The organism is Bordetella sp. MIP270_01_BMS, assembly GCF_054958705.1.
Genome location: NZ_CM143297.1, coordinates 2,608,188 through 2,663,605, shown reverse-complemented (window position 1 = coordinate 2,663,605; position 55,418 = coordinate 2,608,188). Strand labels below are relative to the sequence as shown.

Annotated in this window: 55 protein-coding genes (2 of these 55 cut by a window edge); 29 read left to right on the top strand and 26 right to left on the bottom strand. The window is 63.9% G+C overall.

Features of this window, described 5'->3' with window-relative positions; all coding sequences use genetic code 11:
- Positions 1 to 857: the 3' portion of a LysR family transcriptional regulator gene (locus tag ACV17W_RS12455; RefSeq protein WP_462592642.1), read on the top strand. 82 nt of this gene lie to the left of the window's left edge; only the last 857 of its 939 coding nucleotides appear in the window; its start codon lies beyond the left edge, outside the window; the stop codon is at positions 855 to 857.
- A 290-nt stretch (positions 858 to 1,147) separates the two neighbouring features.
- On the top strand, positions 1,148 to 1,972 hold the full coding sequence (locus tag ACV17W_RS12450) for an SAM-dependent methyltransferase (protein WP_462592641.1): 825 nt from the start codon (positions 1,148 to 1,150) through the stop codon (positions 1,970 to 1,972).
- Between the two features lie 109 nt (positions 1,973 to 2,081).
- Here ACV17W_RS12450 and ACV17W_RS12445 read toward each other — a convergent pair whose 3' ends face one another.
- The gene (locus tag ACV17W_RS12445) at positions 2,082 to 2,450 is read right to left on the bottom strand and encodes a winged helix-turn-helix transcriptional regulator (protein WP_462592640.1); all 369 of its coding nucleotides are present in this window, start codon (positions 2,448 to 2,450) and stop codon (positions 2,082 to 2,084) included.
- A gap of 100 nt (positions 2,451 to 2,550) precedes the next feature.
- On the opposite strand from ACV17W_RS12445, the gene ACV17W_RS12440 reads away from it, so the two are divergent.
- On the top strand, positions 2,551 to 3,564 hold the full coding sequence (locus tag ACV17W_RS12440) for a zinc-binding alcohol dehydrogenase family protein (RefSeq protein ID WP_462592639.1): 1,014 nt from the start codon (positions 2,551 to 2,553) through the stop codon (positions 3,562 to 3,564).
- Positions 3,565 to 3,754: 190 nt separating this feature from the next.
- Here the strand turns inward: ACV17W_RS12440 and ACV17W_RS12435 are convergent, their stop codons facing one another.
- The 4 genes from ACV17W_RS12435 to ACV17W_RS12420 form a co-directional block, all read right to left on the bottom strand.
- A complete protein-coding gene (locus tag ACV17W_RS12435; protein ID WP_462592638.1) occupies positions 3,755 to 4,921 on the bottom strand; it encodes a mandelate racemase/muconate lactonizing enzyme family protein in 1,167 nt (388 codons plus the stop codon).
- A 30-nt stretch (positions 4,922 to 4,951) separates the two neighbouring features.
- Positions 4,952 to 5,656 carry an SDR family NAD(P)-dependent oxidoreductase gene (locus tag ACV17W_RS12430; protein WP_462592637.1) on the bottom strand — a complete coding sequence of 235 codons (705 nt, stop codon included), beginning with the start codon at positions 5,654 to 5,656 and terminating at the stop codon, positions 4,952 to 4,954.
- Complete coding sequence (locus ACV17W_RS12425) at positions 5,646 to 6,614, bottom strand: Bug family tripartite tricarboxylate transporter substrate binding protein (protein WP_462592636.1); 969 nt, start codon at positions 6,612 to 6,614, stop codon at positions 5,646 to 5,648. Before ACV17W_RS12425 ends, ACV17W_RS12430 begins: the two co-directional genes overlap by 11 nt.
- 85 nt (positions 6,615 to 6,699) lie before the next feature.
- Entirely contained in the window at positions 6,700 to 7,638 is a 939-nt protein-coding gene (locus tag ACV17W_RS12420; protein WP_462592635.1) for a dihydrodipicolinate synthase family protein, read from the bottom strand.
- Between the two features lie 138 nt (positions 7,639 to 7,776).
- Between ACV17W_RS12420 and ACV17W_RS12415 the strand changes: the two genes are divergently transcribed.
- Both ACV17W_RS12415 and ACV17W_RS12410 read left to right on the top strand, forming a co-directional pair.
- The gene (locus tag ACV17W_RS12415; protein WP_462592634.1) at positions 7,777 to 8,661 is read left to right on the top strand and encodes a LysR family transcriptional regulator; all 885 of its coding nucleotides are present in this window, start codon (positions 7,777 to 7,779) and stop codon (positions 8,659 to 8,661) included.
- Positions 8,662 to 8,812: 151 nt separating this feature from the next.
- Positions 8,813 to 9,361 carry a hypothetical protein gene (locus ACV17W_RS12410; protein WP_462592633.1) on the top strand — a complete coding sequence of 183 codons (549 nt, stop codon included), beginning with the start codon at positions 8,813 to 8,815 and terminating at the stop codon, positions 9,359 to 9,361.
- 37 nt (positions 9,362 to 9,398) lie between these two features.
- On the opposite strand, the gene ACV17W_RS12405 is transcribed toward ACV17W_RS12410, so the two are convergent.
- Genes ACV17W_RS12405 through ACV17W_RS12395 form a run of 3 tightly spaced genes read right to left on the bottom strand, consistent with a single transcriptional unit; the run spans position 9,399 to position 12,405 of the window.
- Entirely contained in the window at positions 9,399 to 10,169 is a 771-nt protein-coding gene (locus ACV17W_RS12405; protein ID WP_462592632.1) for an enoyl-CoA hydratase/isomerase family protein, read from the bottom strand.
- Positions 10,166 to 11,389, bottom strand: a complete 1,224-nt coding sequence (locus tag ACV17W_RS12400; protein ID WP_462592631.1) for a CaiB/BaiF CoA transferase family protein — start codon at positions 11,387 to 11,389, stop codon at positions 10,166 to 10,168. Before ACV17W_RS12400 ends, ACV17W_RS12405 begins: the two co-directional genes overlap by 4 nt.
- A 29-nt stretch (positions 11,390 to 11,418) precedes the next feature.
- Positions 11,419 to 12,405, bottom strand: coding sequence for a Bug family tripartite tricarboxylate transporter substrate binding protein (locus ACV17W_RS12395; RefSeq protein WP_462592630.1), 987 nt, complete (start codon positions 12,403 to 12,405; stop codon positions 11,419 to 11,421).
- Between the two features lie 157 nt (positions 12,406 to 12,562).
- On the opposite strand from ACV17W_RS12395, the gene ACV17W_RS12390 reads away from it, so the two are divergent.
- Positions 12,563 to 13,558 carry a LysR family transcriptional regulator gene (locus tag ACV17W_RS12390; RefSeq protein WP_462592629.1) on the top strand — a complete coding sequence of 332 codons (996 nt, stop codon included), beginning with the start codon at positions 12,563 to 12,565 and terminating at the stop codon, positions 13,556 to 13,558.
- A 99-nt stretch (positions 13,559 to 13,657) separates the two neighbouring features.
- Here ACV17W_RS12390 and ACV17W_RS12385 read toward each other — a convergent pair whose 3' ends face one another.
- Entirely contained in the window at positions 13,658 to 14,647 is a 990-nt protein-coding gene (locus ACV17W_RS12385) for an alpha/beta fold hydrolase (protein WP_462592628.1), read from the bottom strand.
- A 171-nt stretch (positions 14,648 to 14,818) separates the two neighbouring features.
- Between ACV17W_RS12385 and ACV17W_RS12380 the strand changes: the two genes are divergently transcribed.
- Positions 14,819 to 15,439, top strand: a complete 621-nt coding sequence (locus ACV17W_RS12380) for a TetR/AcrR family transcriptional regulator (protein WP_462592627.1) — start codon at positions 14,819 to 14,821, stop codon at positions 15,437 to 15,439.
- A gap of 33 nt (positions 15,440 to 15,472) precedes the next feature.
- Here the strand turns inward: ACV17W_RS12380 and ACV17W_RS12375 are convergent, their stop codons facing one another.
- Positions 15,473 to 16,153, bottom strand: coding sequence for a GntR family transcriptional regulator (locus ACV17W_RS12375; RefSeq protein ID WP_462592626.1), 681 nt, complete (start codon positions 16,151 to 16,153; stop codon positions 15,473 to 15,475).
- Between the two features lie 225 nt (positions 16,154 to 16,378).
- Between ACV17W_RS12375 and hydA the strand changes: the two genes are divergently transcribed.
- From hydA to ACV17W_RS12285, 18 genes are all read left to right on the top strand, one after another.
- A complete protein-coding gene (gene hydA, locus ACV17W_RS12370) occupies positions 16,379 to 17,848 on the top strand; it encodes a dihydropyrimidinase (RefSeq protein ID WP_462592625.1) in 1,470 nt (489 codons plus the stop codon).
- A gap of 17 nt (positions 17,849 to 17,865) precedes the next feature.
- Positions 17,866 to 19,308 (top strand): amidohydrolase family protein, encoded by a 1,443-nt coding sequence (locus tag ACV17W_RS12365; protein WP_462592624.1) that lies wholly within the window; start codon positions 17,866 to 17,868, stop codon positions 19,306 to 19,308.
- Positions 19,309 to 19,374: 66 nt separating this feature from the next.
- Positions 19,375 to 20,964, top strand: a complete 1,590-nt coding sequence (locus ACV17W_RS12360; RefSeq protein ID WP_462592623.1) for an ABC transporter substrate-binding protein — start codon at positions 19,375 to 19,377, stop codon at positions 20,962 to 20,964.
- A gap of 4 nt (positions 20,965 to 20,968) precedes the next feature.
- Positions 20,969 to 21,910 carry an ABC transporter permease gene (locus ACV17W_RS12355; protein WP_462592622.1) on the top strand — a complete coding sequence of 314 codons (942 nt, stop codon included), beginning with the start codon at positions 20,969 to 20,971 and terminating at the stop codon, positions 21,908 to 21,910.
- A gap of 7 nt (positions 21,911 to 21,917) precedes the next feature.
- Entirely contained in the window at positions 21,918 to 22,811 is an 894-nt protein-coding gene (locus ACV17W_RS12350; protein WP_462592621.1) for an ABC transporter permease, read from the top strand.
- The gene (locus tag ACV17W_RS12345; protein WP_462592620.1) at positions 22,765 to 24,468 is read left to right on the top strand and encodes an ABC transporter ATP-binding protein; all 1,704 of its coding nucleotides are present in this window, start codon (positions 22,765 to 22,767) and stop codon (positions 24,466 to 24,468) included. Before ACV17W_RS12350 ends, ACV17W_RS12345 begins: the two co-directional genes overlap by 47 nt.
- Before the next feature lie 354 nt (positions 24,469 to 24,822).
- Positions 24,823 to 25,404, top strand: a complete 582-nt coding sequence (locus ACV17W_RS12340; protein ID WP_462596539.1) for a TetR/AcrR family transcriptional regulator — start codon at positions 24,823 to 24,825, stop codon at positions 25,402 to 25,404.
- Positions 25,405 to 25,567: 163 nt separating this feature from the next.
- Positions 25,568 to 26,191: a hypothetical protein gene (locus ACV17W_RS12335; RefSeq protein ID WP_462592619.1), complete on the top strand. Its 624-nt coding sequence runs from the start codon at positions 25,568 to 25,570 to the stop codon at positions 26,189 to 26,191.
- 75 nt (positions 26,192 to 26,266) lie between these two features.
- Complete coding sequence (locus tag ACV17W_RS12330; protein WP_462596538.1) at positions 26,267 to 27,112, top strand: cytochrome b/b6 domain-containing protein; 846 nt, start codon at positions 26,267 to 26,269, stop codon at positions 27,110 to 27,112.
- Entirely contained in the window at positions 27,109 to 27,885 is a 777-nt protein-coding gene (locus tag ACV17W_RS12325; protein WP_462592618.1) for a molybdopterin-binding protein, read from the top strand. Before ACV17W_RS12330 ends, ACV17W_RS12325 begins: the two co-directional genes overlap by 4 nt.
- 154 nt (positions 27,886 to 28,039) lie before the next feature.
- Entirely contained in the window at positions 28,040 to 29,056 is a 1,017-nt protein-coding gene (locus ACV17W_RS12320) for an ABC transporter substrate-binding protein (RefSeq protein ID WP_462596537.1), read from the top strand.
- Positions 29,057 to 29,059: 3 nt separating this feature from the next.
- Positions 29,060 to 29,896, top strand: coding sequence for an ABC transporter permease (locus ACV17W_RS12315; RefSeq protein WP_462592617.1), 837 nt, complete (start codon positions 29,060 to 29,062; stop codon positions 29,894 to 29,896).
- Positions 29,897 to 29,902: 6 nt separating this feature from the next.
- Positions 29,903 to 30,724 carry an ABC transporter ATP-binding protein gene (locus ACV17W_RS12310; RefSeq protein WP_462592616.1) on the top strand — a complete coding sequence of 274 codons (822 nt, stop codon included), beginning with the start codon at positions 29,903 to 29,905 and terminating at the stop codon, positions 30,722 to 30,724.
- A complete protein-coding gene (locus tag ACV17W_RS12305; protein ID WP_462592615.1) occupies positions 30,721 to 30,927 on the top strand; it encodes a DUF4089 domain-containing protein in 207 nt (68 codons plus the stop codon). The genes ACV17W_RS12310 and ACV17W_RS12305 overlap by 4 nt, the downstream gene beginning before the upstream one ends.
- Positions 30,924 to 32,342, top strand: coding sequence for an AtzE family amidohydrolase (locus tag ACV17W_RS12300; protein ID WP_462592614.1), 1,419 nt, complete (start codon positions 30,924 to 30,926; stop codon positions 32,340 to 32,342). The genes ACV17W_RS12305 and ACV17W_RS12300 overlap by 4 nt, the downstream gene beginning before the upstream one ends.
- Before the next feature lie 2 nt (positions 32,343 to 32,344).
- Positions 32,345 to 32,719, top strand: coding sequence for an oxalurate catabolism protein HpxZ (gene hpxZ, locus ACV17W_RS12295; RefSeq protein ID WP_462592613.1), 375 nt, complete (start codon positions 32,345 to 32,347; stop codon positions 32,717 to 32,719).
- Positions 32,720 to 32,865: 146 nt separating this feature from the next.
- Positions 32,866 to 33,351 carry an aromatic-ring-hydroxylating dioxygenase subunit beta gene (locus ACV17W_RS12290; protein WP_462592612.1) on the top strand — a complete coding sequence of 162 codons (486 nt, stop codon included), beginning with the start codon at positions 32,866 to 32,868 and terminating at the stop codon, positions 33,349 to 33,351.
- A 10-nt stretch (positions 33,352 to 33,361) separates the two neighbouring features.
- Positions 33,362 to 34,639, top strand: a complete 1,278-nt coding sequence (locus ACV17W_RS12285) for an aromatic ring-hydroxylating oxygenase subunit alpha (protein ID WP_462592611.1) — start codon at positions 33,362 to 33,364, stop codon at positions 34,637 to 34,639.
- 46 nt (positions 34,640 to 34,685) lie between these two features.
- Here ACV17W_RS12285 and ACV17W_RS12280 read toward each other — a convergent pair whose 3' ends face one another.
- Positions 34,686 to 35,801 carry a cupin domain-containing protein gene (locus ACV17W_RS12280; protein WP_462592610.1) on the bottom strand — a complete coding sequence of 372 codons (1,116 nt, stop codon included), beginning with the start codon at positions 35,799 to 35,801 and terminating at the stop codon, positions 34,686 to 34,688.
- Positions 35,802 to 35,809: 8 nt separating this feature from the next.
- The gene (locus tag ACV17W_RS12275; RefSeq protein ID WP_462592609.1) at positions 35,810 to 36,835 is read right to left on the bottom strand and encodes a Bug family tripartite tricarboxylate transporter substrate binding protein; all 1,026 of its coding nucleotides are present in this window, start codon (positions 36,833 to 36,835) and stop codon (positions 35,810 to 35,812) included.
- 154 nt (positions 36,836 to 36,989) lie between these two features.
- Between ACV17W_RS12275 and ACV17W_RS12270 the strand changes: the two genes are divergently transcribed.
- On the top strand, positions 36,990 to 37,916 hold the full coding sequence (locus ACV17W_RS12270; protein WP_462592608.1) for a LysR family transcriptional regulator: 927 nt from the start codon (positions 36,990 to 36,992) through the stop codon (positions 37,914 to 37,916).
- A gap of 17 nt (positions 37,917 to 37,933) precedes the next feature.
- Here the strand turns inward: ACV17W_RS12270 and ACV17W_RS12265 are convergent, their stop codons facing one another.
- From ACV17W_RS12265 to pcaH, 9 genes are all read right to left on the bottom strand, one after another.
- Positions 37,934 to 39,145, bottom strand: a complete 1,212-nt coding sequence (locus ACV17W_RS12265; protein ID WP_462592607.1) for an MFS transporter — start codon at positions 39,143 to 39,145, stop codon at positions 37,934 to 37,936.
- Positions 39,146 to 39,253: 108 nt separating this feature from the next.
- Positions 39,254 to 39,805: a MarR family winged helix-turn-helix transcriptional regulator gene (locus tag ACV17W_RS12260; RefSeq protein ID WP_462592606.1), complete on the bottom strand. Its 552-nt coding sequence runs from the start codon at positions 39,803 to 39,805 to the stop codon at positions 39,254 to 39,256.
- A gap of 84 nt (positions 39,806 to 39,889) precedes the next feature.
- Positions 39,890 to 41,083, bottom strand: coding sequence for a Gfo/Idh/MocA family protein (locus ACV17W_RS12255; RefSeq protein WP_462592605.1), 1,194 nt, complete (start codon positions 41,081 to 41,083; stop codon positions 39,890 to 39,892).
- Positions 41,084 to 41,098: 15 nt separating this feature from the next.
- On the bottom strand, positions 41,099 to 42,070 hold the full coding sequence (locus ACV17W_RS12250) for a PDR/VanB family oxidoreductase (RefSeq protein WP_462592604.1): 972 nt from the start codon (positions 42,068 to 42,070) through the stop codon (positions 41,099 to 41,101).
- Positions 42,071 to 42,095: 25 nt separating this feature from the next.
- Complete coding sequence (locus ACV17W_RS12245; RefSeq protein WP_462592603.1) at positions 42,096 to 43,085, bottom strand: ABC transporter substrate-binding protein; 990 nt, start codon at positions 43,083 to 43,085, stop codon at positions 42,096 to 42,098.
- A gap of 16 nt (positions 43,086 to 43,101) precedes the next feature.
- Positions 43,102 to 44,421, bottom strand: a complete 1,320-nt coding sequence (locus ACV17W_RS12240; RefSeq protein WP_462592602.1) for a Rieske 2Fe-2S domain-containing protein — start codon at positions 44,419 to 44,421, stop codon at positions 43,102 to 43,104.
- A 66-nt stretch (positions 44,422 to 44,487) separates the two neighbouring features.
- On the bottom strand, positions 44,488 to 45,504 hold the full coding sequence (locus ACV17W_RS12235) for a Bug family tripartite tricarboxylate transporter substrate binding protein (protein ID WP_462592601.1): 1,017 nt from the start codon (positions 45,502 to 45,504) through the stop codon (positions 44,488 to 44,490).
- A gap of 298 nt (positions 45,505 to 45,802) precedes the next feature.
- On the bottom strand, positions 45,803 to 46,393 hold the full coding sequence (pcaG, locus tag ACV17W_RS12230) for a protocatechuate 3,4-dioxygenase subunit alpha (protein ID WP_462592600.1): 591 nt from the start codon (positions 46,391 to 46,393) through the stop codon (positions 45,803 to 45,805).
- A gap of 3 nt (positions 46,394 to 46,396) precedes the next feature.
- A complete protein-coding gene (gene pcaH, locus ACV17W_RS12225) occupies positions 46,397 to 47,113 on the bottom strand; it encodes a protocatechuate 3,4-dioxygenase subunit beta (RefSeq protein WP_462592599.1) in 717 nt (238 codons plus the stop codon).
- Positions 47,114 to 47,210: 97 nt separating this feature from the next.
- On the opposite strand from pcaH, the gene pcaQ reads away from it, so the two are divergent.
- Entirely contained in the window at positions 47,211 to 48,161 is a 951-nt protein-coding gene (gene pcaQ / locus ACV17W_RS12220; RefSeq protein WP_462592598.1) for a pca operon transcription factor PcaQ, read from the top strand.
- A 45-nt stretch (positions 48,162 to 48,206) separates the two neighbouring features.
- On the opposite strand, the gene ACV17W_RS12215 is transcribed toward pcaQ, so the two are convergent.
- From ACV17W_RS12215 to ACV17W_RS12205, 3 genes are read right to left on the bottom strand one after another with little or no spacing between them, the layout of a single operon-like run.
- Positions 48,207 to 48,662, bottom strand: a complete 456-nt coding sequence (locus tag ACV17W_RS12215) for a carboxymuconolactone decarboxylase family protein (RefSeq protein ID WP_462592597.1) — start codon at positions 48,660 to 48,662, stop codon at positions 48,207 to 48,209.
- Entirely contained in the window at positions 48,655 to 50,046 is a 1,392-nt protein-coding gene (locus tag ACV17W_RS12210) for a lyase family protein (RefSeq protein ID WP_462592596.1), read from the bottom strand. Before ACV17W_RS12210 ends, ACV17W_RS12215 begins: the two co-directional genes overlap by 8 nt.
- A gap of 17 nt (positions 50,047 to 50,063) precedes the next feature.
- Positions 50,064 to 51,062 carry a Bug family tripartite tricarboxylate transporter substrate binding protein gene (locus ACV17W_RS12205; protein ID WP_462592595.1) on the bottom strand — a complete coding sequence of 333 codons (999 nt, stop codon included), beginning with the start codon at positions 51,060 to 51,062 and terminating at the stop codon, positions 50,064 to 50,066.
- Between the two features lie 112 nt (positions 51,063 to 51,174).
- Here ACV17W_RS12205 and ACV17W_RS12200 point away from each other — a divergent pair, with 112 nt between their 5' ends.
- On the top strand, positions 51,175 to 52,071 hold the full coding sequence (locus ACV17W_RS12200) for a LysR family transcriptional regulator (protein WP_462596536.1): 897 nt from the start codon (positions 51,175 to 51,177) through the stop codon (positions 52,069 to 52,071).
- 178 nt (positions 52,072 to 52,249) lie between these two features.
- Positions 52,250 to 53,353 carry a sensor histidine kinase gene (locus ACV17W_RS12195; RefSeq protein ID WP_462592594.1) on the top strand — a complete coding sequence of 368 codons (1,104 nt, stop codon included), beginning with the start codon at positions 52,250 to 52,252 and terminating at the stop codon, positions 53,351 to 53,353.
- 29 nt (positions 53,354 to 53,382) lie between these two features.
- Here the strand turns inward: ACV17W_RS12195 and ACV17W_RS12190 are convergent, their stop codons facing one another.
- Together ACV17W_RS12190 and ACV17W_RS12185 are read right to left on the bottom strand one after the other, a co-directional pair.
- Positions 53,383 to 54,420, bottom strand: a complete 1,038-nt coding sequence (locus ACV17W_RS12190; protein WP_462592593.1) for a CaiB/BaiF CoA transferase family protein — start codon at positions 54,418 to 54,420, stop codon at positions 53,383 to 53,385.
- Positions 54,417 to 55,418: the 3' portion of a YhdH/YhfP family quinone oxidoreductase gene (locus tag ACV17W_RS12185; RefSeq protein ID WP_462592592.1), read on the bottom strand. Its footprint extends 15 nt past the window's final position; only the last 1,002 of its 1,017 coding nucleotides appear in the window; its start codon lies beyond the right edge, outside the window — the gene reads right to left on this strand; it ends in the stop codon at positions 54,417 to 54,419. Before ACV17W_RS12185 ends, ACV17W_RS12190 begins: the two co-directional genes overlap by 4 nt.

Here is a 55,418-nt window from a genome sequence, read left to right as displayed (position 1 = left end):
TGGCCATCGCGCGCGGCATGACTCAGCCGGGTCTGAGCCGTAGCCTGCGCGACATCGAGGCCGCCCTGGGCGCTCCGGTGTTTTCGAGAGACAAGTCGCGGGGCCTCGAGCCCACGCCGCTGGGCGCCTTGCTGCTGTCACGTATCGGGCTGCTGCTCGCCGAGGCTGAAGCGATCAAAGAAGAAGTGCTCGCATTCAGGCAAGGCCGCGGTGCGCACTTGCGGCTGGGGGTGATTCCCTTTGTGTCGAACACGCTGATGCAGGCGGTCTTGCGGGAGCTCACTACTGATATGCACGGTATGTCGGTCAGCACCTACGAGGCTTCCACCGACCAGCTCGTCCTGGCGCTGCGCAGACAGGAGCTGGATGTGGTGCTGGGCCGCATCACCGTCGACGCGCACGGTCACGAGCTCTATCAGGAACGCCTCTTCACGCAGACCGCCGCTGTCGTGACCCGCGCAGACGGCCCGTTTGCCGCGGGCATGCCCCCGCTGTTGGACAGCCTGCACCAGTATGACTGGGTGCTGCCGCCCCAGGCCAGTCCGACACGATTGGCTTTTGCAGAGGCTTTTCTTTCTCGTGGCGCCGCGCCGCCGGCCGCCCGCATTGAAACGACATCGGCGCGGCTGATCCACGCGGCAATTTATTCGCGCGTGGCGGCATTGGGCCTCCTGCCGTGGGACCTTGCCGTCGAACTGGAGAAGTGGGGGGAGGTGAAAGCCGTCGACTTCCCAGCCCCATTCAAAATGCCGCCGGTCGGACTGATCATGCTGGACAAGCGCCGCGCGCTTCCCGCTGTCCGCGCGTTTCGCGATGTCGTCCACCAGGTGCTGGCGCAATCCCTGGCTTATCGGTAAGGCCTGGCACAGCCGGCCGCGACCAGTGGCACGGCATGATGTCGAGGCGCAGGTGGCCGGCCTGCGATCGGGCATCGGCACGTCGAGAGCTTGTTACCCTTGCGGTGGCGGGCGTTGACTGTATATGCTGCATGCATCTGGCAAACGGATTGGACGAGGCTGACTGGCCCGGCCAGGCTGCGCCGGCATGCCGATTCACCCGATCGGTAATCCGCCGGAAGAAGGGCGTCCTGCCTTTCCGGTGCGCCACGATATTTCCTCTTGAAGTACCCCTTCCCCGGAGAGCGTCGATGATAGCTGTGCGTAAATCCCTGGCCGCCGCCCTAGTTTGCGTGTTCGCGTGGCAAGGCAATGCCGCCGCCGTGGCCCAGACCGCCCCCGCCACTGCCTACCAGCCCACAGTGGGCCAGTCGGGCAAGGATGTCGTCTGGGTGCCAACGCCACAGGCGCTGGTAGATCGCATGCTCGACATGGCCGAACTCACCCCCCAGGACCGCCTCGTGGACCTGGGCAGCGGAGATGGCCGCACCGTCATAACCGCGGCGCAGCGAGGCGCCTCCGCGCGCGGTATCGAATTCAACCCGGACATGGTGGAACTCGCCAAGCGCGCCGCGCGCGACGCGGGCGTCACAGACCGCGCCAGGTTCGAACAGGGAGATATCTTCGAGGCAGACTTTTCCGAAGCCACGGTGATCACGCTGTTTCTGTTGCCTTCGCTGAATCTCAAACTGCGCCCCATCCTGCTGGACATGAAGCCGGGCACGCGCATCGTGTCGAATTCGTTCACCATGGATGACTGGGAGCCCGATGAAACCGCTTCGGCGCAGCAAGACTGCTCGGCCTACTGCAGCGCTTATAAATGGGTCGTGCCGGCCAAGGTGGCGGGCACCTGGAAGCTGGGTGACGGCACGCTGGTGCTCGAACAGACCTTCCAGATGCTGAACGGGTCCCTGCGCGATGGCGGCAACAGCCTGCCCATCAGCAACGCCCGCCTGAATGGCGAGAAGATCCAGTTCTCGGCCGGCGGTGAAACCTATACGGGCAAGGTCGCGGGCCAGCAGATGCAAGGTACGGTCAACGGCAAGCCATGGACGGCCGTGCGGCAGGGCGGTTGAGTGTGATGCAGGGGGCAGCCGGGGTGCCGCCAGGCGCCTGACGGCCCCCGCCTTGATGGCCTGTCAGTTTGGCGGCCAGTCGTACCGGGGGGTAAAGACCCGGCAGTTTTCAGCGGCCGGCCTGTTCCGCTTTCGGCAGGCTGTTCTCGATATGGGTGTCGCCCCAGGCCTTCAAGGCATGGATGATGGGTGCCAGGGTCTGCCCGTAGTCGGTCAGACGATATTCCACCTTGGGCGGTACTTCTGGATAGACCTCGCGGCCGATCAGGCCATCGCGTTCCAGTTCACGAAGCTGATTCGTCAACATGCGCTGCGTAATGTTGGGCAGCAAACGGCGCAACTGGTTGAATCGCAGCACTTCTTCGGCAAGCAGGCGATAAAGGATCACGCCTTTCCATTTGCCGCCGATCAGGTTCAGGGTAGCTTCAACGGTGCACCCGGGCGTGCACGTGAAGTCTTCGTGGGCGACTCGGGCCATCACAGTACCTTTTTTGACACTATGTACGGATTATGTGCGTTCTTCCCTATATAGGCAATAACACCCACAATGGCCGCATTCACCTTTACAGGAGTACGCCATGAAAGCCATCGGTTTCCAACAAGCACTGCCCATCTCGGATCCGCAAGCCCTGGTCGACCTTGACCTTCCCGATCCGGAGTACGGTGATCAGGACCTTCTCGTCGAGGTACTGGCCATCGCCGTCAATCCGGTGGACACCAAGGTCCGCAAGTCGGCACGTCCTGCCCCCGGAACACCGCGTGTGCTGGGCTGGGACGCCGTGGGCCGCGTTCGTGCCATCGGATCGCAGGTCACGGGGTTCCGCCCTGGCGACCGTGTTTTCTATGCCGGTGCGATAGACCGCCCCGGGTCCAACGCCCAACTGCAGGCGGTGGATGCCCGTCTGGTGGCGCATGCGCCAGACCAGCTATCCGATGAAGACGCGGCGGCATTGCCCCTGACCTCGCTGACGGCGATGGAAACTCTTTACGACCGGCTCCGCGTCGATCAGCCGGTGCCCGGCGCGGCCGATGCCATCGTGATCATCGGGGGCGCAGGCGGGGTGGGTTCGGTCACCATTCAGTTGGCGCGCCATCTGACGGGCCTGACCGTGATCGCCACCGCCTCGCGACCGGAAACGATCGAATGGACGAAGAATTTGGGCGCGCATCATGTGATCGATCACAGGCAGCCGTTGGCGCCTCAGGTCGAGGCGCTGGGACTGGGCGCGCCGGCGTTCGTCTTTTCGACCACGCACACCGACAAGTACCTCGCGGATATCGCGCAACTGGTGGCGCCGCAGGGGCGCATCGCCCTGATTGACGATCCCGCCACGCTGGATATCATGCCGCTGAAGGCCAAGAGCCTGTCGATCCACTGGGAGCTGATGTTCACCCGTTCGTTGTTTGGCACCGCCGACATTCAGCGCCAACAGGAAATACTGCAGCAGGTAGCCGCATTGGCCAATACGGGCAAACTCGCCACGACTCGCACCCGGACGCTGGGCCGGATCGATGCGAAGAATCTTCGCGAGGCCCATGCCATCATCGAAAGCGGCAAGTCTATCGGCAAGCTGGTGCTGGCCGGCTGGTAGAAGCGTTGCGCAAGGTTGAATCGGCCACGGTCGAGCGGCCACCGCCCGGCGTAACGGGTTTCGGCCGCCGGGCCCACCACTTTGTGCGCGGCCGCCCGTATGGAATCCGGATGCCTGGTCGCAGCTGAGTGCTTTTTATCGCGAACGCGCGCCGGTGCGAGAAAAAAACCGGCCCGCATCCGGGCAGCGCTCAAGACGCCAGCTGGCGCATTTCAGCGATCAGATCGGCTTTGCCCTCGAATCCGATTCCGGGCAGCGGCGGCAGGTCGACATAACCGTCACGGACTTGCACGCCATCCGGAAATCCGCCGTAGGGCTGGAACAGATCGGGGTAGCTTTCGTTGCCGCCCAGCCCCAGTCCCGCCGCGATCGCCAGCGACATCTGATGCCCCCCGTGCGGTATGCAGCGCGAGGCTGACCAACCATGTTCCTTCAGCATGTCCAGCGTGCGCAGGTACTCGACCAGTCCATAGCTCAAGGCGCAATCAAACTGCAGCCAGTCGCGGTCGGGGCGCATGCCGCCATAGCGAATGAGGTTGCGAGCGTCCTGCATGGAAAACAGGTTCTCGCCCGTGGCCATGGGGCCTGCATATACCTCGCCCAGTCGCGCCTGAAGGTCATAGTCCAGCGGATCACCGGCTTCTTCGTACCAGAACAAGGGGTAATCGGAGAGCACGCGCGCGTATGCCACAGCGGTTTCCAGGTCGAAACGCCCGTTTGCATCGACGGCCAGCTGCTGGCCGGGGCCGAGCAGCTTCAGTACGGCTTCGATCCTGGAGCAGTCTTCATCGAGGCTGGCTCCCCCTATTTTCATCTTGACGACGGAATAGCCGCGCTCGAGGTAGCTGCTCATTTCGGCGCGCAGACCGTCCAGGCCTTTGCCGGGATAGTAATAGCCACCCGCCGCGTAGACGAAGACACGCGGCTTGGGCGCGCCGGTGCCGTACTGCTCGGCCAGCAGCTGGTACAGCGGCTTGCCAGCGATCTTGGCGACGGCATCCCATACCGCCATATCAATGGTACCGACCGCCACCGAGCGCTCGCCGTGGCCCCCCGGTTTCTCGTTGATCATCATCCGGGTCCAGACCTTGTGCGGATCGAGATTGCTGCCCGTGTCGTCGAGCAATGAACCCGGCTCGGCCTCGAGAATGCGTGGCGCGAAGCGTTCCCGGATCAGCCCTCCCTGGCCATATCGGCCGTTGGAATTGAACCCGTATCCCACTACCGGACGGCCATCCCGCACCACATCGGTCACCACGGCGACCAGGCTCAGGTTCATCTTCGAAAAGTCGATGTAGGCATTGCGGATATCCGAACGGATGGGGCGTGTCGACTCACGAATTTCTACGATCTTCATTACTGCTTCCTTGCGTGTGGGTGGGAGTACTCAGTGCGGCAGCGATGCGCCGCCGCAGATGGCGATGTCCTGTCCGGTAATTGCGGCCGCCGGCTGTGAGAGCAGGAACTCCACCAAGGCGGCGATTTCGTCCGGCTGTATCAGCCGGCCAAGGGGAGGCACTCTGGGCGCGCTGACTGCCCTGGCCGGGTCGTCCAACATGCGGGTCTGGGTGGCCGCGGGCGACACCACGTTGACGGTCACGCCGCGGGCCGCCACTTCAGCGGCCCAACTGCGTGCCAGGGCCACCAGCGCAGCCTTCGAGGCCGCGTACTGGCTGCGGCCCGGCATGCCTTGCGCGACCCGGCTGCCCAACAGCACGATACGGCCATCTTCGCGCGCGCACATTTGTGGAACCAGCGCCCGCGCCATGCGGACCGCCGCATCGACGTGCAGCTTCCACATGAGTTCTCCGTCGGCCGCATCCAGTCTATCCAGGGTGCCGACACGCAGGATACCGGCCGCGTGCACGAATGCGCGCGCGCTGCCCAGTCTGTCGATGATGCGGCCGGTGGCCTGCATGTCGCAAAGATCGACGCTGATATGCTCGTAGCCGTCCCGCGTGGGCAGGCCGGGCCCGAGGTCCAGGCCGGTGACTTCCCAGCCTGAATCGAGCAGCCGTTGCACGATGGCCCGGCCGATGCCGCCGCCGGCGCCCGTGACGATCGCCAGCCCGGACTGCGCGTTACTGGGCACGAATATTGCCCTCGTCGACGATCTTCCGCGACCGTGCCATGTCGGCTTGCTGGAACTGCGTGAAGTCGGCCACAGAGCCAGGCGTGAGCGATATCCCCAGTGGCCCGTACTTGTCTGTCATTCCCGACGTCAATGCCTTGTTCACCTCGGCATTGAGCTTGTCCACGATGGGCGTGGGCGTGCCCGCCGGCGCCCACAGGCCGTACCAGCTATAGAATTCATAACCGGGGAGCACCTCGCTCACGGTGGGCACCTCGGGCAGGTTGGGCAGGCGCGATCCGGACGTCACAGCCAGTATCTTCAACATGCCGCTCTTGTAGTACGAGATGGCGCCAAGCACCGGATCGATGAAGCCATCGATGCGCCCGCCCACCAGGTCCTGCAATGCCGGCGCGGTTCCGCGATAGGGAATGACCATGTAGTCCATGCCACCCTGCCGCTTGAGCAGTTCGGTTGCCAGGTGGCCAGCCGACCCCACCGACCCTACCGCAAAGCTGAGCTGTCCGGGATTGGCTTTGGCGTGGGCCAGCAGGCCCGCGAGATCCTCGACCGGCAGATCCTTCTTCACCGATACGGACAGCGGGGCCTTGCCCACGAGGGCGATCGGTACAAAGTTCTTGTCGACTTCATACGGCACCGACTTCATGGTCATCGGCGCCGTGGTGAAGGTAGATGCATTGAACAGCAATGTATAGCCGTCGGGGGCGGATTTGGAGACCGCGTCTGCGCCGATGATTCCGTTGCCCCCTGACCGGTTTTCAACGATGAAGCTGTGGCCGGTCTGTTCACTGAGCTTCTGCGCCAGGTCGCGTCCCAGCATATCCAGCGTGCCGCCGGGGGGAAACGGTATGACCATGCGAACTTGCCTGGCGGGATAGGCGCCCTGCGCCTGCACGGCCCCGTACCCCCATACAGTGCACAACGCGAGGGCTGCGCGCAACACGATTCGTCTTTGCATGATGCTTATCTCCTCTTATTGATCTCGATGTCGGCGTCGGCCGGCAATTTCACTGCCGACCGGTGCCACGGCATAACGTGCTGCGTCAGCGCGCCAGCAGCCCGGCCTGCGACAGGGCGGAACGCAGGGCCTGCATTTCTGCCTCGTCCGGCGCTTCGGTGGGCGGGCGCACGGCGGCGTTGTCGAGCACCCCGGCCAGGTACATGCCGGCCTTCATGCGAGCATGCGCTTCGCCGGTCGGCTCGCCGCCGCCATATACGGCATCTTTCAGCGGGGTGATCACGGCCTGGATCTCCTGAGCCCGCTTGAGATCGCCCGCCTTGACGGCGTCCCAGAGGTCGATGATCAGCTGCGGAATGAACGTGGCAAATCCGACCAGCGCGCCGTCGACTCCCTGCACCATCGATGCCAGGAGGTACTCATCGTGGCAGGTGAGGATGGCCTTCGATGCGTCGGCCTCGCGCAGGGCCTGGATGTCGCGCGCATATTTGTTCATGTCGCGCTGTCCGACTTTGAAGGCCTGCACGTAAGGCAGGCGCGCCAGGTCCGCGAGCAGCGCCGACGAGTACGAAGCGCGAGTCCACGCCGGATACACATGACACACCAGGTCCAGGCCGGGCGCCGCGTCGTGGATTGCTTCGAAGTACGCCAACGCGTGGCCCGGCGTGAAGCCGAATCGCAGCCAATGATGAGGTGGCATGACGTCCAGCGCTGCGGCCCCCGCCTCTTGCGCGGCCTGTGCATGTTCCCTGGCTTCCGAGATGCCCTCGCATACGATGGACGAAATCACGGGCAGCCTGCCCCGCAACTCATCGGCCACAATGTGCGTCACTTTGGCCCGCTCCCGGGGGGTCAGCGAGAACACTTCTCCGGTGTGCCCGTTCGTCATGACCGACACAACTCCGTCGTGGCCGGCGAGCCACCCTGCAAGCCTCCGAAGCGCGGGCTCGTCGATGCGATGGTCGTCGGTAAAAGGGCAGGAAATCGCTGGAATAATTCCGCGGTAGTTCGAGATGGATGCCATCCTCGTTCTCCATGACTTATGTGAGGGAATGGCGGCTATGATTGCAGCAGCCCTGATGGGCGGTCCAATACTCGAATTGCATAGAATTATTTTCTTGGGGCGTACGCGCGCATGGGACCTGGGAACCGACCCCTGGACATGAACTGGCTGGAGGACTTCTGCGCCTTGGCCGAAACCGGCAGCTTCTCGCGGGCGGCCGAGGGCCGGGCCATCGCCCAGCCCGCGTTCAGCCGTCATATCCGCGCATTGGAAGAATGGGTGGGCGCGGAACTGGTAGACCGAAGCACACATCCCACCGAACTGACCGCCGCGGGCCGCAAGTTCCTCCCGCTGCTCAAACAGGCCATGGCCGACTTGGAGGCAGCGCGCATCAAGGCCCTGGCTGCCCACGCCCAGGAAGGGGCCAGTCTGCGCTTTGCCGCCACTCACCTGCTTTCGTTGACGTTTTTCCCCAAGTGGCTCACCCGGCTCGAAGCTGGCCTGGAGATCGGCGCGATCCAGATGATGTCCGACAGCTTCCAGGCCTGCGAAGACCTGATGTCGCAACGGCGAGTGCAATTCCTGCTGTGCCATCGCCATCCGCAGGTCGCAAGCCGCCTGGATGACATCACTTATCCCAAGGTGCTGCTTGGGCATGACGTGCTCATACCCGTCAGCGCCGCCGATTCGGCGATGCCCCTGCACCGCGTGCGGGATGCCCAGGTTGTCACGTTCCTCGCCTATGGGCAATCATCGGGCCTTGGCCGCATTGTGCTGAGCCAGCTCAGGCACAAGGGCATGCGTGAACAAGACATCAACACCACTTTCGTCGCCCCGCACGCCACGCTTCTGAGGTCCATGGTGCTGCAAGGGCGCGGCGTCGCGTGGCTGCCGGCCATGCTGGTCGATGAAGATCTGAAGCAGGGCCGACTGGTGCGCGCCGGAAACGACGAATGGGATATTCCTCTTGAGATTTGCCTGTTTCGCCAGCCCAACGAGATGGCGCCCGTGGCAGAAAAGCTCTGGGCGCTCGCCGCTCAATAGGTTGCAGCATTGGGTCGATGGCGGCCGCTTCGCCCGCCACCCCCGACCGCAGGTGTGGAAAAATCCGAGTGCCTGGTCTGATTGCCTGGGCTACCCTGTATGTGGCATGAATCTGGCGCGCGCGACGCTACGCTGACTTTCCGGAGGCCCCATGTTCCATGTCATCGACTCGCTACGTCCTTTGATGGCGCACCCGTTGCGCGATGGCAGTGGCCTGGAGGCTCCTCGCCTGCAAGCGCAGAGCCTCCGTACCGAATGTCGCATCGTGGCGCCCGCGGACGCCGCGAAAGCCGGTTTGGCGCTGTCGCGGCCCGGGGCAGGCGCAGCCAGGCCCGGGACAGGGCTCCCGGGGCTCGCGGACTGCCCGCGGCCCATCGACCGGGTTCGGGACAGCTATGCGGCGCATCGGCTCGCCTGCGCGGTGCAGGCTTTCAAGGATGAACAGGCCAGGATTCGGGCCCGCGGCGAGAGCGCGGGCGATCTGGGCACGATCCAGGGGCTGGCCCCGCTGCAGCCCTACCGGCTGGCGATGGGCAACCCATGGATCGAACCGCAAGCGCTGGCCGTGTCTGCCAGCCCGGCGGCATTGCGGGTGCCTCCCGTGGCCGGTGTGGACGCGTTGCGCAGCGGCACCGATGACGCCATGGGTTCGGACCCGGCCTCCCGGACCCGGCGGCGCAGCGTCGGCGAACGCCCGTAGCGCCGCGGCGTTGCGCCCAGCGCGGCCCCGTGGGAAATCATCCCTCGGACGGCCAGACGGGCTTGCGCTTTTCGACGAATGCCGCGATGCCCTCTTTGGCACTGGGCCGGCTGGCCGCCACGCAGAAGCTGTCCGCCGCTGCTCGAACGGCGGCCCGGTAGCCATTGTCGTTCGCCTGCATGAAAGCCTGGCGCCCATGCCGCACGACTTCCGGCGATTTTCCGCACAACGTATCTGCCAGAGCCCGGGCCATGGCCATTGCCTCTCCGGCGGGCGCCACGCGTGACACCAGGCCCAGTTCGGCAGCCTCGGCCGCGCTGAACACGCGGCCCGTAAACAGCAGGTCGAACGCGCGGTGACGCCCGACAATGCGAGGCAGATGCGAGTAGTGGATCGATGGCGGAACCCCGGCGTCGATCTCCGGGTATCCGAAGTCGGCGCTTTCGGACGCCACAATCATGTCGCAGGACACTGCCAGCGTCATGCCGCCTCCGCGTGCGGTGCCATCCACGGCCGCAATAGTGGGCTTGCCCATCTGAAACTGGGTGTCGACGTTGCGTATGTACAGCCGTTCGAGAAGGTCCCGGACTCGGCCATGGTCGCCTTCGTGGATCGCCATCAGGTTGAGACCCGCGCAGAAGCGCCCTGGTACCGCGCTGCCCACGATGACGGCGCGTACGCCCCGATCGGCGGCGGCCCGCTGCAACGCGGCGATATAGTCGTCCAGCATTTGTTCGGACAGGGCGTTGACGGGCGGATTGTCGAACAGGATCTCTGCGGTCTGGTTGCGGATTGCGTATCTGATCATGGTGCTTCTCCTGATTGTGCGGTGTGGCCCACCCACTGGTGAACCACCGAGGCCTGAAGCAGCGCGTCGACCTCGGACGCGTCGTACCCCAGCTCCTGCAGTATTTCCGTGCTGTGCTGGCCGTGCAAAGGCGGCGGGCGCACCGCTTCCCGGGGGTGGTCCTGGAATTTCACCGGCAGGCCAATTTGCCGCAGAGTGCCCACGACAGGGTGTTCGGTCTGCTCAATCAGCGCACGCGCCTGCACCTGAGGGTGGTTCAGCGCCTGGCTCAGCGTGTGAATGGGCGAGCAGGAAACTTTGATACGGCTAAGCAGTGCGACCCACTCGGCCACGGTGCGAGTAGCGATCCGTTCCTGAACGATCTGCACGGTGCGGGCCAGGTTGGCCAGGCGTTGCGCGTTGGTGGCGAAGTCCGGGTGGTGGGCATATTCCGCCATATCCGCCGCCTCGCAAAAGCGGCGCCATTGCGCATCGTTGCCCGCGCCCAGCATGAGCGGCCCGTCTTTGGCCTGGAAGGCCTGGTAGGGGCACATGCTGGGGTGCGCCGTGCCCATCGGTTGGGGGTCCCGCCCGGTATGCCAGTAGGTCTGGGCCATATAGCTCATGAAACCCAGGGCCGTGTCGAGCAAAGCCAGTTCGACGTAAACGCCCTCGCCGGTGCGCTGGCGCTCAATGACGGCGGCAAGAATTCCACTCAGCCCGAACATGGCGGTGCCGATGTCCACAGGTGAGAAGCTGGCCCGCGCATAGTCGCCGCCCGGGTGACCCAAGGTACTGATCATGCCGCTGAAGGCCTGCAGCATGACGTCATACCCCGGCTCGTTACCCATGGGGCCGTCACGGCCGTAACCGCTTATCTCGCAATAGATGAGCCGGGGGTTGAGGCTCATCAGCGTGTCGCGGTCTATGCCCAGGCGCCGCGCCGTGCCGCTGCCGAAACCTTGCAGCACGATATCGGCATCGCGCACCAGCCGGCGCGCGACCTCCGATCCCGCGTCTGATTTGAGATCCAGTGCGATGCTGCGCTTATTGTGATTGACGGCCAGGAATATGGTCGATTCGCCTTCGACCGTAGGCGTCCATCCCCGCGTATCGTCGCCCAGCTCAACCGGTTCTACCTTGACGACTTCGGCGCCCAGCTCCCCCAGGTACTGGCCGCAAAGCGGGCCGGCGAGCACCTTGGAAAAATCAACGACCTTCAGTCCAGCTAAGGGTTGCATGGTTCTTCTTCCGCTACGGTCTGCGTCCGTCATTCGGCCTTGATACCCATTTCGGTGACGGCCTTGCGCCATACCTCGGTATCCTCCCGCACGAAGCGCTCGACCTCATCCGCGGGCACGGTGAAGGTATCGACCCCGCGTTCGGCCACGCCCTTGCGGTAGGCCGGATTCAGGGCCGCCTTGGCAACGGCCGTGCGCAGGCGTTGCACCACGTCGGGCGGCGTCTTCGCAGACACTTGCAGCACAAACCAGAAATTCAGGTTCAACCGCCCATAGCCCTTTTCCTTCAGGGTGGGCACGTCGGGCAGCAGGGCGGAGCGATCCTGCGAGGTAATGGCCAGTCCCAGCAGCTGCCCGCTTTCTACGGTCGTCACCGCCGTAGTCATGCTGTCGAACATGAAGTCGATACGCCCAGCCAGCATATCGGCCTTGGCGTTGCCGCTGCCCTTATATGCGATCGGGATTGCCTTGATGCCAGTCAGCCCGCGCAGGAGTTCGCCGTAAATATGGGGCGACGTGCCGGGGCCGAAGGTGGCGAAAGTCAGCTCGGTTTTCTTGCCCTTTTCGACCAGTTCTTCAATGGTCTTCACGCCGGAGTCGGGGTGCACCACCAGCACGTTGGCCAGCGAGCCCGTGATGCCGACAGGAATAAGATCTTTGGCCGGGTCGAAGCGCTGGTTGGGGTACAGGATGGGATTCACGGCCTGCATGGCGGCTGTCGTGTGCACCAGCAGCGTTCCTTCTGCGGGGCCGTCCACCACGAACTGCGTCCCGATGTTGCCCGACGCGCCAGGCTTGTTCTCCACGACGACCGTGGATTTCAGTTCTTCGGCCAGCGCCTGGGCGAACAGCCGCGCGATGAAGTCGGTGGGGCCGGCCGCCGAGAAGGGCACCACCAGGCGCACGGTGGCCTGGTCGCCCATCAATTGCGCCATCACGGCGTGGTTCGGCACGGCGGCGGCCGCCAGGGTAACGGCGGAACCCAGTATGAACTTGCGGCGGTTGATCGGGTGCATGTTGTTCTCCTGTGATTTTGCTGGCTTTTATCCGGCCATCGTGGCCCAACGCCACTATCGACGGCGGCTAGCCATACGTCAAATTCTATGTTTCTATAGATGCCATATAGAATTCGATATACCAAGCGCTTTGCGCGGCCTTTGAAGGAGCCTTGCCATGGGGATCGACCTGCGTGACTTGCGCAGCTTCTTGTCGGTGGCGGCTGCCGGGTCGATATCGCGAGCCGCCGAAATGCAGCACATGACGCAGCCCGCGCTTAGCGTGCTGATCCGCCAGCTCGAAGAGCAACTGGGCACGCCGCTGTTCGAGCGGCTGCCCAAGGGCGTGGTGCTGACCCATGCAGGTGAACGCCTGCGCGTGCATGCCAAAGACATACTGTTGCGCACGGACCTGGCGGTGGAAGAGATCAGCCAGCAGGCGCGCGTGCCCAATGGGCGCGTCGCCGTCGGTCTGCCGCAGTCGCTGGCGCGGTTTCTGACTGTGCCCCTGGTCGCCGGCGTATTGTCCCGGTGGCCTCAGGTGCGGCTGCAGATCATCGAGCTGAGTTCCGGATACATCCCCGAGTATCTGCAGAAGGGCGAGATCGACGTAGGCATGACATTTGGCCAGGACGAGCGACGTGGCTTGCAGTACACGCACCTGATCGATGAAGAACTGGTGTTCATCAGTTCACCTTCGTTGATCCGCCAGCACCTGGGCGCTGCAGGCCTGCGGCGAAGAACGGTGCGGCTGTCGGAAATCGGCGGCTTTCCCATGATTCTTCCCACGCGTACGCACAGCCTGCGGATCCGGCTGGACGACTACCTGCAACGTGCCGGCCAGACCCTCACGATTGCTGCCGAGGTCAACACCACGCCGCAGCTGATCGGCTTGGCGGCGTCGGGCGTGGGCGCCACGATTCTTTCCTATTCTTCCGTGATCGGCGACGGCTCTTCGGCCCACGTTCGTGTGCAGCATATCGAGAAGCCGGCGCTTACGCGCGCCGTCTACCTGTGCACCAACCCCAGCACGCCCAAGACCATTGCGGTCATGAGCGTAATGCGCCTGGTGGTCGATACCGTGAAGCAGCTCACGTCAGACGGCGCCTGGCCCACGTTCATGAAAGAGGATCAGCCGACCGCCGTTGACGGCGAGGCCCGAACCGGGGTGTGAAAGCATGCCGATATCCGCCCCCGACGCCGGGAGGGTGCTTGCCGGTGACGCCGCCACTGACCCGCAGCGGACTGACGCCGCCCGGCCATGGCGACTTCATCAGGCTGCCTTGCGCTCCAGCCATTGCAAGACTGGCGCCAGTGCGGCGTCGGAATTCTTTTCGTAGATCAGCCCATGGCCGTTGCCATGCACCCCATGATCGGCCAGCTTCAGCAGTTCCGGTTCGGCCCCGGCGGCCGCCAGTAGCTGCGCCGTGGGGTGACTGGCTGCGGCGAAGGCGGATGCCTCGGCGGTAACGATCAGGATAGGCAGTTCCGCCAGAGCGGCAAGGGTGAGGTCGCCGGGGGCCGCGTGCCGGATGATGTCGGGGTCGTCCACGGCGGGCGTGTAGTCTAGAGGCGCAGCCGCCAGGCCCCACCGCATGCTGCCGATGTTCGGAATATCGGCGAAAGGTGGCCCCATGGGTTCGATTGCCACGACGGCCTTCACCTTTCCGGGTCGCCGGTCTGCCGCCAGCCAACCGGCCGGTCCGGATGCGGAGTGCGTCAACAGGATCGCCGGACCGATGCGATCGAGCAGTGTGCCCAGCCGGTCGGCGTCCATGGACTGTGACAATGACAGGTCGTCCGGCATGGGCCCGTAGCCGGCGATGAACTCGTCCATTGCGGTCGAATCGTCGGCATCGAAGGGCCATTGCACGTGCCGCTCGTCGTCGCCCGGAAAGTAAATCTGCCGGCCCCCTTCGTACGAGAACGCCGGACCCATGGCGCCCATGGTATCGATATGGAAAGGGGACCTTCCATGGCCGGGCCGGTCGACCACCAGCACGGCATAGCCGGCCTCGACCAGACGTTGCGCCCACCCCGGCCGTCCGTCCGGGGTGTCAAACCATTCCGTACCTTGGAAACCGCCGCCGTGTACCAGGACCACGGGCCAGCGTTGGGTGATGCTGGCCGGCGCCTCCCATTCCACATACATTGGCCCGCGCTGGTAGGTGCGGCCGTGTTGATGAATGCGGTCACCGGGAATCCAGAAGTGTCCGCGCCGGATCGTGCGAGGCTGGGCGTGATCCCAGGGCAGGGTGTTCATATGAGGCTCCGATAGGGTGATGTGGAGGATGGACCGGGATTGCCAGGTCGCGCCGACGCTTAATTCCCGATATATAGACCGATTGGTATAAATGTATACGCGCCGCGGATCGCTGGTCAAGTACTAATGTATCGATTAATATTTAAGTCTGGAATCAGGCAGGAGGCATGAATGGCACAGATGGGGCGGCCACGCACTTTCGATCGCGACCTGGCGGTCGATCAGGCGCTGTATCTTTTTTGGGAGCAGGGGTACGAATCCACCTCGCTCAGCCAGCTCAAGGCGGCCATCGGCGGCGGCATTTCTTCACCCAGCTTTTATGCAGCATTTGGATCCAAAGAGGCACTGTTCCAGGAATGCATGGCGCGATATCTGGCCAGTTATGCCGAGGTGGTCGAATGTCTGTGGGACACCACCCTGGCGCCGCGCCAGGCGCTTGAAACTGCGTTGCGCAATTCCGCTCGCATGCAGTGCGAGCGCGGCCATCCCAGAGGTTGCATGGTGGCGCTGGGAACGATGAGCGCGCCTACGCCAGAGCTTGCGTCCGTCACGGCGCCGCTGCGCCGGTCGCGGGCCCGCACCCAGTCGGGCATACGGGCCTGCGTCGAACGAGGGGTGGCAACGGGCGAGCTTCGCCCCGACACCGATGTGCGGGCGCTCAGCACATCTTTCGCCAGTTTCCTGTTTGGTCTATCCATCCTGGCACGCGACGGCTTGAGCTTGCCTGCCATCGAGGCGGCGATCACCCAGGTGATGGGGCTTTGGGACGCGGCCGCGCAGCCGTCATCCTAGGCCGGCAGGGCGTGTCGCCGGCCAATCCCGAGTTCAAGCCCTGAATACATCTTCCAGGTCGACGATTTCTTCGGGCGGCTCGAGCGTGCAGCTTTCTTCAATATGAGTCAGGTGCTGCAGCGTCAGGGCTTCGGCGCGCCTGGCGTCGCCCGCTTCGATGGCATCGATGATGAGTGAGTGCTCGTCGTGACGGCAGCTGGTGGCCGTGGGCAGGTTGTACAGGAAGATGACCAGGCAGGTCTGGGTCGACAGCTCGCGCATCATGCGCGCCAACTCGAGGTTGCCGGCCAGCTCGCTCAACACAATGTGAAACTCGCCAGCCAGGCGCACGATCGCACGTTTGTCGTTGCGCTCACGCGCCGCCTGCTCGAGGATCTGGTGCTCTCGCAGCCTCTGTAGTTTTTCGGGCGTGAGATTCGCAGTGAGCCGGCGTACCACTGCCGGCTCGATGACCCGGCGCGCTTCGAACACATCTTTGGCTTTCTCGATGGTGGGCTTGGCCACGAAGGCCCCGCGCTGTGGAATCAGTTCGACCACTTGTTCGTGCGCCAGGCGCGCCAATACCTCGCGGATGCGCGGACGGCTGACCGCGAAGATCTCTGCAAGACGCTCTTCCACCAGTTTCGTGCCCGGCTTGAGCCGGTTGTCCAGCACGGCCGAATACACGCGTTCATGGATCTCGTTGACGGTGCTTTCTCGTTTTTCTGTAGTCATGGTTTCCCGGAGTCACTGACGTAAGGCTGACGCATTTTCGCAGCTTAGCCCGCGCCACCCTAGGGTCGCCGTGCAGCACGCCGCCCAAGAATTGTAGATATTTTTTGGTCTTTTTGTTTTATATCGGGTTAACACTAATGTAAGCAATGTTGTTATCAGTCATAGAATAGCGTCGCAGCTCAGCCTCGCAAGCGGGGATCGCCTTTTCAGCAATATGGGACGCGGATGACGACGTCAGCGCCTTTCGACCTGGTTCTACGCAATGCCGTCCTGGCCACGGCCAGCGACACCTTTCGCGCTGACCTGGCGGTGCAGGGCGGCCGTATTGCTCAGATCGGGCACGACTTGCCTGCGGGGCGGCGGGAGATCGATATTGCCGGCCGGGTGGTCACGCCGGGTGGCGTCGACGCGCATTGCCACCTGGACCAGCCCATGGCGCCGCCAGTGAGGCTGGCCGACGACTTCTATACTGGCACTCGATCCGCCGCCTGCGGGGGTACCACCACCGTCATTCCCTTCGCCGCGCAGCTCAAGGGCGCAACGCTGCAGAGCGCCATAGACGACTACCACTCGCGGGCGCATGGCCAGGCCTGTGTGGACTATGGCTTTCACCTGATCCTCACCGATCCGACGCCGGCCGTGCTCGACGAAGAACTGCCGCGCCTGATCGCGGCGGGCTACACCTCGTTCAAGCTGTACATGACTTACGAGAGCCTCAAGCTCTCCGACCGCCAGATCCTGGACGTGCTCGACGCCGCACGGCGTCACGGCGGCATGCCGATGATCCATGCCGAGAATTCAGATTGCATCGCTTGGCTCACCGAGCGCCTTGAAGCGGCTGGCCGCCTGGCCCCGCGCTTTCATGCCTGGTCGCGTCCCGCCCTCGTGGAGCGCGAAGGCGCGCATCGCGCCATTGCCCTTGCCGAGTTGGTGGATGTGCCGGTTCTGCTGGTTCACATCTCCGGCGGAGAAGCAGTGGAACAGATCCGCGCGGCCCGCGCGGCGGGCCTGAACGTGAATGCGGAAACCTGCCCCCAGTATCTGTTCCTGACCGCTGAAGACCTGGGAATCGACGACAGCTACCATGGCGCCAGGTGCGTCTGCAGCCCGCCTCCCCGGGATCGCGCCGCTCAGCAGCAGATCTGGCAGGGGCTGGCCGACGGCCTGTTCCAGGTCTTCTCGTCCGACCATTCTCCCTTCAGGCTGCACGGCGAAGACGGCAAGACGCCCGGTGGCCAGGAGGTCGCGTTCCGACACATACCCAACGGCATCCCGGGTGTCGAGACCCGCATGCCGCTGCTGTATTCCGAAGGTGTGCTGGGCGGACGCATCAGTCTCAATAAATTCGTGGAGCTGACCGCCACCGGGCCTGCCCGCGCGTATGGCCTGCACCCCCGCAAAGGCAGCTTGGCCATCGGCGCCGACGCTGACCTGGTGGTATGGGACGAGCGCGATTTCGTGCTCGACAACGCACATCTGCATCACGCTGCCGACTACACCCCTTATGCAGGAAGACGCCTGCGCGCCTGGCCGGGAATGACCCTGCTGCGCGGGAACGTGGTCTGGGACGGCAGCACCTTTACTGGCAGACCCGGCGCTGGGGAATTCCTGGCGCGCGGCCTGCCCACCCTTTTTCCCATAGGCGCCCGTGCGCCGGGTCACCGTACCTGGCTGCAAGACGCTCTTGCATCCTGAACCGGAGAGTATCGATCGTGACTGCCACCACTCTTATCCAGAACGCCGATACTGTCGTGGCGTGGGACGACTCGCGCCAACGGCATGTGTACATGCGCAATACCGATGTCGCGTTTCGCGATGGGCAGATCGTCCACGTAGGCGGCGGCTACGTCGCAGCGCCCGGTGACGACATTGTCGATGGCCGCGGCATGATGGTCATGCCCGGGCTCGTCGACATACATAGCCATCTGATTCATGAGCCCATCAACAAGGGCTACACCGACGAAACCGGTTCGGCGGGGCTATACAACTCGAACCTGTACGAGTACATGCCCACGATGGACGGCGACGAAGAGGCCGCGCCGCATCAGCTGACGCTGGCTTGCGCAGAGTTGCTGATGTCGGGTGTGACCACGGTGGTCGACATGTCCGTCGCGCATGAACAATGGATCGATATCCTCGCCAAGAGCGGTTTGCGGGCTTATGTGACGCCCATGTTCCGATCGGCGCGATGGTTCACGCGCAACGGTCATGTGGTCGAGTACGACTGGAACGAGAAGGCCGGCTACGAAGGATTCGAGCGCGCGCTTGAACTCATCGAGCATGCGCAGAAGCATGAGTCCGGGCGGCTGGACGGAATGCTCTGCCCGGCGCAGATCGACACCTGTACGGCCGATCTGCTGCGCGACAGCCACGCCGAGGCCCGCCGCCGCAACATCGGATGGCAGACCCATGCGGCGCAATCGTTGCCCGAATTCCATGAAATTACCCGCCGCCACGGGCTGACGCCCGTGCAGTGGCTGCACAGCCTTGGTGTGCTCGACTCGGGCAGCATCGTGGGCCACGGCATTTTCGTGGACGATCACCCGAATACGCACTGGAGCACTGCAACCGACCTGTCGATCCTCGCGGAAACCGGCACCACCGTCGCCCATTGCCCCACGGTGTTCATGCGCCGAGGCATGGCGCTGCGCGACTTCGGCCGATATCTGCGTGCCGGCATCAACATGGGCATCGGCACCGACACCTATCCGCACAACATGATCGAAGAAATGCGTCATGTCGGCTACCTGGCTCGCCTCATGGCCCAGACTCCGCGCGCCACCAGCACCGGCGACGTCTTCCATGCGGCCACGGTGGGGGGCGCGCGCGCACTCGGTCGTACCGACATCGGCAGGATCGCCGTCGGAGCGCGTGCCGATATCGTGCTGGTGGACATGACTCACCATCTCATGCGGCCGTCGCGCGATCCCGTACGCAGCCTGGTGTATGCGGCCGCCGACCGCGCTGTCCATACTGTTTACATCGATGGGCATCGCGTGGTGCATCAGGGCGAGGTGGCTTCGCTCGATTACCGCGCCGCCGCGGCGGAGGTGGACGAGGCGCAGCGTCGCGCCGAGGCCCTGGTGCCCGAACGCGATTTGGTCGGCCGCCGCAGCGCCCAGGAAATGTCGCCGCTTTCTTTCGACGTGGTCTGAACCACACCGTTCACGCAGCAACGTAACGCGGCCGGCCTGTGCCGGCCCGAAAAAGGGGAAATCACCATGCCTTTGCAGCAACCCACGAAATCCTGGCTCGCCCGCGCCTCCCTGGCAGCGACTCTGGCCGCGGCCGCGAGCGCCCCGGCGCTGGCCGACAAGCTGACCGTCGTCATGGCGAGCAAACTGTCTGTACTTGACCCGGTACTCACCGCATCGCATCAGACGCGCAATCATGCGTACATGATTTACGACACGCTGCTCGCCACGGACGCTGACAACCAGATCCGCCCGCAGATGGCAGAGAAGTGGGAAGTCTCCGCCGACGGAAAGACGTATACCTTCACCCTGCGCGATGGCCTCAAGTGGCACGACGGCGCGCCGGTCAAGGCCGAGGATTGCGTCGCGTCCATCAAGCGCTGGGCCCAGCAAGACAAGATGGGTCGCCAGCTGATGCCGTTGGTAGAGTCGATCACCCCGGTCGACGACAAGACTTTCACCATTGTTCTGAACACCCCGGCCGACGTGCTGACCGCGCTCGCCAAGCCCAGTGGCCTGCCCAGCTTCATGATGCCCAAGCGCGTGGCCGAAACGCCGGCCGCGCAGGCCATTACCGATTACACCGGTTCCGGTCCCTTCAAGTTCGTGCAGGCGGAGTTCCAGCCCGGTGTGAAGACGGTTTACGAAAAGAATACCGACTACGTGCCGCGCAACGAACCGCCCAGCGGCACTTCCGGAGGCAAGGTCGTCAAAGTGGACCGCGTGGAATGGCTGACGCTGCCCGACCCGATGACCGCGGTGAACGCGCTCATTGAAGGCGAGGTCGACTACCTTGAAACGGTGCCGTTCGACCTCACGCCCATGGTGCAAAGCGCCCCGGACCTCGAGCTGCGAGTACTGGACAAGATGGGATACCAGCCCATGTACCGGTTCAACCAGACGCAGAAGCCGTTCGATAACAAGCTGGTGCGCCAGGCCGCGATGTACGCGATCGGACAGGACGACATCCTGAAGGCGCAGGTCGGCGACCCCACCTATTTCAAGACCTGCGGCGCGGTGTTCGGCTGCGGGCTGCCCTACGCCAGCGAAACTCGTGCTGACATGATTGTTCCGTCGAACATAGAGAAGGCCAAGGCGCTGCTGAAAGAAGCCAACTACGACAATTCGCCCGTGGTGGTGCTGCACGCCACCGACATCGCAATGGCCTCCGCCATGCCCGTCGTCATCGCCCAGCAATTGCGCCAGGCTGGCTTCAACGTGCAACTGCAAGCCATGGACTTCATGACCATGCTGTCCCGCCGGGCCAATCGGGACGTTCCTGCCAAGGGCGGCTGGAGCATCTTTGTGACGACCTGGCACATGAGCGAGATCATGGATCCGCTGCGCAACTATGGCGTGTCGGCCAACGGCGACAAGGCCTGGTTCGGCTGGCCCAACGTCCCGGAAGTCGAGAGCCTGCGTGACCAATACCTGGTCGCCACCGACGACCAGCAGCGCAAGCAGATCGCCGAAAAGCTGCAGGACGTAATGCTGGACGAGGGCGTTGCCATTCCGCTGGGCCAGATCCAGACCGCCGCCGCCTACAGCAAAAAGCTCAGCGGCGTGCTCGAGTCGCCGGCGCCGGTGTTCTGGAACATCTCCAAGGCTGGAAAGTAAGCGCATGCTCGGCTATCTGTTAAAGCGCGTCCTGGCCACGGTTCCGGTGGTACTGACCGTGGCGGTGCTGGTCTTCGGCCTGCTGCGGCTCAGCCCCGGCGACCCCGCGCTGATTCTGGCGGGCGATTCGGCAACCGAATCGCAGCTTCAGGAACTGCGCCAGCACATGGGGCTGGATCGCTCCATCACGGCTCAGTTCGGTATCTGGGCCGGCCAGGTGGTGCGTGGCGATCTGGGTGTGTCCCTGCATTCGGGCACGCCGGTCACGTCGATGATAGGCAGCCGGGTAGGTCCTTCTCTGGCGCTGGCCCTTTGCACCATCGTGTTCTCTACACTGGTGGCCGTCCCGCTAGGGGCATATGCCGCCTGGCGGCGCGGCAGCCGCGTCGATCGCGCCATCATGGCCCTTTCGGTGGCCGGGTTCTCGGTGCCGATCTTCGTCACGGGTTACGCGCTGATCCTGCTCTTTGCCATGCAGCTGGGTTGGCTGCCCGTGCAGGGGTACAAGCCTCTTTCGGCTGGCGTGCTCGAGTTCGCCCGACACCTGGCCCTGCCGACGCTTGCCCTCAGCACGGGCTTTATCGCCCTGATCGCCCGCATTGCGCGCAGCAGCATTCTGGAAACCATGAATGAAGACTACATCCGCACCGCTCGCGCCAAGGGCGTCACCGAGGGAACCGTGCTGGTGTCGCACGCGTTGCGCAATGCTGCGGTGCCGATCATCACGATCATCGGCATCAGCATGGCGCTGCTGATCAGCGGCGTGGTGGTGACGGAGTCCGTGTTCAACCTGCCCGGTCTGGGCCGCCTGGTCGTGGAGTCCGTGCTCGCGCGCGATTACCCGCTGATCCAGGGGCTGATCCTGCTGTTCTCGCTGCTGTATATCGGCATCAACCTGACCATCGATCTGCTGTATTCGCTGTTCGATCCCCGTATCCGCTACTGAGGCTTGCATGACCACCACCGCTCAACCCGCCGCATTGCCGGCGGCCGCGGCCGCGGCCAGCCCCGGCCGTTTCATGGCCGTACGCCGTGCATTGGCCTCCGGCCCCGTGTTGCTGGCAGCCATTTTTCTGGGCTTGATCGCGCTCACGGCCCTCCTGGCCAATCATCTCGGGCTTGCCGACCCGATGGCCATCAATCCGATGGAACGCCTGAAGGGGTTTTCCGCAGCGCACTGGTTCGGCACAGACTCGTATGGTCGCGACCTTCTTTCCCGCGTGATCCACGGTGCGCGGGTGTCCTTGCTCATCGGGGCGGGAACCGTGATAGCCGCGCTGATTCCGGGATTGCTCCTGGGAATCATCGCCGGGTATTTCCGCTACGCCGACATGGTGATCATGCGCGTCATGGACGGGATAATGTCCATACCCGGGATCTTGCTGGCGATTGCGCTGGTTGCCGTCACGGGCGCCAATATCCTTACCGTGCTGATCGCCATCGCAGTGCCCGAGTTCCCCCGCGTGGTGCGATTGGTCAGGGGCCTGGTGCTGGGCCTGCGCGGTGAACCCTATGTCGAGGCCGCGATCTCGCTCGGTACGCCGACGCCCCGGCTGATGGCCCGCCATCTGTTGCCCAATACTGTGGCCCCGCTGATCGTGCAGGGCACCTTCATCTTCGCCTCGGCCATTCTGGCCGAAGCGGTGATGAGCTTCCTGGGCGTGGGCATGCCGCCCGAGATTCCATCGTGGGGCAATGTGATCGCGGAAGGCCGCATGTACTTCCGCATGAAACCCGAACTGATCCTGGTGCCGGGCGTATTCCTGGCACTGACGGTACTCGCCGTGAACCTATTGGGCGATGCCATGCGCGACGCCCTCGATCCCAAAATGGCCCGCCGTGTCTAATACCGCTACTACTCCTGTTCTCAGCATCCGCAACCTGGGTGTGCGGCTTACCGGAGGATCTCACCAGGTGGTGCAGGATGTCAGTTTCGACATTCATGCGGGCCAGACCTTGTGCGTCGTGGGTGAATCCGGGTCGGGCAAGTCGGTGACATCGTTCGCCGTGATGGGTCTGCTTTCGCCCGATGCGCTGCAGACCTGCGCAGGACAGATACTGCTGGAAGGCGAGGACGTACTTCAGGCCTCGCCAGAGCGCCTGCGCGCCCTGCGCGCCACGCGCATGTCGATGGTGTTCCAGGAGCCCATGACCGCTCTGAACCCCGTGCGCACGGTCGGCTGGCAGATCGACGAGGTATTGCGTACCCACAGCAGCCTGTCGGCGGGAGAGCGCAAGCGCCGCATTCTGGACATGCTGGAATCGGTGCACCTGCCCGACGTCGCGCGCATCTATGACTCCTACCCCCATCAATTGTCGGGCGGCCAGCGTCAGCGTATCGTCATCTGCATGGCGCTCATTCTTCAGCCGCGCCTGCTGATCGCCGACGAGCCCACCACCGCTCTGGATGTCACCACGCAAAAGCAGATTCTGGCGTTGATACGCGAACTGCAGCAGAGGCATCAGACCGCCGTGCTGTTCATCACGCATGATTTCGGCGTGGTCGCAGAGATCGCTGATCGCATTGCCGTGATGAATCGCGGCCGTATTGTCGAAGTCGGCAGCCGTGACGACATCCTGGCGCGTCCGCGGGAATCTTATACGCGCATGCTGGTCTCGTCAGTGCCCAGCCTGGCGCCTCCTGCTCGTACCGACGTGGACGGCTCGACCATACTCGAAGTCTCGAAGCTGTCGAAGGTGTATTCGGAAAGGGCGCTGTTCAAACCGTCGCGGCAGGTGCACGCCGCCGATGACGTCAGCTTCACCCTACGCAAGAAAGAAATCGTCGGCATTGTGGGCGAGTCCGGCTCCGGCAAGTCAACCGTGGCCCGATGCATTGCGCGGCTGATCGACCCCAGCACCGGCACGGTCACGCTCGACGGCCGTGATATTGCCACGGCGTCGCGCAGAGCGTTCCGGCCGTTGCGCCAGAAGATCCAGGTTGTTTTCCAGGATCCATACCGCTCGCTGAATGCTCGCATCCGTGTGGGTGATTCCATCGTTGAAGGCATGTTGAACTACGGCGTGTCGCGATCTCAGGCCAGGCAGAAGGCGCTTGAACTGCTGGAACTCGTGGGGTTGCCTGCCGAAGCCATGGACCGCTACCCGCACCAGTTCTCGGGCGGCCAGCGGCAACGCATCTGCATCGCGCGCGCATTGGCGCTGGATCCCGAGGTGTTGATTGCTGACGAGGCGGTGTCTGCGCTGGACGTGTCAGTGCAGGCGCAGGTGCTGGACCTGATCGAGGACGTGCGTCAGCGCACCGAAACCGCGGTGCTGTTCATCACGCACGACCTGCGGGTCGCGGCCCAGATCTGCGACACCATTGTCGTCATGAAGAAGGGGCGTATCGTCGAGGCAGGGCGGGCCGAACAGGTGCTCACGTCTCCCCGGCACGAATACACCCGCCAACTGATCGACGCAGCACCGGGGCGGCACTGGGATTTCAAGCACTTCCGCCCGCTGGCAGCGTTCAAGGACGGACCTCGGGCGGCGGCGGCATAGACGCGCGACCGGGCGTGCGGCCAAGGGCCATTCGCAGGGCCTGCCGCACGCGCGCCGACGCGATCGACTTTCCGGCTGGCGCGCGTGGCCCCGACGCGCATGCGGCCTCTCGGCCGCCCCCGTTCAGGGGACCGCGCAGACGCTGGACGACCGGCTGCAACCCGCGGCATGTGCCCGCAGGGAGCAGGCCGGCGAGCCCATTCGACGGCGCCATAGAACCGAGGTAGCAGCCGCCTCGGTCGGGAATGGGCTTGACAGCCAACCGACCAACTAGTAGATTGGGTATCTGTTGATCAAGCAGATCGCATGCACGCCGCATCCCGCCGGCGTGCGGCGTCTTCACCAGCCGTGACCATGCATCCTGAACTTTCCCCCCGAGCAACCGAAATCGCCGACCAGACCAAGATCCTGCTCGCGGCCGGCGGATACCACGGGTTCAGCTACGCCGATATTTCCGAGCGCGTTCGTATCGGCAAGCCCAGCATTCACCACCACTTTCCCAGCAAGGCGGAGCTGGTCTACACCGTAGTGGCCCGCCACCGCGAGCAGGCGCGGGCCGGACTGGCCGCATTGGACAAGCAGGTGCCGGATCCGCTGGCAAGGCTCTCCGCCTATGCGGATTACTGGGCCATGTGCATACGAGAAGGTTCGGCCGAGATCTGCATCTGCGCCATGCTCGCGGCGGAATCGCCCATGATTCCCGCAGAGATTGCCGCCGAGGTGCGCGCGTACTTTGCCGACCTGACGGCGTGGCTGGCATCGGTACTGGAGCAAGGCGAACAGACTGGCCAGTTTCGCCTGCGCAATACGGCGCAGGTAGAAGCGCATGCCTTCATGTCCACCGTTCATGGCGCCATGCTCACGGCTCGGGCATTCAATGATCCGGAAGCTTTTGCTTCCGTCACGCGGGTGGCGATAAGTCAACTGACGACGTGACGCACGGGCCGGGACTGGCAAATCCGGCCCCTTTTTTTAAGCTGTTAGTCAACCAACTAGTCGGTCGACTGATGGAAATGTACGAAAGCGTTCGGCGCAGCTTTCTGCAGCACTGGAATGCGCCTACTGTCACGACGCCGCACAGGCGTCCAGGAGTTTTGAAATGAATACGTTCCGTATGAACAGATTTCTCGCCTGCGGTCTGGCCGGCATCATGCTGGCGGCTGGCGTGGCGTCCGCCGGTGCCGCCGAGCAGGTCGCCCGCGTGCGGGGCACTGTGGTCTCTCTGCAGGGAGACCAACTACACGTCAAGTCGCGCGAGGGGCAGCCAGTGGACATCACGCTGAAAGACGGCTGGAAAGCGTCCGCAGTACAGAAGGCCACCTTGGCGGACATCAAGCCCGGTGACTTTGTCGGCATTGCGTCGTTGCCCAAGGAGGGCGGCGGCGACGGGGCTCTCGAAGTGCTGATTTTCCCCCCCGCCCTCAAGGGCACTGGCGAGGGCAGCTATGGATGGGACCTCAAACCCAACAGCACGATGACCAACGCGACAGTCGGCGATGCGGTGAAATCTGTAGATGGCAGCGTCGTCACGGTCCACTATCACGGCAAAGAGAAGAAGATCTCCATCCCCCACGGAGCCCCGATCGTCACGCTGGCCCCCGCCACGCAGGACGATGTCAAGCCGGGTGCCGTTGTCTTCGTGCCCGCGCAGAAGGATGCGAACGGCACCCTGAGCGCCGCCCAGCTGGTCGTGGGCAAGAACGGTGTCGTACCGCCCATGTAATCCAACCAGCAAGATCTGGGCTGGGCCGCGTCCAGCCCGCCGCGAGGCCATTCATGAACACCACAGCCCCCCCCGATTACCCCGGCAGATCGCGTTCCTGCCGGCGGCAGGCAGTACATCAAGCGTCATACCGCCACCGTGCGCATCACTCACTGGGTGAATGCGCTGTGTCTGTCGGTCCTGCTGATGAGCGGCCTGCAGATCTTCAACGCGCATCCCAGGCTGTACTGGGGCAACTACGGCGCCGACGCCGATCATGCATTCCTGGCCATCGGGTCGCAGAATCGTGACGATGGGCTGCACGGCTACTTCCGGATAGGAAACCTGACCCTCGACACCACCGGTGTGCTGGGGGCGTCGATCGAAGACGATGCCGTGGCCGCCAGGGCCTTTCCGCCGTGGCTGACGATTCCTTCGTATCACGATCTTGGCGCGGGAAGGAACTGGCACTTTCTTTTCGCATGGCTCCTGGTCATCAATGGCCTCGTCTACTTGATCCACGGGCTGGTGCGCGGGCACTTGCGCCGAGATCTGCTGCCCAGCCGCGAACAGCTAAATATGCGTCATCTGTGGCAGGAAGTGGTCGATCACGCGCGCCTGCGCTTTGCCAGAGGTGACGCGGCCCGGCACTACAACGCACTGCAGAAGATTTCGTATCTGCTGGTGGCCATGCTGCTTGTCCCGTTGATGGTGCTGACGGGATTGACCATGTCGCCCGGCCTGAATGCCGCATTTCCGTACCTGCTCGACTGGTTCGGCGGACGTTCGTCGGCGCGCAGCCTGCACTTCATTACGGCTGCCGGTCTGGTCACGTTTGTAGGCGTTCACCTGTTGATGGTCGTGGTATCGGGCTTGTGGAACAACCTGCGCTCGATGATCAACGGCCGCTACGCCATCGAAGAAGAAGGGAGCCAACGATGAAGACCAACCTGACCCGCCGCCGCATTCTGGGCGGCTTGGTGGCCGGTGCCGGCACCGGCCTGTTGTCCGGCTGTGACCGCCTGACGCAAAGCGAGTCGATGGGCAGCCTGCTTCGCAGTACCGAGACACTCACCATGCATGCGCAACGGCTGCTGTCGAGTCGCCAGACACTGGCGCGTGAGTACAGCGTCGCGGACCTTTCTCCCGTCTTCCGCGCCAACGGCACGCAGGCTCCCGACAGTGAAGAGTACATCCAGCTGATGGAACGCGGCTTCGCCGATTGGCGCCTGAAGGTCGATGGCCTGGTGGAACGGCCGCTGCAAATGTCGCTGGCCGAGTTGAAGCATCTGCCCGCGCGCACACAGATAACCCGGCATGACTGCGTGGAAGGCTGGAGCGCCATCGGACAATGGCGGGGCGTGCAGCTGGGCCGTATCCTGGACATGGCGCGGCTGAAGCCGGGCGCTCGCTACGTGATTTTCCATTGTGCCGACGAACTCGAAGTCAGCTTTGACGGCAGCGGCCGATATTACGAAAGCATCGACCTGCTGGATGCGTATCATCCGCAAACCATCCTTGCCTACGGCATGAACGGCAAAGACCTGCCGGTCGCCCATGGCGCCCCGCTGCGCCTCAGGGTTGAGCGACAGCTGGGTTACAAGCATGCCAAATACCTGATGCGCATCGAAGTGGTGTCCGCCTACGATACCTTGTGGGGCGGTCGCGGGGGGTATTGGGAAGACCGGGGTTACGAATGGTATGCCGGCATCTGACACGCACGCCGCCAGTGCGGACCGCACCCGACTGGTGCAGGAATAGAGGCGATCCGGCGCATTCTGCACCCGCTGTGCCCCCGCGTGTCGCGTGGCGGAAACTGGCATGGCTATTGCTTGTGTCAAGGTCACAGACCACAGCAAGGGATCCGCGATGCCAAACAACCCATACTCCCGTCGGCCTTCGATGGCCAATGATGGCCGCCGGCGCGTCCTGCGTTCGGGTGCGTTGGCGCTGGGCATGCTGGCGATGCCAGCTCTGTTGCGCGCCCAGTCTTCCCCGAAGATCCGCATAGGATACTGGCCCGTCGCTGCGGGCCTGCCATTTTTTGCCGGCGTAGAGCGTGGGTACTTCCAGGACGCAGGCCTCGATGTCGAGGTGCTCAAGTTCGCGGGCGCTCAGCAGGTGATGGAGGCGATGCTGGCGGGCCGCTGTGACGGCAGCGCGAATGGTACTGGCTCGGCCAATCTGGCGATTGGCGAAATCGCACAGCCCGGGCTGTTCAAGATTTTCTGCACCAACCCCAGCAATGCGAAGAACGTGCTGGAAGAGTTCCTGGTTCCTGCAGACAGTCCCATCCGGAATGCCGCCGAATTCGGAGGCAAGCGAATCGCTTCGGGCCCGGGCATCCAGAACGTCACGTTGGCCAAGACCATGCTAGAGCGCGCGGGTGCCGCGGGCGCCACCGTGGTAGAGCTTCCCATTGGCCAGCATGTTGCCGCCCTGGCGTCCGGCCAGGTGGACGGGTGCTACACCCTGGAGCCCACGGGGACCGTCGGCCGCTTGAACGGCACGACCCGCATCCTGGAAACCGGCGTCGTCGCCCATTACATACTCGGCGACCCGCTCGCTCCGTGGCACGGCGGCGCCGCGAGCCTGACCACCGAGTTCATCCAGAAGCATCCGGAACACGCCACCCGGTTCATCGAGGCCTATCGCCGAGGCGTCGAACTGGTGCGCCAGCAGCCTGGGGAGGCGCGGCAATACATGAAGGGATACACGGCAATCGAGGGCGCGCTGACCAATGAGGTGCCGCTGGCTGCGTACATGATGTACGACGAATTCCAGTCTTCGGACGTCGCCTACTTCCAGAAGTTCTACGACCTGTTTACCGAAAAGAAGGTCTTCTCGAAGCCGGTGGACGTGGCACCCTTGCTCTATAAGGCCTGACCGATGAACAAGCCTGCCACGTCGACGGTTTCAGGCGGCGCCGCCGCGTGGTCGCCGCCTGCCACGCAGACCGCGCCTCGGCGCGTGCGCACTTGCGACCGGCTGCTGCCGTTGATCGGCCCGGTCTGCCTGCTGGTGGTCTGGGACCTGGTGGTGCGGGCCGGCATGATCAAGCCGATTCTCTTGCCCGCTCCAGCCGATACCTTGATCACGCTCGCGACCGGATTGGCGGGTGGTGAGCTGTGGACAGACTTCCTGGTCACATTCGGCCGCACCTTGCAGGCGTTTGCGATTGCCGCCGTGGTGGGAATGCCATTGGGCGTGCTGCTGGGCAGCAAGGAAAAGGCGTATCGCAGCGTCGAATTCCTGGTGGACTTCTTTCGCTCTACGCCTTCATCGGCGCTCATCCCCCTGTTCCTGTTGATCTTTGGAGTATCCGATATCAACAAGGTCGCGATTGCGGCTTTCGGTGCCTGGCTGATCGTGCTGTTCAACAGCGCCTATGGCGTGATCAATGCGCGTAAACAGCGGGTGATGGCGGCGCAGGTCATGGGGGCCTCGCGCTGGCGAATCTTCAAGGACGTGCTGATCTGGGAAAGCCTGCAACCCAGCTTCGTCGGGCTGCGTTCGGCCGTGTCGATGGCGTTGGTCATCGTGATCGTTGCCGAAATGTTCATCGGCTCCGAGAACGGACTGGGGCACGCGATTATCGATGCGCAGCAGGTGCTGAATGTAAAGACCATGTACGCCGCGATTCTTGCTGCGGGGGCGCTGGGCTACCTGTTGAATGTGTTGTTCCTGCTGCTGGAAAAACGCGTGGTGCACTGGAGTGGAAGGTAGACGCGCATGAGTACTGTTCTGAACGCTGCTGCTGGCGCCGAGGTCCCGGCTCCGCCATTCCGGCCGGGCCCGCCCGGAACCCACATCACCGTGCGTGGCCTCACGAAGTACTACGCGGGCTGGCCGCTATATGAAAACTTCGACCTCGACATTCCAAAGGGGCGAATCGTTTCGATATTCGGCCCCAACGGTTGCGGCAAGAGCACCTTGATCAACATGATCGCCGGCCTGGTTCCCGTGGACAGCGGCGAAATCCTTTTCGATGGCAAGTCATTGCGCGATACGCGCATAGGCTACGTGTTCCAGAACTATCGTGAAGCCTTGTTCCCGTGGATGCGCACGATCGACAATATTGCCTACCCGCTGCTGCTGGAAGGAAAAACCCGGATCGAAGTAGACCGGCGCGTTCAGGAGCTGATCTCGTCGTTCGACGTAAAGTTCGATCTGAATCGCTATCCGTATGAGCTTTCCGGGGGCCAGCAACAGACGGCCTCCATCATGCGGGCCCTTGCCCCCCGGCCCGAGGTGCTGTTTCTAGACGAACCCTTCTCTGCGCTCGATTTCGAAATGACGCTGTTCATACGCGAGAAGCTCCAGGAAGTGTTCATCGAGACGGGCACGACCATGATGCTGGTGTCGCATGACCTGGAAGAGGCTGTTTACCTGGCGGACCAAGTGCTGCTGCTGACGAAGCGACCCACTCGCGTGGCCGAGATCCTGGACTACGACGAACCCCGGCCACGTACGGTGGACACGTTGTCGGATCCGGGTTTCGTGGCCACCAGGAAGCGCAGCCTGGAGATCTTCCAGCGAGAGGTACGCCGATGAACGACGCCCAGACAATTAATTATGTGCGCGCCTGCGCCGAGCTGCTGTCGCTGCCGCTCGATGACGCGCGGGCGGAGCGCGTTGCCGCGCATCTGGCGCGTAGCGCCCAGCTGGCGCGCCTGCTCGAGGCAGAGCCGCTCGAAGTGCTGGACGAGCCCGTTGCGATCTATTGCCCGGCACGCTTTCCCGATCTGCAGCCATGAACAGCATCACCCCGGTAGGCGAAGATACACGCGCGTGGCTGGTGGCGGTCGCCCGCGGGGAACGTACCGCGAGGTCGTGGCTGGAACGATGCATGGACCGCATCGAACAGACCGACGGGTGCGTCAACGCTTTTACTGCGCATACCCTGGACAGGGCTTATGACGAGGCGAACGCCATCGACAAGCGCCGCGCCAGCGGCCTGCCTTTGCCTCCGCTGGCTGGCATGCCGTACGCCGTAAAGAACCTGTATGACATCCGCGGCGAGATCACGCTGGCGGGGTCCCGGCTCAACCGGGAAGGCGCGCCTGCCGCGGCCGACGCCGTGCTGGTGCAGCGCATGCAAGCCGCCGGGGCGGTACTGGTGGGCGCGCTCAATATGGATGAGTACGCTTACGGCTTCACCACCGAGAACAGTCACTACGGCCCCACACGCAATCCCCATGATCCCGCGCGTACTGCTGGCGGATCTTCCGGCGGCTCGGGCGCCGCAGTGGCGGCCGGGCAGGTGCCGGTCACACTCGGCACCGACACCAATGGATCGATTCGCGTGCCCGCGTCGCTCTGCGGCGTGTGGGGGCTCAAACCCACGTTCGGGCGACTGTCGCGCCGGGGAAGTTATCCTTTCGTGCACAGCATCGATCACGTCGGCCCCCTGGCGGAATCAGCCTGGCTTCTGGCCCGCACTTACGACGCCCTGCAGTTTCCCGACCGGCTGGACCCGGGTTGCCATGCGCGGTGCGTGCACCCGGTGGCCGATCGGGTTGCCCTGGGGGTGCACGGGCTGCGGGTAGGGATACTGGGCGGATACTTTGACGCAAACGCCGGTGAACCGGCCCGGCAGGCCGTGCGTGAAGCGGCGGACGTGCTCGGCGTGTCCGGCACGGCAGAGTGGCCGGACGCGGCCATGGGCAGGGCAGCCGCGTTCCTGGTGACCGCCGCCGAGGGCGGCAGCCTGCATCTGCCGTCGCTGCGCGAGCGCGCCGACGACTTCGATCCCGTGTCCGTCGACCGGTTCATTGCGGGCGCCTTGCAGCCGGCCGACTGGCTGGCGCGCGCCCAGCGGTTTCGACGAGTCTACCGCGATCGCGTCAACGCACTTTTCGCACATTGGGACGTCCTGCTGGCGCCGGCCACCCCGGTCGCGGCCCCGCCCCTGGGAACCGAATGGCTCGATGTGGGCGGCGAGAGGCTGCCATGCCGGCCGTCGATGGGCCTGTTGACCCAGCCTGTGTCGTTTGCCGGCTGCCCAGTCGTCGTGGCGCCGATGTGGCCCGAGGGCGCTCATGGTATGCCGGTGGGCGTCCAGATCATTACGGCACCGTGGCGCGAAGACCTGGCGCTGCGCGCCGCTGCCGTGCTCGAAGGAGCCGGCGTGGCGCAGGTCAAGCGGGCCAGTGTGAGGAGCGCATCTTGAGCATGGAAATCAATCTGCCCGAAGTGCTGGCCGAGGTCCGGGAACAGTTCGATCGGTACGAAACGGCGCTGACCACGAACGACGTGGCCTCGCTGGATGAATTGTTCTGGAACAGCGCGCACACACTGCGCTATGGCGCCACGGAAAACCTTTACGGTTACGACGCGATCCAGGCTTTCCGCACCGCGCGCCCTGCGCAAGGATTACAACGCGAGGTCCTGCGCACGGTTATCACCACGTACGGGCGGGATTTCGCCACCTGCAATATCGAATTCCGTCGGGAAGGCTCTCCGCGCACAGGGCGCCAGAGCCAGACGTGGATGCGCACGGCACAGGGTTGGCGGGTGGTGTCCGCGCACGTCAGCCTGATGGCCTGATCGGGCGCCTGGCCTCTTCGCAGTATTACCCCCATTCATCTGGCAGATGAAAACTCTTCAGTGCCCTTTTTCGGCGCTGCTTTGTATGCTTGCCTGCATCGGCGGTGCTTCCGCCGCATCATACTTAGCGGAGTACAGAACTGCCCATGTCACCAGGGAACTCCACCGGTGCGCTGCGCGCCGAACTGCGCGACCTTTATGAAGACTACGCGCTGTGCCTCGATGAAGACCGACTGGAAGATTGGCCGGACTTCTTCGTGGACGACTGCCATTATCGCGTGCTGTCACGCGAGAATCATGATCAGGGCCTGCCCATCGGGCTGATCTTCTGCATGAACAAGAACATGCTGAAAGATCGGGTGACGGCGCTGCGCGAAACCACCATGTCCGAGCCGCGCTCGCTCAGACACTTCATCAGTGGCGTGACGGTGCGCGAACGCAGTGGCGACCATCTGGTCTCACAGGCCAACTTCGCCATATTCGAATCCCTTTCCGATCGAGACCCCATCGTGAATATGGTTGGGCGCTACCTGGACACGTGGCGGCAGACTCCGGAAGGCTGGAAGCTGGCAGTCAGGGACTGCGTATGCGACAACTATCGCATCAGAACTTCGCTCATCATTCCTGTTTGAAAGGCAGACCATGGATACAGCAAGCAACTGTCCCGGCGCAGGCCCCCAAGGCATGCCTGAATCGCCCATACAGATCAACCGCCGCTGGCCGGCGGAAGGCTATACGCGCATTCCGTACTGGGTTTATACGGATCCGGCCGTATTTCAGAAAGAAATGGATGTGTTCTTCGCGGGCAAGACCTGGAACTACGTAGGCCTGGAGTGTGAAGTTCCGGAGGTCGGTTGCTATAAGCGAAACTGGATAGGCACCCGGCCCGTGATCATGGTGCGCACCGAGAACGGAGAAATTGCCGTCCTGGAAAACCGGTGCGCCCACCGCGGTGCCCAGATCTGCTGGCACAACACAGGCAAAGTGAAAGATTTCACCTGCCCCTACCACCAGTGGAACTACGACTTGAACGGCAATCTGCAGGGCCTTCCCTTCAGGCGCGGCATGAAAGGCGTGGGCGGGATGCCGCCCGACTTCGATCCGAAGCAGAACGGCATACGTAAATTGCGAAGCGTGAACCGTGGCGGTACCGTCTGGGCGACGTTTTCAGACGAGGCGCCGTCGTTCGAAGACTATTGCGGGCCAGAGGTGCTGGCAGAAATCGACCAGGTTTTCCCGGGCAAGAAGCTCAAGCTGATGGGCTATACGCGCCAGCTGATTCCGTGCAACTGGAAAATGTACATCGAGAATCTCAAGGACCCTTATCACGCCACGCTGCTGCATACGTTCTACATTACCTTCGGGCTGTGGCGCGCCGATTCGAAGTCCGAGAACTACCCTGTGCCTGGCAGTGGCCATAGCATCATGATCTCGCACAATGAGGGCAAGAAGGTGACGGAAGCAACGCCCGAAATGCAGCGATTTCGCACCGACCTGGAAATGCTCGACCGCGAGACGGTGACGCCGCTCAAGGAGTTCAATGGCGGGCGGGTCGGCGGGGCCTGGGTGTTTCCTGCCGCGGCGGTGGGTATCCAGGCCAATACGTTGAAGACCCGCCATGTGATTCCTCGCAGCCCTACCGAGCACGAGCTGGTGTTCACCTACTATGGTTACGAAGATGACGACGAAACCATGACCCGCCATCGGCTCAAGCAGGCCAACCTGCTCGGGCCAGCCGGCTTCGTGTCCATGGACGACAGTGAAATGCTGACACAATGCCAGTTCGGCGCGACGGGCTATCCGCACGAGCAAGGCATTATCGAGATGGGCGGCCGCGACACCGAACGTACCGACTACATGGTGTCTGAAGTGTTGATACGCGGCTTTTACCGTTATTACGTCCAGGCCATGGGGTTCTGAGGCGTCAAGCGGCGGGGCGCGGCGCAAGCGCTTCCCGCCGCACCTGCTACGCGCCGGCCAGGCGCGGACCCACGTACCCGGTTTGCCCCGCTTCGGAACCCAGCGTCAGTATGGGGCCGTCCATGCGCTCCTGCCAGATGAGCGATTCCATGCCGATGTGCAGGGGGTGGTCCTGCACGGTGAGCGTGGCGGAACCTTGTCCATGCAGGAAGTGCGCATGTTCGGCCCAGGACGGCGCCGAGAGCAACAGGTCGCCTGCGCGCCACTCGATGGTCTGGCCGTCGACCACACTATGCCCCGAACCTTCGAAGTGATAGTTGATGGCTACCGAGCTGTGCCGGTGGCCGCGGCCCGGCGGCCGCGGCGCCGCGCCCGCAGGCCGCGAGGAAATCGTGGCAAAGAAGGTGTGGGTGGTGCCGTTGCGTCGTTCCGTCGCGGGGTTGTACAGCAGCATGATGGTGCGCTTGTCATCGCCCGACTGGCGGCTCAGATGCTGCGACACTTCCTGCCAGGGCCAATGCAGGGGGTGATTCGGCACCACGGCGATGTCGGTCAGGAACTCGTAGCCGCGTAACCGGGCACCCTGCCCGCCGATGGCGATGTCGGGTGCGTTGACCCGCGTGTACTTTTTCTGTGCGTCCGCCGTCAGTTCACCCGCGCCGGGGGCGTCCGGCAGGACGTCCTGCGTGATCCGCTCGACATAATAAGCGCCGAGTTTTTCCAGCAACGGCGCATTGGAATAGGTCAGGCGCACCCACAGGTCTTTGCCTGTATTGCGGTGCGTATGGCCGCGCATCGACGGCAGGGTGCAGACATCCCATTTGCCCAAGGCAAGACTTTCGGATCCCAAGGTCACCAAGCCTGTGCCGCGGATGCAGAATTCCAGCTGATTCGCGTTGCAGCGCACCGCCTGGGTGGTCTCTCCGGGCTTGACCACGTTGATGGTGACATCCACGCCGGGCGCAAAACCCAGGCCCGGCGCCCGCGCACAGGGATGTACCAGCGTGGCGGCGCGCAGGCCGTCCTCATCCGGCGGGCTGTCGGCCAGGCGTTCTATTTCCTGGGCAATGGCTTCGGCCGGCACGCGCACCGATGGCCATACCGCCTCCCGCGAGCCCCGGGCATGGCGCTTTTCGACAAACTGCACTGCGCTGTTCTCCATGACCTTGCCTATTTCCCTTTGGGAGCCGGACTTGCGGCTTTGGCAGCCGTCTGGGTGATGCCCATGCCCAGACGGGCGAGTTCGCCATGCCACAGCGCGGTTTCTTCGCCGACATAGCTGGCAAAGGCGCTGGGAGTGTCGTGCCGTACATACATGCCCAGCTTCTTCAGCGCCGCCGCCAGCTTCTCGTCCTGCCTAGCATTGTCCAGCGCGGCGCTAAGACGTTGAAGCACAGGGCCAGGTATCCCTGCGGGCGTGAACAGGCCGAACCACCCGGTGGACGAGGTGTCGGGTACTGTCTGCTTGATCAGCGGATACTGTTCAAGTCCCGGGGGGTGTTCGGGGGAGGTCAGGGCCAGGATGCGCAGGCCATTCGTGCCGGCCTGAGCCAGGATGGGGCCGATGCCATCGATCATGGCCGAGGCATCGCCGCTTTTCACCGCGACCAGCTCCGCCGCGAAGCTATTGAAGGCAATGGCGCGCAGCGGCGCCTTGCCGCGATCGATGATGAGCTCGGTGGTCAGGTGGGCGAGGGTGTTGACCCCCGGGTTGGCCAGCACCAGCGTGTCCGGCTTGTCCCGCGCCGCCTGGATCAGCTGCTCAAAACTGCGGATCGGTGAGTCCTGGGTGACGGCGACGGCCAGTGGCGTGTAGGCGAGCATGCCGAGGGGTTCGAGCTTTTTGGCCGTTGCCGCCATTTCCGCCATGGTGCCCGTGGTGATCGTCATGGCCGACCCTGACGTCATCAGTATCGTGTAGCCATCCGGCGCGGCGTTCGCGACTTCACGGGCCGCGATCATTCCGCCGGCCCCCGGGCGGTTTTCCACCACGACGGTCTGCTTCAGGTATTCGCCCATGGTCTGCGCCATCATGCGAGCCGGCACGTCGCTGGACCCTCCCGGCGGCCCGGGGATCACCAGGCGTATTGAACGTTGGGGCCACTCTTGCCCGTGGGCAGCCGGTACCACCATACCGAGCGCCAGCGCCGTGACTGCGGCCCACATCATGGCCGATTTTCCCTTGAAGGCTTGCATGTCTCTCTCTCTATTAGTGGGTTTCGCTGCTTCATGTCGTAGTTATGCAGCTTCATGAAGATAGGCGCTTTCCCCTATTAAGTGAACTGAACAATCTTGATGAAATTCATGCATGGAATTAATGTGCGCCATCCACTATTTTTGAGCCGAGTCCATGGATCTGCGCCGTGTCGACCTGAACCTGCTGAAGATCTTTGAAAGCATCTACCGGCTACGGACGCTGTCGCAGGTGGCCGACGAAGTGGCCCTGACCCAGCCCGCGATCAGCCACGCCCTGGCGCGCCTGCGCACCACCGTGGGCGATCGGCTGTTTGTACGCACCGCCTCGGGCCTGGATCCTACGCCGCGTGCCGAGGAGCTCATCGGCCCCATCAAGGCGGCGCTTGCGATGATCGAAGAAAGCCTGAGTTCAACTCCGGCATTCGACCCCAAGGACTGTACGCGCGAGTTCCGCCTGTTGCTGTCGGACCTGGGCGAACTGATCTACGTGCCCAAGCTCCTGCGGCGCCTGCGCCAGGAAGCGCCCGGCGCAAAGCTCTCTGTGCGCCAGGTGTCTCGGATGAACTTTGAATCGATGCTACGGGACCGGGATGCGGACCTGGCAGTGGGCAATCTGCCCATGATGGGCGAGACGCTCAAGTACAAACATCTGTTTTCCGATCGCTGGGTCGTGCTTCGTGCCAAGGGCTGTGCAAGCAAGCGCAAGCTCACCATCCGCGAATTCGAACAGTGCCCGCACGTCCTGGTCGAACCGCCAGGGGTCGTGACCATTCACCACGCGCTCACCGAAGCGTTACAAAGAAAGGACATAACGCGCAACGTGGTGCTGAAAATTCCGCATTTCCTGGCGCTACCCAGTGTCATCATGTCGTCGGACCTGTTGTCAGTGGTGCCGAACTCGGTCGCCGTCAGCCTGCCGGTCGGGCAGGAAATGTGCGTCCAGGAACTGCCGTTCGCCGTACCGCCGCTGCAGGTGCGGATGTACTGGCATCCGCGCCGCGACTCGGATCTGGCGCATGCCTGGCTACGTTCAGTGTTCGAACAGCTCTTTGCGATAGAGGCAGCGCCGTCCCGTGGCTAGGCCATACACGCGCCGCCTCATGCTCGCCGTTCGCGGGGCAACAGCGCCAGTACGAGTAACGAGCAGGCTCCCGCGCAGAGAAACGCGTAGTCGTAGCGGCCAGTGACGGCCACAAACGCCGCAAAAGCGGTGGGGGCCAGCATGTTCGAGACGTTGACCAGGATGCTGGACCCGGCCGACGTTTCGGCGATCAGGTGCGGCGGGGAGCGCCGCGCCACTTCGGCGATCTGCACGCCGTTCCAGCTGGCGGCGGAACATCCGGCCACGAACGCCAGCAGGATGACGGCCCAGAGCGGCCATTGCGCAGTCGTGAACCCCAGCAAGGCCGTGGTGGCGGCCGACATCGTGGCTGCAAGCGACAGCGCCGCGGTGGCCGACCGCAGGTAGTCGGAAAGCCAGCCCAGTGCAATGCGCCCGATGACCCCGCCCGCCTGCATGACGGCGAACACGACGCCGGCCATGGCCAGCGAATAGCCGAGGCGGTCGAACAGGTAAATGACGGTGAACGTGAACCAGCAGCTCTGGGACACCGCGAAGAGGGCACCGACGAAAGACATTTTCATCAGGCCGCCGTTGTGCCGTAGCGAGGCCAGGGGTACGGCGAGCGTGCGCCACGACTGCAAGGTGGGCACCGATAACCGTCGGCCGCGCTTGGCGGGCGTCACGTCCAGCTTGGCGCTGAGACGCCAGGTGAGCAGCGTCGGCGCCAGGACGGCCAGGGCGCACACCAGCAAGGCAATGCGCCATCCTGCTACGGCCACGACCGCCGGAATCAACAGCCCCGCTATGACGCCGCCCAGCGGTACGCCGGCCTGCTTGATGGAAAATATCAGGTTGCGTTTGCCAGGCGGCGAAAAGCGTTGCAGGACCTCGCTGCCCGCCGGATTGGCGGCGCCGCCGCTTAGCCCCATGATCAGACACGCAATCAAGGCAATGCTGACATCGGGGACCAGCAGGAAGAACATCGAAGCGGCGCCGAGGATCAACGTGAGCTGAAGCACCCGCATGCCGCCGATCTGCTTGAGCAGGGCAGAGCCTGCTACCAGCAGCACGAGTCCGCCCAGGGAGTTGCTTGCCGTCAGGTATCCCACCGAACTGCCGCTCCAGTCGTACTCTTCCGAGATGGCAGGGCCGATGATGGGGACCAGCCGATTCACGAACGCCGAAGTGGTCTGCAGAATGAAAATGGCCGCCACAGGCATGAGCCAGGCGGGAGCGGGGCGATTCATGAGCTACTTGGTCGTGTTGTCCAGGGACGCCGCCACCGCGGCACCGTTATTCGATATGGGGGGCGCCCGCCATATCATAAGTGAATTCCCATGATCCGCCCGGCGGCATCACGTGGCGGCGGATTTGTTGATGCGCCGCGCCAGCTCGCGGGTGGACACCACCCGACGCTCGGCGTTCTCCATTGAAGCTTCGTCCTCGGCCAGGTTGGCGATGATGGCCAGCAAGACTTTACGGGTCGTATTGATTTCGGCCTTGGTCAGGCCCTTGGTGCCGATGGCGTTGACTTCTTCCGCCAGCGGGATCAGCTTTTTCTTCAGGGCACGGCCGTTACGCGTCAGATAGACGTGCACGTTCTTATTGTTTCCCGGCAGATGCTTGCGCTCGATATAGCCCAGCGCCTCCATGGACTTCATCGCGGCGTATGTCGTGGGTTCCATCACGCCGGCCTGTTCGCTCAGCTCTCGCTGCGTAAGACCGTCCTGTTCCCACAGTATGCGCAGAAAAGCCCAGTGCCCGAACGAGACATTGTGATCCGACAGGCGTACCTGAAGGCCGCGCACCAGCGCGCGAGTCGCGTCTTTGATCAAGTGAGCGAGGCGGTCATGGGGGACCGCCTCGCGCCAATGGGCAAGTACTTTTCTGGTTTCTTTGGAAGCCATGCGAGAGACAGCGAGATGAAGGAATGGATGGCGGAAAATGATACTCCAAAGCCTCTGTCGGCCCTGGCCTGGCGTATATCCCTGCTATGCCTGCGGCTGGCAGTGCAAAGCCACGTCACGGTGCGCATTCCCCGATTCCAGCATCGCAAGGCAGATCTCGAGCGTCGCCTTGGCCCAACGCCCGCCGTGCAGCGGCGCTCGGTCGCGCGTGACCGCGTCATGCAATTCGTCCATGACTTCCAGGCGGGGTGCCGCGGGTGGCGGCAGCGTAATGAACTGGCGCGATTCATCGCCGTATACCCAGATTCCGTCGGGCATGGGTCGCAGGTCGGCACGTTCGCATGACACCAGAATCGAGCCGAAGTGCTGGTGCGCGGTGGGCCGCGGCAGGCTGCCGCCGTCAGGCGCCACATAGTCGGGGCCACCGTAGGTTCCGGCCGCCTTCAGCGCCGCTTCCTCGGCCTGGCTGCCGGACGCCCGCAGCCTGCGGCGGGCCGAGCCGTAGACGGATGGGTCTTTGCGCTGTCCCATCTCGCCGGTCCAGTCCAGCCACTCGTCGGAGTCGAAGTGGGCGTAGCCGTTGTAGTTCAATGATGCATAGGCTCCGCCCTCGAACCAGAGCAGCGCGCTGAAGGCCCCCTCTGTGGGACGCCGCGGGTCCCAGTTACCCAGCGCACAGCGTAACTGGGTGGGCCGCGAGCCCACCAGCATGCGGACGACATCCACCTGATGGGCCGCCTGGCTGAACACTGCTCCACCACCCTCGGACGTGGAGAGCTCTTCGGCGCGGCGAGGACGGAACAGGTAGTCGGTGTAGTTCAGGGCATGCACCATTTTCACGGCGCCGAATTGTCCGTCGGCAATGCGCTGTCTGCATTGCAGGTAAGGCGTGTCGAAGCTGTGGCAGTGGCCAATGACCAGGTGCACCGAGGCCGCGTCGCACGCCGCGATCATGGCGTCGCAGTCGTCCAGCCGCAGCGCCATGGGCTTCTCGACCAGCACATGCTTGCCGTGTGCCGCCGCCAGGCAGGTGTGGACAGCATGATGCTGGTGCGGGCTGGCGACGTAGACCACCTGTACGCGCTTGTCCTGGACCAGCGCCTGGGCGCTGGCGTAGCTGGGACAGCCGAAGTCGGCCTCGAACTGTCTGCGGGCACTTTCGCGTGGATCGCACGCGGCCACCAGCCGCACGCGGGGATCCGCAAGAAATGACTCGAGCATCAGCGAGAACGCCCGTCCCAGCCCGATGATGCCTATATTGAGTACGGCGTCTGCCATGCGAAGCGCTCCAGGCTACAGGTCCAGCACCAGTTTGTCGCCGCGTGCCCGCGACACGCAGACCATGATCTGCGTGTCCTGTTCCTCTGGCAGCAGCACCATGTCGCGATGATCGGCCGATCCCTGCAGCAAACCGGTGCGGCACGACCCGCAGGTGCCGCTTTCGCAGGAGTGGGCCACCGGCACGCCGGCTTGCAGCAACACCGTAAGGATCGACTGACCGACGGGTATGACAAACTCGCCGCCGGATCTGGCCAGTTCAACGGTGAACGGCGCATCATCGGGCTGCACCCCGCCCCCTTCAAGAAAACTTTCGAAGTGGATGCGCGTCGGCGACCAGTGCCCCGACATGTCGCGCACGGCTTCCATCAGGCCGCGCGGGCCACAGCAGTAGACATGGCCGCGATTCGGCTTTTCCAGTACCGGCCATAGGTCGAAGGATCGCGCAGGGTCTGCGTGGTCATGGTGAACGAGCACGCGTCCGCGCAGCGCAGGATCGTTCAGCTCATCCAGGAACGCCGTGGTTTCCGGGGCCTGGCTCAAGTAGTACAGCTTCCAGGGGCTGGCCGAGGGGTCATCCAGGGAACGGATCATTGACAGTATCGGCGTGATGCCTATGCCCCCCGCGATGAACACCAGGCTGCCCGGGTTCTCCACCAGTTCGAACGCATTCTCGGGGCAAGAAGTGGGCAGGATATCGCCCACCTGCGCCTGGTCGACGAGGCTGATGGATCCACCGCGCCCCTGTGCGTCGCGTTTGACCGTGATCACGTAGCGTTCGCGCTCGGCGGGGTGGTTGCACAGTGAATACTTGCGCAGCTCGCCATTGGGCACCCTGACTTTCACATGCGATCCAGGGGTGAACGAAGGCAGATCGCTGGCATCGGCAGCACGCAGCTCGAATGAGAGTATGCCTGCGGCGGCGTCGGTGATACTGCTTATGCGCAAGGGCATCATGGCATCCGCGGCCGATCTGGACTCAGTCATGGCAGTCTCTGTGTTGTGGCGTGGTCTAGATCTTGTAAGTTTCGTACGTGCTGGGGTGGAACAACTCGTCAACGTCCACATGCCGTGAAGACAGACCCTGTGCGTGATGATGGTGCGTGAACGCTTCCAGCGTGCGCCGATTGGCTGCCACGCCGTATGACCAATAATGAACGCCCAGGGTTTCACGCGCTGCCTTGAGCTGCTCTTCGACAAAGGGCAGGGTGACCTTGGTGGCAGAGGTGTCTTCCAGTTTGGCCAGCGCAGCGGCTTTCGAATGCTCGAAGGCCTTGCACAACGCGCCGGGCAACCAGGGATGCTGCTCGGCCAGCGTTCGCCGTACACCTACGATGTGCATGATGGGAAAAATTCCGGTGCGGCGGTAGTAGTCTTTGGCCACGGCGGTAGGGTCATCGAACAACCAGCCGATGTCCGGGTTCCCGCGCGCATCGCCAAACGGCGCGCGGGGCGCCATGAAACCCTCGATTTCGCCGCGATCCAGCATGTCCGAGATCGTGGTGTCCTGCGGGGCGTCGACCATGTTCACGTCCGCGGGCAGCTTCAGTTTGATTTTTTCGGGACGGCCGGGCTGGTCGATTCCGCCGCGTACCCAGGTGACGTCGGACGGCCTGACGCCGTAATCGTCCTGCAAGAGCGCGCGTGCCCACACATTGGCGGTCAGCTGGTATTCCGGGATGCCGATGCGCTTGCCCTTGAGATCTTCGGGGGCTCGGATGCGGTCTTTGCGCACATAGATGGAGGTGTGGCGGAAAGCGCGGGACAGGAAGATCGGCAGGGCAATGTACGGGCAGTCACCGCTGGCATGCTTGACCAGATAGCTGCTGAACGACAGCTCGCTGACGTCGAAGTCCTGGAAGCGGAAAGCGCGGAAGAACATTTCTTCCGGGTTGAGCAACATATATGTAGGATCAACGCCGTCGATCTGTATGGCGCCGTCATACAGGGCGCGGTTTCGGTCGTAATCGCCCATGGCGATGGAAAGTTGCAGCTTGGCCAAGGTGGGGCTCCTCTGTTCAGGCGGTGGTCTGGTAGTTGCCGGCCAGTTCTGGATCGTCGCCAGCGACCGCGCCCGCCGGCTGTGCGCGGAACTCGCGCCAGTCAGTGGTCTTGGGCACAATGGCCTGGAACGAACAGATGTCTGCGGGGATGCGCAGGTCACCCGTGCCGATCGCCGGCTCCCCTTGCTGGAAGGCGCGCACCGCGTCCAGCATCTGGCGCCTGAACTCGACGATGGCCAGGTCGCTGGCTCCCAATCTTTCTTCCGACCGGTTCGCCAGCGGGCCCATGGTGACCCACATCGCGATGTCCTGGTTCGGAAATCCGCGTATGCCGGTGAAGTTGCCGGCTTTCATTGCCTGCCGGTCCTGCCAGAAGCGATTTTCGGTATTACGCAGCGGCCGATAACGTTCGTCCAGATCGATACCTACGCTGGTGCCCAGGAACCGGCGCCAGGTCTCGGTGTCGGGCGTGGTGGCCTTTGCGCCCCAGGCAATGAAGTAAAACGCCGTGTTCGTGTCGTCCATGGGGACATTGACGTTGGCGACGTTGTACAGATTGTTGGGCGGGATGAGCACCGTGCCGGGTGCGACGAATACGGTCGACCGCACATAATCGTTCTGCGCGGCATTGGTGATGGGGCGGCGGATTGCCGCATATCTGAACCCGAAGGGCATGCGTTGCACCTGCAGGCGGGGCGCCTTGTCGGTTGACGGGCGCAGCCAGTTCTTGTCGGTGGCTTCGGCGCCACCCACGCGCGCTGGCACGAAATCCGAGGAATGCAGGCTGGAACTGTGCGCCGAGTCGATCGCTCCTTCAAGAATCTGCGCCCAGTTGCAAGGGATCAGCACCTTGGCAATGCTGACTTTGGAATCCGCGGTGGGCGCCCAGGGGGGAGGCGTGAACTCGGGGATATCGTCCTGGTCGCCCATATATGCCCATATCACGCCGCCCCATTCGCGCACTTTGTAGGCCTTGTGCTTGACCTTCTGGGCCATGGTGCTGGCGGCGGGTTCGGACACCATCTCGATCACGGTTCCTTCCACGTCCATTTTCCAGCCGTGATACAGACAGCGCAGGCCGCACTCCTCGTTGCGTCCGTAGACCAGCGAGACACGGCGATGCGGACAGTATTCGTCCATGACGCCCACGCGTCCGTCGGTGTCGCGAAATACCACCAGGTCTTCGCCGAACACACGGGCCTGCACCGGGTCGCCATCCGGCTCGCTGACTTCCTCGCTCAGACAGACTGGCGTCCAGTGCTTGCGCATCAGCTGGCCCATGGGCGCGTCGCCAACGACTCGGCATAACAGTTCGTTATCTTCATTGGTCAGCATCGGGGCTCCTTCGATAGGTGTTCATTTCGGACGCGAGGCGGCGCGGCCATGGCCGCGCCGCGCAATTCAGTCGGCCTTGATTCCCGCCGCCTGGATCGCGCTTTCGTAGCGTTTGGCCTCATCGTCAATGGCGTCGCTGTACTGGGCCGGCGTGCCGCCCACCGGCTCTATGCCCAGTGTGTTGAATTGCTTGACCACGGCGGGGGCTTTCACGGCGTCGGCAATGGCCGCGCTCATCTTCTTGACGGCGAAGTCCGGCGTTCCGCTGGCCGCCAGGGCGCCGACCGTGACGGCAAAGTTGAAGCCTGTAATGATTTCAGAGATGGCCGGAATGTCCGGAGCCAGGGCCGACCGCTTGCCGGCATTGGTGGCCAGGATCTTGACCTGCCCCTTTTCTGCAAAGCCCGACAATGAGGGCAACGCCGCGAACACGACATCGACCTGGTTGCCCACCATGGCGGGAACAGATTGCCCCGACCCGCGGAACGGGACGTGGCTGATGTCGAGCTTCATGGCGATTTTCATGGCTTCCATGGTCAGGTGATGCGAACTGCCTATTCCCGATGAACCGTAATCCATGGCGCCCGGCTTGCCCTGGACCTTCTCGATGAAATCAGGCAGCGATGTGATGCCCGTCTGCGTACTCGTCGCGAGGAACAGGGGCGAGGTGGCGATGAGGGACACCGGCACGAAATCACGCTTCGGATCGTAGGGAAGGTTCTTGTACAGCGACGGGTTAATGGACATCATCGAGCCGTCAGTCACCAGGAAGGTATAGCCGTCGGCCGGGGAACTGGCCAGGGTCTGTGCCGCCACGACGCCATTGGCACCCGGCTTGTTCTCGACCACGACTGGCTGGCCGAGACTGCCCGTCAGACCCTGTGCGACGACACGCGCGACGGTGTCGGGCAGTCCGCCGGCGGCGTACGGAACAATGAAGCGCACCGGCCGCGAAGGGTATTGGTCGGCCTGTTCCGTTGCATGGGAGGCGACCGGCGCGGCGATGCCCAGTGCGACGATCAACGACGAGGCCAGAACGTTACGACAGCCCTGGCGTTGCACTGCGAGTCGATCTTTTTTCATTTGTCTCTCTCCGTTGTCTTGGCACGCTCTTCTGATGGAATTGGCCAGGACTGCGTGCGCTGTGACGCAGCCGCCGTTATGCTGGCGTGCCAGCAAATAATATTAGATAGCTAAGAATAATTCAACGAATCTTTGGGTGGGCTGCAAGGTTTTCGGTGTCGCTTCGGGACGCCAGCTCCACGACGAAAACCCGCGGACATTGCGTCGTGCGGGTATCGCCTGAAATCGTCGCGTGTCCCTGCAGCCGTGCGAAAAAGGGGCTGCGGTGGCCGCTTCCGCGGCCGGCGTGCCTTCGGGATCAGATATCGAAGAACACGGTTTCGTCGGCTCCCTGGAGATGTATGTCGAACCGGTAGACGATACGATCGGCATGTGCACAGCGGCGCGCGATCAGTGTGGCGCGGCGCTCGGGCGGCACGGCCGCCAGCACGGCATCTCCGGCGTGCGTGGCCGAATCGTCGTCGAAATAAATGCGGGTATAGGCATGCAGCAGCATGCCTCGCATCATTACTATCACATCGATATGGGGCGCCGCGCCCGGGGCGATGGCGCCGGGCTTTATGGTGTGAACGACGAAGCGTGATTGCGGATCGGTGCCCGTACCCACGCGGGCAAATCCGCGAAAGCCCGTCGTGGGAAGCTCATCGGCCGCTTGCGCATAGCGTCCGTGCGAGTCGGCCTGCAGCATTTCGACGATAGCGTCGTCGACGGCCTTGCCGCTGCCGTCATACACGCAGCCTTCGATCGTGATGGGCGTGCCTTCTGCGCGATGGTCGGCCAGCACGGGGGTGAACAGGCTCTTCAGATCGTAGCCATATTGCTCCGGGCACAGGCCGTAGGCGAAAAACGGGCCTATGGTCTGCGACGGCGTCTGTCTGAACATGGGCATGATTTACTCCGTCGGCGTCTGGCGCGCACCGCGCAGAACGATGTCGAACTCATAGCCCAGGGCATACCCTTCCTGGGTGGCGTCCAGGGAAAAGCGCGATACCAGACGGTCACGCGCGGCGGGGGGCGTGCCCTGGAAGATCGGGTCCAGATCCAGCAAAGGGTCGCCCGGGAAATACATCTGTGTCACCAGGCGCGATCCGAAGTATTCGCCGAACAGCGAGAAATGTATGTGGTTCGGCCGCCAGGCGTTGCTGTGGTTGCCCCACGGATAGGCGCCTGGCTTGATCGTCAGGAACCGATAGCGGCCCTGCGCGTCGGTCAGGCAGCGGCCGGCACCCAGAAAGTTGGGGTCGAGCGGCGCGTCATGCTGGTCGGCTTTGTGCACGTAGCGTCCGGCAGCGTTTGCCTGCCATATTTCCACCAACGTATTGCGTACCGGCCTGCCGCTTTCGTCCAGCACGCGACCGGTGACGACAATGCGTTCGCCCAAGGGCGCGCCGTTTCTGGCTGCATTGCGGGTCAGGTCGTGATCGAGCTTGCCCAGGCTTTGCGAACCGTAGACGGGAGCATGGATGTTCTTCAGAGCGTCGCGCAACGGAACCAGGGGTAGCGACGGGCTGCGCAGCACCGAGGACTTGTAGTCCGGATACCGAAAAGGAGGATGCGAATCCCAGTCCCGGGGTGTGAGTACGGTGGTGCGGGGCGGCGAGCCGTCCATGGCAATGCTCCAGCGGCAACGGATGGAAATGCCACTGTAATCAAGCTATAAAGTTATGGTAAGTGACATTTTGTCGGTGTTATAGGCTTGAAAAGTTATGAATACTTCGCTGCAGGGAGCGCGCATCAAGTTGAGGCACGTCCAGTGTTTCCTGGCGGTCGCCCAACTGAACAGCGTGCAGCGCGCGGCTGAGCGGCTGGCCATCACGCAGCCTGCAGTCTCGAAAACGCTGGCCGAACTTGAAGCCATACTGGGGCAACGCCTCTTCGAGAGAGGCCGGCGCGGCGCCGAGCTGAGCCCCGCCGGCCGAGTGTTCGCTCCTTACGCCCAGACATGCCTGGGAAGTCTGCGCGACGGCATCGAACAGCTGGCGCAGCCCGAAGACGGCGCCTCCATGGTGGTGGGGCTCGGCATTCTTCCCACGGTGGCCAGCGTGCTGCTGCCGCCCGCGTTGCAGGTGTTCCGGCAACGGTGGCCCATGGCCAGCCTGCGCGTCTATACCGGCCGGAACGCCGAATTGCTTGAACGCCTGCAGGCGGCCGACATCGAATTCGCGATCGGACGCCTGGGCGATCCAGAGGCGATGGCGGGCATGAGTTTCGAGCACCTCTTCCGCGAGCCGCTGGCCGTGGTCGTGAGAGCGGGCCATGCCTTGCTGGGCAAGTCAGGGCTGCCGCCGCTCGTCCTTGCCCAGTATCCCTTGATCGTGCCGCCCGAGGGCACGTTGATCCGCCAGTCGGCCGAGAGCGTTATCAGCGCCTTTGGCCTGCCTCGCCAGTTGGCGCGCATCGAAACGCTTTCCGTATCGCTCGGCCTCGAGATGACCTTGCGTAACGACGCGGTGTGGTTCGTGCCTTCCAGCCTGATCGAGGCGCAGGTCAATGGCGGGAAGCTGGCGCGGCTGCCCATGCCTGCCGGGGGAACCGACGAGCCCATGGGCATGTTGCAACGCACCGACATGGCGCTGTCGCCCGCTGCCCTGGGCCTCGCAAATGCCATCCGGCAGGCCGGGCTGTTGCGCGAGCAGGCGCGTCTGCGGCGGTCCTGAGCCGGCGGCGCGCCTTGCCAGGGGCGCGCCGCCACCGTGGCGCGGCTACGTGGCGGCGCCGCCGGTCCAGAAATCTGAACGGGGGGGCGTGCGGCCGAGTTCGGCCAGCACTTTCAATACGACTGCCATGCCCGTATTGCCGGCGGGCACCCCTGCGTAGACTGCCGTCTGAAGCAGCACCTCAAGCAGCGTATCGAGATCGAGCGCGGCGGCCGCCGGGTCGTCGGCAGGCGCTTGCAGGCCGGTGCGCACATGCAGCTCGAATTCTTCCCACCGCCCCATGGCCGCCGTGATGGCGAGCACCATGATGCGGCGCGTCCGGGGATCGAGCCCGGGCCGGCTCCAGATGGCGTCCCAGGCGTAACCTGTGATCATGCGCTGGAACTCGACATTGAAAGTGTTGGCGTTGCCGATGGACCGTTCGACCCAGGTATCGCCCAATACTTTGCGGCGGTTGGCAAGCCCGCGCTGCAGGGCGTCGTCGGATATGAAGTCAGGCATGGTGGGGCTCCAGAGTGCAGATCAGATCAGGGGCCGCGTCGAGGGCGCGGAGCAGTTCGGCGCAGCAGGTTGCCGAGGCTTGTACGGCGTGGGCGGGGTCGGCCGCCATGGCAAGGGCGTGTACGGATTGGCGAGCGGCTTCGGGGCCGTGCGCGGTCTCGATCCACTGCCGCAGCAGCAGGGACAGGGGCTGTCCATGCTGCAGGGCCAGCGTCGCCTGCTGCTCGACCGCGCGGAGGGCGGCATCGCGGCCAGCGATGGGAGTCAGCGCGTCGACGAACGCTTCCGAAAATATCACTTGCTGCAATGCATCGAGATTGGCCTGCATGCGTGGAGGGTTCACCTGCAGGCCTTCGGCGGCCAGGCGCAGGGCGGCCGACGCCCCGTGCACATGGCGCCATAATGGCGCCCACGCGGACAGCTCGGCCTGCCATTCCCCCATGGCGCGCTCGTGCGCCTGAGGCATGCACCCGAGCAGGGTGGCCGCCAGCCCCGGCACCGCCTGGGTCTGCGCCACCGCCTGCATGCAGTGCACCGAATTACGCTTGTGCGGCATGGCACTGGAGGTCTTGCCGCGCGCGGCCTCGGCCAGTTCGCCGACTTCGAACTGGGACAGCAGCGACCAGTCACGCGCCAGCTTGGCCAGGCTGCCTGCGCATACCGCCGCTTCCATGCCCAAGCGCACCCAGGCATCGCGTTGGGTATGCCAGCTGATTCCGCGAGCCCAGAGCCCCAGTTCGGCGGCGAGCACCAGTTCCACTTGGGCGCCGCGGCCCCCCATGGCGGAACGATTACCCACCGCGCCGCCCAGTTGCACGCACAATGCATGTGGAGCCAGTTCGCACAACTGTCGCGCGCTGCGTTGCAGCGCCGCTGCCGACTGTGCGCATTTCAGGCCGAAACTGGTGATTTGTGCGGGCTGCATCAGGCTGCGGGCCATCATCGGCGTGGCGGCATGCAGGCGCGCCAGTGCGCGAAGGGCCGCTACCAGCCCGTTCAGCTGTTCGAGCAAGGCCGTCAGCGCGGCTTTGGTCAGCACGGCGTGCGCGGTGTCTACCGCGTCCTGAGTGGTGGTGCCCCAATGCAGATAGGCCTGTGCATCCGGATGGTGGGTGGCAAGGTACGCCCGCAGGGGATCGACCAGCCCGATGCCAAACGCGCCCGTTTGACGCGTACGCACGATGAAATGCTCGCGGTGCAATTCGGTCTGCGTACAGGCCTGTACGATCGCGGTCGCGGCCTCCTGCGGGATCAGGCCGGCGGCGGCCTGAGCGCGAGCCAGCGCCGCTTCGAAGCTCAGCAGCGCTTGCAGCCATTGGACGTCCGAGAACATCTCGTCGTCGCCCGCCGGGTTCATGCATTGATCTACCAGGGACGTAAGCATGGGGTGCCCGGCCGCCGTCAAACCGATGCCCCTGAAGCCGTGACGACCTGCTGCCACTTGCGGCTTTCCTCGTGGATGCGGCTGGCATAGGCGTCGGCGCCCCCCAGCATGGGTTCTGCCCCTTCGACCGCCAGCTTGGCCTGGAACTCCGCGGTGGCGGCGGTTTTCAGGATCCTTTCTTCCAGTTGCTGTACGGTGGCGGCCGATATCGACTTGGGCGCGAGAATGCCGTAGGTCAGCGTACTTTCGAAATCCGCCAGGGCGGGCACGCCCGATTCGGCCATGGTGGGCACGTCAGGCAGCAGGTCCGTGCGCTTCGCGCTGGTGACGGCCAGCGCACGGAGCTTGCCCGACTTGACCAGTGCCATGGCCGCCGGAATGACGCTGAAGCTGAAGTCGACCAGCCCGCCGGCGACGTCGGCCAGCGCGGGGGCCGTGCCCTTGTACGGAATGTGCACCGCCTGCGCATCCAGGGTCTGCAGGAACATCTCGCCGGTCAGGTGGCCGCCCGTGCCGTTGCCGCTGGATGCGTAATCCATATCGGAATCCGCCCGCTTCAAGGCGTCAGCGAGTTGCGCAACCGTATGGACGGGAGATTCCGCCGGAACCACCAGCACCAGGGCCGAGGACGCGAACATGGCAACCGGCTGAAGGTCGGCCGAGGCGTTGGATTTCAGATCTTTGTACAGGGCGGGATTGATCGACACGGTGCCCGTATGGCCCAGCAGGAACGTGTTGCTGCGCGCCGATGCACGTATCACCTGTTCGGTGCCGAGATTGCCGCCGGCGCCGGGCTTGTTTTCCACGATGACGTCCTGCTTGAACATCTCGGAAAGGCCGTGCGCAAGCTGCCGCGCCAGCACATCGTTCCCGCCGCCCGGCGCAAAGGGAACAATGATGCGCATGACCGGGTTGCCGGTCTGCGCCCAGGCGGGCGCGATCGACGTGGCGGCCAGCGCAAAAGCGGCGGCAAGAGCCTGGCGGCGCGACGGATTCGACGGCGTGCAGCGATACATTTCGACTTCCTTCTACTGAGTGCGATTCAACAGAGCCAGCTTGCATTGTCGTGCGCTGACGGGTCCGCAGGACAGTTGTAATGCTTTCATCAAATGAAAGAAAATGCAGTGGATGGATATCCGCTACCTGAACCACTATCTGAAGGTCGTCGACCTGGGCTCCATGTCCGAGGCCGCGCGGCAGCTGGGGCTGAGTGCGGCGGCCGTGGCCCAGCAGATGCGCGCGCTCGAGCGCGAACTGGGTACGTCGCTGCTGGTGCGGCAGGGGCGAAATGTGCAGCCCACTGCGGCGGGGATGCGGCTGGCCGAGCGCGGCCGCCTGCTGGTGCAGGACGCCACGGCCCTGCGCGACTGGGTGGCCACCGACGAAGATGAAGGCGAATTGCGCCTGGGTACCGTGAACACCGCCCTGCATGGTTTCCTGCCGGATATTCTGCAGGCGTTCAGCGCCCATTACCCCAATGTACGTATCGCACTGCGCATCGGCATTACCCCAACCCTGTATACGGCACTGGTGCAGGCCGAGCTGGATGCCGCCCTGTGCCTGAAGCTGCCGTTCGATCTGCCCAAGACCGTCTGCTGGACACCGTTGCGGCGCGAACCCCTGGTGGTGCTGGCACACGCGCGGGATGCCGCCGCCGACCCCCTGCAGCTGCTGCGCAGTGCGCCGTTGCTGCGCTACGACCGGCAGCTGGCAGGCGGGCAGCTGGCGCAACGCTACCTGCAGGCGCAGGGCATACATCCACGTGAACGCCTGGAGCTCAATTCCATCATGGCGATTGCCTTGCTCGTTGAAAGAGGGCTTGGGGTGGGGCTGGTGCCCGATATTGGCCAGGGCCTGGCGGGACCGAGCCTCTGCAAGCTGCCCGTCCCGCCTGTGGGAGGCGAGGACGGCGGGTTCACGCCGCCCCCGCGTGAACTGGGCATGCTGTGGCGCAAGGCATCCCGGCGCAGTCGCTGGCTGCAGACCCTCCTGGAGTGCGCGCAGAAGGTAGCGCCGGCCGCATGACGCCACTTTCATCGAGCAAACAGGGCGATTCGTCGAAAATGCCTTGTGGCTCCTGCGGCCCCGCGGCACTATTGCGCGGCACGAGCCAGTGCGCAGACGCGGCACGATGAGCGGCCCGTACAATCCGTGATCGGCGCAATCGGTGCTTCCGACACCTGCTTCATTCCGGCTTTTCGCGATGGCACATCACGACCCCCCCTCTGCGCTGTTCACTGCGGTAGGCCAGGAACTGAGCCGGGGTGAGTCGTCGCTGGGGTTCTGGCGCGCCCAGGTGGCGGGGTGGCTGATCCTGGCCCTCATCGGCTTCTGCATACGCCTGGCCGTATTCGGCGATTCGGTGGCCGCGTTCTGGCTGACGCTGGCGCTCGAACCCCTGGCCTTCACGCTGACCAGCGCCGCGGCGCTCTGGCATGGCCGAATCCGTTCACACAATCCTTCGCCCTTGCTGGTGTGGGCTTGTGCGGTGGTCTTCTGCGTGGCGGCGTCGGCGTTGCTGGCCTGGATCGCCTACGAAATACACCAGCTGTTCCCGCCTGACACCCTTCGGGTCTTGCCGGAGAATCAGTACCGGCTGGGCTTTCTGTACTACATGGGCGTTCTGAGCATCTGGACGCTGGTGTACTTCGGCGTGGCCGCCGAACTGGCCGCCCGCACGGCCCGGATCTCCCGGATGAAGGCCGAGACCCACGCCCTGCGGCTTGAACTGGAACACCTGCAGTCGCAGATCGAGCCACATTTTCTGTTCAACGCGCTGAACACCATCGTGTCCGAGATCGACGACCGGCCCGCCATCGCATCTGAAATGACGCGCCGCCTGGCCGCTTATCTGCGGTATTCGCTCGACCGCCGTGGGCAGGGCCTGTGTCGCGTCGACGAAGAACTAGAGGCCGCCGAAGCCTATGTACGCATACAGGCGCTGCGCTTTGACCGCGAGCTGGAATACCGCTGCCACATCGATCCGGCGTCGCTGCCGCGCTTCCTGCCGCACATGACGCTGCAAGGCCTGGTGGAAAATGCCATCAAGCACGGCATGCGCTCCGACACCAGACAGTTCCTGATCAATGTGCATACGCGCTTGCGCGACGATGAGCTGGTCGTGTCGGTGGACAACCCCGGGCAGCTGCTCGCACCCTACGACCTGACCCGCGGCGGCGGCGGGTTGGGCAATCTGTGCCGGCGGCTCGCCCTGTGTTACCCCGGACGCTACGATTTTTCGCTGCATCAGCAGAACGAGCGGATCGTGGCCGAGATCCGGCTGCAGGGCGACCCGGTCGTGCCCTGATGCGATGCCCGCCTGGCGGGCAGACGCGTTCACGCCACAGGAGAGCGCTCGAAGCGCGGCGCGGGCGCGGGATACAGCACTCCGTCTTGCTGCACCAGACTGCCGCGCGCCTTGAAATGCGGGTGCTGTGGCACTTCCGCCAGTGACAGCACCGGCGATACACAGGCTTCGCTGCCGTCGAAATGGGCTTGCCAGTAGTCGCGAGTGTGCCGGGCGAACAGGGCGGCGAATGTCTGGCGCATGGACGGCCAGCTTGCCACATCGTGCTGTGGCGGCAGCTGCCTCGGATCCAATCCCAGCCCCGCGAGCAGCGCGGCATAGAACCGGGGTTCTATCGCGCCCACGGCCACCGCTTTGCCATCGGCGGTTTCGTAGGTGGTGTAGAAGTGCGCACCGCCGTCCAGCAGGTTGCTGGCGCGCCGATCCTGCCATTGGCCCGCCTGCCACCGGCCCAGTATGGGAGCCATCATGGACAGCGTCCCGTCTACCATGGCGGCGTCCACGACCTGGCCTTTGCCGGTGGTGCGGACTTCGAGCATGGCGGCGAGCACGCCCGCGACCAGCAGCATGCCGCCTGCGCCAAAATCGCCGATCAGGTTCAACGGAACGGCAGGGGGCCCGTCCGAGGGGCCGATGGCGTGCAGTACGCCGCTGGCCGCAAGATAATTGATGTCGTGACCCACGGTATGCGCCAGGGGGCCTGCCTGCCCCCAACCGGTCATGCGGCCGATGACCAGCGCTTCGTTTTCGGCCCAGCAATCCGCGGGCGCCAGTCCCAGCCGCTCCAAGACCCCGGGACGCATTCCTTCGAGCAGCACGTCGGCGGCGCGCACCCGGCCGAGCAGGGTTTCACGGCCCTCGGCAGTCTTCAGGTCGGCGAGGATGACGTCCTTGCCCCGCGCGGTGAGTTCATAGCGTTCGTCGCGCGCAATGCCCATGTCGGCCGGAACCGGACGCCGGACACGGGTGACCGTGGCGCCCATGTTGAGCAGCATCATGCCTGCCCAGGGCACCGGGCCGGGGGCCTCCAGTTCCAGGACGCGCAGGCCCGACAGAGGCCCGCTCATAGGGGGTCGCCGAAATCGACCAGGGTTCGGCCACTGGTTCCGCCCTGCAGTTGCCGCTCGGCGTGGGCAAGCAGCTCTTCCAGCGCAAGCGTCCGGACGTGCGGAGCCAACGCGTCGAAGTCGGGTTTCCAGGCGTCGGCGAGCCGTGCCCACAGACGCAGGCGTTCTGGCCAGGTGGCATTGGCGACGATGCCGAACAAATGCACCCGGCGCATGATGAAGGGCAGCACGCTGCCGTCGAAGCCATTGCCGCCGGCATTGCCCACTGAGGCGACCATGCCCTCGTCCATGGCCGATCGCAATAGCCAGGACAACACCTTGCCGCCCACATTGTCCACGGCCGCGGCAAAACGCGGCGCTTCCAGCGGCCGCGTCGATTCCAAGGCGGTCTGCGTGTCGACGATATCGGTAGCGCCCAGGCGGCGCAGCGCGGCAGCCTGTTCCGGCCGGCGGGTGATGGCGGTGACCTGATAGCCCGCGCGCGCGAACATCGAGATGGCCAGCATGCCTACCGCGCCGTTCGCCCCCGAGACGGCGATGGGCCCCTTCTCCGGGCGCAGTCCATTCGCTTCGAAGCGTTCCAGGGCCATGGCGGCGGTGAAGCCCGGCACGCCGATGGTGGCGACCTCGCGCGCCGATAATCCGGACGGCAGCCGGTGCAGATGCCTGGCCGGCACGCGCATCCATTGCGAGAAGCCGCCGTCATAGGCGATGCCGGTCTGGAACCCGTGCACGAATACAGGGTCCCCCGGAGAGAATTCCGCTACCGACGACGCGGCAACGCAGCCTACCGCTTCGATGCCGGCGATGCGAGGAAACTCAGTAATGATTTTCGCGGCGCCCAGGACAGACAGGCAGTCTTTGAAGTTGATGCCGGCGTAGCGTGTGCGTACGACGACTTCGCCCTCGGTGAGCTGGTCGAGGCGGCACGATTCGATGCAGGACTGGACTTGACCCCCGGTGCGGCGGGTGACCAGGGCGTTGAAGGTTTCGGGCAG

What these genes read in the sequence shown, in the direction of transcription:
- ACV17W_RS12450 (WP_462592641.1), top strand. Translation starts at nt 1,148, where the DNA reads ATGATAGCTGTGCGTAAATCCCTGGCCGCCGCCCTAGTTTGCGTGTTC.
- ACV17W_RS12445 (WP_462592640.1), bottom strand. Translation starts at nt 2,450, where the DNA reads ATGGCCCGAGTCGCCCACGAAGACTTCACGTGCACGCCCGGGTGCACC.
- ACV17W_RS12440 (WP_462592639.1), top strand. Translation starts at nt 2,551, where the DNA reads ATGAAAGCCATCGGTTTCCAACAAGCACTGCCCATCTCGGATCCGCAA.
- ACV17W_RS12435 (WP_462592638.1), bottom strand. Translation starts at nt 4,921, where the DNA reads ATGAAGATCGTAGAAATTCGTGAGTCGACACGCCCCATCCGTTCGGAT.
- ACV17W_RS12425 (WP_462592636.1), bottom strand. Translation starts at nt 6,614, where the DNA reads ATGCAAAGACGAATCGTGTTGCGCGCAGCCCTCGCGTTGTGCACTGTA.
- ACV17W_RS12420 (WP_462592635.1), bottom strand. Translation starts at nt 7,638, where the DNA reads ATGGCATCCATCTCGAACTACCGCGGAATTATTCCAGCGATTTCCTGC.
- ACV17W_RS12415 (WP_462592634.1), top strand. Translation starts at nt 7,777, where the DNA reads ATGAACTGGCTGGAGGACTTCTGCGCCTTGGCCGAAACCGGCAGCTTC.
- ACV17W_RS12410 (WP_462592633.1), top strand. Translation starts at nt 8,813, where the DNA reads ATGTTCCATGTCATCGACTCGCTACGTCCTTTGATGGCGCACCCGTTG.
- ACV17W_RS12405 (WP_462592632.1), bottom strand. Translation starts at nt 10,169, where the DNA reads ATGATCAGATACGCAATCCGCAACCAGACCGCAGAGATCCTGTTCGAC.
- ACV17W_RS12400 (WP_462592631.1), bottom strand. Translation starts at nt 11,389, where the DNA reads ATGCAACCCTTAGCTGGACTGAAGGTCGTTGATTTTTCCAAGGTGCTC.
- ACV17W_RS12395 (WP_462592630.1), bottom strand. Translation starts at nt 12,405, where the DNA reads ATGCACCCGATCAACCGCCGCAAGTTCATACTGGGTTCCGCCGTTACC.
- ACV17W_RS12390 (WP_462592629.1), top strand. Translation starts at nt 12,563, where the DNA reads ATGGGGATCGACCTGCGTGACTTGCGCAGCTTCTTGTCGGTGGCGGCT.
- ACV17W_RS12385 (WP_462592628.1), bottom strand. Translation starts at nt 14,647, where the DNA reads ATGAACACCCTGCCCTGGGATCACGCCCAGCCTCGCACGATCCGGCGC.
- ACV17W_RS12380 (WP_462592627.1), top strand. Translation starts at nt 14,819, where the DNA reads ATGGCACAGATGGGGCGGCCACGCACTTTCGATCGCGACCTGGCGGTC.
- ACV17W_RS12375 (WP_462592626.1), bottom strand. Translation starts at nt 16,153, where the DNA reads ATGACTACAGAAAAACGAGAAAGCACCGTCAACGAGATCCATGAACGC.
- hydA (WP_462592625.1), top strand. Translation starts at nt 16,379, where the DNA reads ATGACGACGTCAGCGCCTTTCGACCTGGTTCTACGCAATGCCGTCCTG.
- ACV17W_RS12360 (WP_462592623.1), top strand. Translation starts at nt 19,375, where the DNA reads ATGCCTTTGCAGCAACCCACGAAATCCTGGCTCGCCCGCGCCTCCCTG.
- ACV17W_RS12355 (WP_462592622.1), top strand. Translation starts at nt 20,969, where the DNA reads ATGCTCGGCTATCTGTTAAAGCGCGTCCTGGCCACGGTTCCGGTGGTA.
- ACV17W_RS12350 (WP_462592621.1), top strand. Translation starts at nt 21,918, where the DNA reads ATGACCACCACCGCTCAACCCGCCGCATTGCCGGCGGCCGCGGCCGCG.
- ACV17W_RS12345 (WP_462592620.1), top strand. Translation starts at nt 22,765, where the DNA reads ATGCCATGCGCGACGCCCTCGATCCCAAAATGGCCCGCCGTGTCTAAT.
- ACV17W_RS12340 (WP_462596539.1), top strand. Translation starts at nt 24,823, where the DNA reads ATGCATCCTGAACTTTCCCCCCGAGCAACCGAAATCGCCGACCAGACC.
- ACV17W_RS12335 (WP_462592619.1), top strand. Translation starts at nt 25,568, where the DNA reads ATGAATACGTTCCGTATGAACAGATTTCTCGCCTGCGGTCTGGCCGGC.
- ACV17W_RS12325 (WP_462592618.1), top strand. Translation starts at nt 27,109, where the DNA reads ATGAAGACCAACCTGACCCGCCGCCGCATTCTGGGCGGCTTGGTGGCC.
- ACV17W_RS12320 (WP_462596537.1), top strand. Translation starts at nt 28,040, where the DNA reads ATGCCAAACAACCCATACTCCCGTCGGCCTTCGATGGCCAATGATGGC.
- ACV17W_RS12315 (WP_462592617.1), top strand. Translation starts at nt 29,060, where the DNA reads ATGAACAAGCCTGCCACGTCGACGGTTTCAGGCGGCGCCGCCGCGTGG.
- ACV17W_RS12310 (WP_462592616.1), top strand. Translation starts at nt 29,903, where the DNA reads ATGAGTACTGTTCTGAACGCTGCTGCTGGCGCCGAGGTCCCGGCTCCG.
- ACV17W_RS12305 (WP_462592615.1), top strand. Translation starts at nt 30,721, where the DNA reads ATGAACGACGCCCAGACAATTAATTATGTGCGCGCCTGCGCCGAGCTG.
- ACV17W_RS12300 (WP_462592614.1), top strand. Translation starts at nt 30,924, where the DNA reads ATGAACAGCATCACCCCGGTAGGCGAAGATACACGCGCGTGGCTGGTG.
- hpxZ (WP_462592613.1), top strand. Translation starts at nt 32,345, where the DNA reads ATGGAAATCAATCTGCCCGAAGTGCTGGCCGAGGTCCGGGAACAGTTC.
- ACV17W_RS12290 (WP_462592612.1), top strand. Translation starts at nt 32,866, where the DNA reads ATGTCACCAGGGAACTCCACCGGTGCGCTGCGCGCCGAACTGCGCGAC.
- ACV17W_RS12285 (WP_462592611.1), top strand. Translation starts at nt 33,362, where the DNA reads ATGGATACAGCAAGCAACTGTCCCGGCGCAGGCCCCCAAGGCATGCCT.
- ACV17W_RS12280 (WP_462592610.1), bottom strand. Translation starts at nt 35,801, where the DNA reads ATGGAGAACAGCGCAGTGCAGTTTGTCGAAAAGCGCCATGCCCGGGGC.
- ACV17W_RS12275 (WP_462592609.1), bottom strand. Translation starts at nt 36,835, where the DNA reads ATGCAAGCCTTCAAGGGAAAATCGGCCATGATGTGGGCCGCAGTCACG.
- ACV17W_RS12270 (WP_462592608.1), top strand. Translation starts at nt 36,990, where the DNA reads ATGGATCTGCGCCGTGTCGACCTGAACCTGCTGAAGATCTTTGAAAGC.
- ACV17W_RS12265 (WP_462592607.1), bottom strand. Translation starts at nt 39,145, where the DNA reads ATGAATCGCCCCGCTCCCGCCTGGCTCATGCCTGTGGCGGCCATTTTC.
- ACV17W_RS12260 (WP_462592606.1), bottom strand. Translation starts at nt 39,805, where the DNA reads ATGGCTTCCAAAGAAACCAGAAAAGTACTTGCCCATTGGCGCGAGGCG.
- ACV17W_RS12255 (WP_462592605.1), bottom strand. Translation starts at nt 41,083, where the DNA reads ATGGCAGACGCCGTACTCAATATAGGCATCATCGGGCTGGGACGGGCG.
- ACV17W_RS12250 (WP_462592604.1), bottom strand. Translation starts at nt 42,070, where the DNA reads ATGACTGAGTCCAGATCGGCCGCGGATGCCATGATGCCCTTGCGCATA.
- ACV17W_RS12240 (WP_462592602.1), bottom strand. Translation starts at nt 44,421, where the DNA reads ATGCTGACCAATGAAGATAACGAACTGTTATGCCGAGTCGTTGGCGAC.
- ACV17W_RS12235 (WP_462592601.1), bottom strand. Translation starts at nt 45,504, where the DNA reads ATGAAAAAAGATCGACTCGCAGTGCAACGCCAGGGCTGTCGTAACGTT.
- pcaG (WP_462592600.1), bottom strand. Translation starts at nt 46,393, where the DNA reads ATGCCCATGTTCAGACAGACGCCGTCGCAGACCATAGGCCCGTTTTTC.
- pcaH (WP_462592599.1), bottom strand. Translation starts at nt 47,113, where the DNA reads ATGGACGGCTCGCCGCCCCGCACCACCGTACTCACACCCCGGGACTGG.
- pcaQ (WP_462592598.1), top strand. Translation starts at nt 47,211, where the DNA reads ATGAATACTTCGCTGCAGGGAGCGCGCATCAAGTTGAGGCACGTCCAG.
- ACV17W_RS12215 (WP_462592597.1), bottom strand. Translation starts at nt 48,662, where the DNA reads ATGCCTGACTTCATATCCGACGACGCCCTGCAGCGCGGGCTTGCCAAC.
- ACV17W_RS12210 (WP_462592596.1), bottom strand. Translation starts at nt 50,046, where the DNA reads ATGCTTACGTCCCTGGTAGATCAATGCATGAACCCGGCGGGCGACGAC.
- ACV17W_RS12205 (WP_462592595.1), bottom strand. Translation starts at nt 51,062, where the DNA reads ATGTATCGCTGCACGCCGTCGAATCCGTCGCGCCGCCAGGCTCTTGCC.
- ACV17W_RS12200 (WP_462596536.1), top strand. Translation starts at nt 51,175, where the DNA reads ATGGATATCCGCTACCTGAACCACTATCTGAAGGTCGTCGACCTGGGC.
- ACV17W_RS12195 (WP_462592594.1), top strand. Translation starts at nt 52,250, where the DNA reads ATGGCACATCACGACCCCCCCTCTGCGCTGTTCACTGCGGTAGGCCAG.
- ACV17W_RS12190 (WP_462592593.1), bottom strand. Translation starts at nt 54,420, where the DNA reads ATGAGCGGGCCTCTGTCGGGCCTGCGCGTCCTGGAACTGGAGGCCCCC.